We start from the raw sequence: 57,671 nt of genomic DNA on the forward strand, positions 1-57,671 counted from the left end.
CCTCGCTTCAAAACGCAGTTCTGCTTATTCTGCAACGAGACATTGGATAAAATGGCCCGCTCGCCGCAAATTTTCATTGCCTGCCTTGAAGGCCATACCGTCGGCGGCGGTTTGGAGATGGCACTCGGCTGCGACCTCCGCTTTATGGGAGATCAGGCTGGTAAAATCGGCCTTCCTGAGATCTCGCTCGGAGTGCTCGCCGGAACCGGCGGCACGCAGCGCTTGGCCCGTTTGATCGGCTTCTCCCGTGCGCTGGATATGAACATCACCGGCAAAACGATTACGCCTCAGGAAGCTCTGCAAATGGGATTGGTCAATGACGTGTTCCCGCAGGAGCAAACGCGTGAAAAGGTGCTTGAATATGCAAGAAAAATCGTCAACAGCGCATCCTACGCCGCTGCCAACATTAAGCTTTCCATTATGAACGGCAAAGAAATGCCGCTCAACGTGGCGGTTCGTTATGAAGGCGAGCTGCAGAACCTGCTTTTCCGTTCCGAGGATGCCAAAGAAGGCCTGAGCTCTTTCTTGGAAAAACGGGAAGCCAACTGGATGGGCGCATAATAACATGCTTCTTGAATTGCGATATCGGCTCCCATTGCGGACCGATATCGCCATTTTTTTAAAGGCGGGTGTTCCACATTGATTCTGGAGTTCAACGGAAAAAAAACGAAGATAGCAAGCACGGAGTTAGGTGCGTGCAGGAAGCGTCAAAGGTTTACAAAGAATTGATGAAGGAATATCACAGCCAAGGGATCGGCATATGGAAAGAGGAGGACCAAGGATGACCCAAAAGCCAATCGTGTGGGAGCGACGCGGGCATATCGGTTACATTACACTGTGCAGGCCCGATGAATTAAATTCGTTCAATTATGAAGCTCTTGTAACTTTGGGGGAGATCATTGAAGAAATTGAGCAAAATCCTCGAGATATACGCATTGTCATCGTTTCGGGAGAAGGCCGAGCTTTCTGTGCCGGAGCGGATTTGAAGGAACGCCGTACCTTGAATGAGCAGAAGGTTCGACGAAACGTAAAAAAAATCCGGGACGTCTTCTCCGCTTTAGGACGATTGCCGCAGCCGACGATTGCTGCTATCAACGGCTTTGCTTTCGGCGGAGGCTTTGAATTGGCGCTTGCCTGTGATTTTCGGTTCGCCGTCCAGGGCGTGTTAATGGGGCTGACGGAGGTGAGCCTGGGGATCATCCCCGGAGCGGGAGGGACGCAGCGTCTGTCCCGATTGATCGGACCTTCCCGAGCCAAGGAATTAATCCTTACCGCGCGCAAGATCAGTTCAGAGGAAGCGCTGAATTTAGGTGTGTTAAACGGTCTTGCGGAGGATCAGGGGAAGCTCTTGGAGATGAGCGAACGGCTGGCGAACGAGATTTTGGGTAATGCTCCTCTAGCCGTTTATCAAGCCAAATATGCCATCGATCGCGGATTGGGCGTTGACCTTCAGACCGGCCTGGATTTGGAGTCCAAAGCGTACGAGATTATCATCCCGACCAAAGATCGGATAGAGGCGCTGGACGCGTTCCGTGAGAAAAGAAAACCTGTCTTTACCGGGGAGTAAAAACGGTACGGGTGTCCGAAAACAACATATATGAAGCATTGAGGTGAATGGAAAATGTCCCGAGCTATCATTAGCGGGGTGGGCTCCTATGTCCCGGAAAAAATATTGACCAACAGCGAGCTGGAAAAGCTCGTAGATACGTCTGACGAATGGATTCTGGAACGAACCGGCATATCCGAAAGAAGAATTGCGCTGCCGGGGCAGGCTACCTCGGATCTGGCCTATTTCGCTGCTGAAGCGGCAATTCAGGATGCCGGGCTGCTGGCATCCGACATCGATCTGATTATCGTGGCTACCGAGACCCCCGACCATCCGTTCCCGCCGGTCGCTTGCCAGGTGCAGCATCGGTTAGGGTGCCGCAGCATTGCGGCGTTTGACGTTCATCTGGCCTGTACCGGATTTATTGCCGCTCTGCATGTTGCCGAGAAATTCATTAAATCCAATTCATGCAAGCATGCGCTGGTGGTTGGCGCCGACACGCTATCCAGAATTACAGATTACACGGACCGCTCGACATGTATTTTGTTCTCCGATGGAGCAGGCGCTTTTGTTCTGTCTGCCAGCGAGGAATCCTCATCAGAAGGCATTATTCATTCCGCGATTCATTCAAACGGGGAATATTTTGATGCGGCTATTGTGCCGGGAGGGGGCAGCAGGCATCCTCAGCCGCACAGTGAGGAAACCAAGTACAAGATTTTGATGAACGGCAACAGGATATTCCGTCTTGCCGTTACGCTCATGAGTCAAAGCATTAAAGAGACGCTGGAGCACAGCGGCTTTACTTTGGATCAGGTGGACTGGGTGATTCCCCATCAAGCCAATCAAAGGATTATTGACGCCGTCGGAAGAACCTTAGAGGTTCCTCACGAGAAGATGATCAGCACGATCCGATATTACGGAAACAACTCGGCGGCTACCGTGCCGCTCGCCATGGATCATTCCATTAGAGCGGGTAAGATTAAACACGGCGATGTTGTAGCGTTAACCGCTTTTGGCGGAGGGTTAGGCTGGGGCTCCCTGCTGTTGAAATACTAGACTCTCTCGGCGGTAAAACTTATGGTTTGTAAGTCACATCTTTAAATCATCCCATCTTGTATGTCATCATAGGAGGGAAGCATACAAGGTGGGATGTATAAAAAAAGTTTGATTTCTTAAGTTTGACTATCCATTAGGTAGAACGATCTCTATTGTAGTTCCTATGTTGATTTCGCTTTGAATGTTCATTCTTCCTTTATGAGACTCGATAATTTTATAGCTTAGCATTAAACCCAGACCAGTGCCCTGCTCCTTGGTGGTATAAAAAGGCTCTCCGATTTTTCTTAAACGGTCTTGTGGAATACCAATTCCTTGATCGGTAAACTTCACATGAACTTCGTCCTGCTCACTAGATGTACTGTAATGAGTGATGATCTCCCCGCCGCGGGGCATGGACTCAACGGCATTTTTTAATATATTGATAAACACCTGCTTGATCTGGTTTTCATCACAATTAATGGACACCCTGTCATTGTCATAGGTAACGTGGATATTCACGTTATTCATAATGGCTTGGGTATTCATTAAAGAAATGACATGATCAAGAATACTGCTCAATCTTACTTTTTTGAATTCAATGGGGTTCGGTTTGGCCAGATACATAAATTCGTTCACAATCTCATTAATACGGTCCAATTCGGAAATCATGATTTCGTAATAATCTCTGTACGAATCGTTCTTTTCCTTCAGCAGCTGGGAGAATCCTTTGATCGAGGTCAGAGGATTTCGTATTTCATGGGCTACGCCTGCTGCCATTTGGCCTACAAGGGATAGCTTTTCAGATCTTCGCATGAATTCCTCCGCTTGCTTTCTTTCGGTGACATCCCGAAAAACACTCTGGATGACCGCTTCCCCCATGTATTTGTAAATATGAATGGCGGATGACTCGACTTCCACAACATTACCGTCTAATCGGACTAGCTTATATTCGGAAAATCCGGTGCTGTGATCGTTTTTTAAGACCGTATTCAGCGTTTTTTGCACATGCTCTTGATCATTCGGGTGAAACAATTCGATAAACGAATATCCGATGACCTCCAAAGGATCCCTTGTGCCCAACAGCTTGAGGCCCGCATCATTCACATAAATAATCGTATCATCCTTATGCAGCATGATAGGTTCGGGAGAAAGCTTGAGCTGCCGCTGATACTGCCGATCTGTTTCTTTTCTTTCCGTAATATCAAGGATTGTACCTATGAGAGCCGGCTTGCCCTGGAAAAGAGTTAACGTCGAATTTCCTTCCAAATCAACAATAGAGCCATCCTTACCTATCCCTCGAACTTTATATTCACGATTGGCGGAACCGTATTTATCCTGACCATATGTTAATTTATTCTTCATGTACTCTCGTTCTTCGTTGATGAATAAATCGATCAAATCCAGTGTTGTGATTTCATTCTGAGAATATCCGAAAATGCTGCAGAATACAGGATTGGCATATACAATCTTCCCATTTTGGTACAAATACACCCCGACTAAAGCATTCTCCACCAAGCAGCGATAAAGCGCCTCAGCCTCCTGCAGGGCATTTTCTGCACATTTTCTCTGGGTGATATCTACACAGGAAGCGATAACCTCGATGATTGCGCCATTTCTCTTAATCGGTTTGAGTGAGGCCAAATACGTTAAGCCGTTTTCTTGACCTTCATACATGACATTTTCTTCACCCTGCCAAGCGCGTTCGTAAAATGGTTCTTTAAAAACAGCGGTCTCCAGCCGCAAAAACTCTTTCAGTTCCTTTCCTACCACTTTATCAGGGCCTAGTCCTAATCGGTAGATGAGCTCACCATCGCACAGCGTATGAATAAAACGCCCATCTATTTTTTTGTATTTAAAGCACATCCCTTGCTGGAAGCGGATGGTTTCTCTATGCTCTTGTTCAATCAATTCCAATTTTTTTATGAAGTCTTGCGAGGTAGCTTCTTTCATGACGATAAAAAAAGTGCCGTTTCGCTCGGGAGGTAAAACTTTCAATTGAACGAGAAGAGAACTTCCGTCTTTTCGTTGTATCGCGTTGTGATTATCCTCGACCGTGGCGGGGTAAGAGGTATTTAAATAATCGATGCCGTATGGAAAGGGCAGCCGGTGTCCTTTCAATTCTTCTTCCTTCCATCCGAACAGCTTGCTGAAGGTATGGTTTATTTTGAGCACGAGTCCCTTATTATCCAATAAACATAGGGCATCGAATGAATGGATAAAGAGTGAATCAGTAGGAAAAGATGAATCCGCGTTACTTAACGATTCCACAAAAACACTACCTCCATTGTCTGGATAATAAGCTTAAGCTATTGATTAGCAGTATTTCGACAAGTTGTATACTTTTCCTTCCATATATCCTTAAAGTGGAAAAATAAAATGAATTAAAGGGTATTCCGGCTGTTGGAATCGGAAGCACGTCATAATGAAACACCAATTTGAATAGACATGTGTAAAGCATGATCACTATCCTAACTAAACTCGATATTGACCATTGGACGAGGGGATGAAGCATGAAATGGAACATATGACTCCAATTATTGCGGTCTTGGGGATAGGTACGGCCGTGCCGGCTTGTCGGATCGAACAAGCCGATGTATCACAAAGATTAACCGAAGCCTTAAGGGAGCATCCCCACTCTGCACGCTGGGCTAAGAGAATATTCAAGCAGTGCGGAGTGGATACCCGTTATACCTGTGAGCCGGACCTGCTTGAGCCTGCCGCCGGATGTCGTTATTTGCCCGGCACATCCGCAGAAGGCGTTCCTACAACTGCCGATCGCATGAAAGCCTATAAGAGAGAGTCTGTACCATTGGGGATAGAGGCAGCTAGAAAAGCTCTTATGGACAGCGAGGTGGATGCCTCCGACATAACTCATTTGGTCACAGTCAGCTGTACCGGACAATTTCTTCCGGGTATGGATGCCGCATTGATTCAACCATTGGGCCTGGCTGCTACCGTGAATCGGATTCCACTGAACTTTTTGGGGTGTGCTGCCGGATTGAAGGCCATTAACCTATCCCGGCAGCTCGTGTCAGGTACTCCGTCCGCCAAAGTATTAATTGTTTGCGTAGAACTGTGCACGCTTCATTTTCAGCCCTCCAGCGAGAAGGAGGCCCTATATGCCGCTTCGTTCTTTGGCGACGGCGCTTCGGCTTGTGTAGTAGGCTCCGCAGGACCGAACCATTCAGGGGTTTATCAGTTAGAAAACGATCATACGGTCCTCATGCCGGACTCCGCTGAGGAGATGGTGTGGGAGGTAGGCAATACTGGGTTTGACCTTTATCTTTCCCCGCATATCCCCAAATTGATAGGTCAAGGGGTCCCCGCAGAGGTAGAGCGTTTCTTGGGTCAAACCAAGCCTGAGCTATGGGCGATTCATCCCGGAGGCCGGGGGATTGTGGATACGCTGCAGGACATATTCGGACTTACGGATGACCAAGTCCGGCCGAGCCGCAACGTACTTCGCCAGTATGGCAATCTATCTTCGGCCACGATCTTATTCGTGCTTAACGAAATGAAGCAGGAGCTGCAAAGCCGTAGGTCCGGCCCGACAAGCGGCATTGCCCTGGCGTTTGGTCCCGGGCTTACAGCCGAGATGGCCAAGATCACATATTTGCCATCTGTCGTTAGACTGGAGCAGCTAGTAGGCGATGCCAGTGTTTAAAAGCTTGAGGCAGCGGGCCGCAGAGTCCGAATTGATGGATGATTTGTCTGCAGGGGGACCTGAGCTTCGTGAAGCTTTACAGCATCTTCGGAAGCTGAATGGCATCTTTGGCGCATCGGCACCCGCCCTGTACGGAGTGAGGCGATTGTGGACGGAAGCGGACAAGCCGAGGCGATTGTCTATCCTGGACATCGGATCAGGGTCCGGGGATGTGAATCGCAAGATTCTGCGATGGGCGGATGCGAACCGGATCGAGCTTAAGATTACTTTGGTAGACATTACGGAAGAGGCGTGCGAAGAGGCCAGACAATTTTATTACAATGAACCGCGGGTACGCGTGATGCGGAGTGATGTATTCAAGCTCCCGGAAGCATGCGCGGATGTGGTCACGGGGACGCAGTTTGTTCATCATTTTGCTTCGGACGAGCTTCTTAGGGTTGCTCGAAGCATGCTGAAGGCATCCCGTATCGGTGTTGTCATCAACGACATCCACCGGCATTGGATCCCTTGGGCAGCGGTTTGGCTTACGGCTCGAATCGTTTCGCGCAACCGGTTTGTTGTAAACGACGGGCCTCTGTCCGTGGCCAAAGGGTTCCGTTCTGAGGATTGGGATGGTCTTAAGAAAGCATTGGGTGAATCCGAATCCAAGCTATGGTATACCTGGAGACCCTTGTTCCGGTATGCAGTTGTCATCCGAAAGAACAAGGTCTAATTCAATCAACGGAGCTGAGGACGATGAAGCGGATCCACGATGTAGCGGTTCTCGGTGCAGGGGTAGCCGGAAGCAGTGTGGCCAAGGCTTTGGCGGACAGGGGATGGGATACGGTTCTGATCGACCGTCACACTTTCCCGCGTCACAAAGTATGCGGAGAATTTCTTTCTCCAGAGTCGCAAAGCATGCTGAACGCTCTTGATTTGAGGAGGCATGTGGAATCGCTCCAACCCAGCTGCATCACCCGCATCCGCTTGATCATGAGTCATGGGGCTGTATTGGACATTCCTCTGCCTGGAGTCGCTATAGGCGTAAGCCGGAATGCGTTGGATCCTGCTCTCCACAGTGCAGCGGTAAGCTCAGGCGTGGATGTGCGAACCGGAACAACGGTTACATCCGTATCTATGAGCGACAGGACGTACACGATGGAGATAAAGCGGGAGGGGGATACAGCAGCCTTCGAAGCACGAGCGGTTATTGCGGCATGGGGGGCCAATCCACGTTCGGGACTTCCAGGGTACAATTCGGATGTGCCTGCAAGGAACACCTACATGGGTGTGAAATCCCATTTTCGGGGGATACCGATGGAGCCGGTGGTAGAGCTCTATTTTTTTTCCGGCGGATACTTGGGGCTCGCTCCGATTGAAGGCGGACTCGTTAACGCTGCGGCACTGTTGAAAAGAGAGGCTTTTCGGGATACAGACAAAACGATTATGGGTATGATCGATGCGGCTGCACGAAGAAATCCTAAGCTATCTGTCAAGCTGGCTCAAGCTATTCCGGTCCCCGGGTCTCAGGCAGCCGTAGCTCCGGTGAATCTAAGCCGCATGCCTGTGGCATGGGAAGGCATCCCCCGTGTAGGGGATGCTTCATTGATGGTGCCGCCGCTCTGCGGAGATGGCATGTCGATGGCCCTGCGTTCAGCCCGTTTATGCGTCCCCCTGGCCGACGGCTATCTTCGCGGGGAGATTTCCCTTTCCCGATGGCAGCGTGAATACACGCAATCGATTCAGCGGGAGTTTACGGGTCCACTCAGGTGGGGACGTCTTCTTCAATCGCTGTTCAGCGCGCCGGTTGTCCCCCGGCTTCTGCTGGGGTTAGCGCATTGTACACCGGGATTGGCGTCACGCATGGTTCAAGCGACCCGATTGAAAGAAAGAGATGGTTAGAACATCGAATCAGCGTATAGAGGAGCATGGACATGGGATACCAAAAGCTTGCCTTCCTCTCCCTTCGTTATCCGAAAACGATCATCGTGCTTTGGGCACTGTTCCTGATCTTCTTCGGACTTTACGCTGCCAAGCTGCCTAGCGTATTGAAGGATCATGGCCTGCTTCCGGATGGAGTCTATGTCAAGGTTCAGCATATTCTATCCACCGATTTTCATATTCCTGAGGACCCTGTCATTCTTGTGTTTGAAAAAAAAGATTCCGTATCCCCCGAGCCATTTCGTCAGTTCATTATGCAAACCTTGGTTCAACTGCAGGGGATCGGAGGTCTGACGCAAGTCGTTTCTCCGCTGGAGAAGAAGGGGATGCTAGAAAATAACTTCGCCTACGCGCTGCTTGCTTTTGAAAAGCACTCGTATGACATGAAGCCGGTGCTTGATGACATTCATCAACGCCTGCCGAAGCATAGCGATATTTCGGTGAGATTGACCGGGAAATCCGTGGTCCAAGCGGACGTGAATCAGGCCAGCCAGATGGATTTGAAAAAGGCGGAGCTTATTGGAATTCCCGCAGCCTTTCTTATTATATGGCTGGCTTTCGGAGGAGTTGTTTCCGCGATGATTCCCATTGTTATTGGGATCATCTCTGTGACCGGCGCCATGGGGATCATGTATTGGCTGGGGACTCAGGTGGAGCTGTCTAACTTTGTTCTGAACGTCATTCCCATGGTTGGGCTGGCGCTGAGTATCGATTTTGCTTTAATAATGGTTAGCCGGTTTCGGGAGGAGTTGACGAGAGCTTCAGCGGAACAGGCGTTGGTCATAACCATAAGAACAGCCGGCAGGGCCGTCATGTTTTCTGCAGCCTGCGTTTGTCTTGGCTTAATGGGGATATGGTTTATCCGGCTGCCCATGTTTACTACCGTTGCGATGGGGGCTTTGGTAGTTGTGACGGTATCGGTACTATTAACCCTAACCTGTCTTCCCGCACTTCTAACCGTCCTGGAGCCAAGCATTCGATTGGAGAAGAAGCCTAGCACCATTTCCGGGGAAATAATGTTTTGGTATTCTTTATCGCTTTTTGTCATGAAGAGGCCAGTCCGAATGGGGCTCTTGGCTTCAATTGTGCTCATCAGTTGTCTTCTGCCTTTGGCCCAAATGAAATTAGTCATACCGGACGCTGCTTCCTTACCGCGGGGATATGATTCGCGCACCGCCGCCGAGGCTTATCAAACCCACTTCGCATCCCCATCGACCTCGCATGTGTATATCGTAGCCCAAGGACGAACGAATTACTTCATTAAAGATGATTGGTTGAACGCCTATGCTTTGACGCAAAGTTTGGAACGGGATCCGGACGTGCTGCGGGTGGATTCGGTTTTTTCCAGCCTGCGCATGTCGCCCGAACAGATGCACAACCTGTTTCAAAAACCGAAGATCCAAAAGAGCTATGAAGCGGCGTTGGAGCCATTTGTGAATGATAACCGAATGCTCATTCATGTGACGTTACAGGGAAGTCCGGCATCCCAGGAGGCGAAGGATTGGGTCAGGCATTGGGAGCAGGAGGGGAAGTCTGCGGAAATGCGTTTCCTGCTGGGGGGAGAATCGAAATACCAGCAGGAAGTCTTTGATGAGATATTCGATCATATGGAGCATATGCTGTTGTTTATTTTTATTTCTCAATTTGTTGTGCTGTTCGTTGCATTTCGATCCATTCTTATTCCGCTCAAAACCATCCTTATGAATCTCCTGAGCTTAGGAGCTTCATTTGGCATTCTGGTATGGGTATTTCAAGAGGGACGCTTTGGGATGGAGCCGTACGGCATCGCCATCATGATTCCCGTATTTATTTTCGGACTCGCTTATGGCATTAGTATGGATTACGGTGTATTCCTTTTGTCACGTATTTCCGAGGTATACCGGCAGACTCAGGATAACGAGCGCGCTGTTCTGGTGGGGCTGGCTTCAACCAGCAGAATCATCACTTCGGCGGCTGCGATCATGATCGCGGTTACCGGGCCGTTCGCCTTTGGTGAGGTGGTCGGGGTCAAACAGCTGGGGATCGGCATCGCAGCCGCGATCTGGATTGATGCGACGATCATCAGGATGGTGTTGGTTCCTTCTTTAATGAAATGGCTTGGAAGTTGGAACTGGCGGGCGCCTGGGTGGCTTAAATAAATGAAGCGTGTGCAGGTCAGGAGGAGAAGAAACACTCTTTGAGTGCTGGAACCCTTAATAAAGTCATTTGTCTGATGGATGTTGACGGGTCGGACCAGGACGAATGGCTTTTTCTGTGTTTTGATCGAAGGAACCTGCCGGATCGACTTTATAAAGTGTTATAAAGAAAAGATTTGTAAGCTTTTGTGGCTATATTCGTGAACAAGTAGAGTGTTACATTTGACGAAATTGTGTAGAAAACAATTAAAAATTATGTAATAGATAAATTTATATTGTGTACTATACATTGATTGATGTACACTAAATAAAAGCGAACCAAAGGAGGCAGTTACAGTATGGTCTTGGATTTTAAGGCAGTTCAACAGCAGCATGCTAAGAAAACACATCACAACTTATCGGTATCGAAATTGGTAGAAACGGCATTGCAGAGAAAGGAAGGAGTACTGGCTTCCTCCGGAGCATTACGGGCATTGACGGGAAAGTACACCGGCCGCTCCCCTAAGGATAAATTTGTGGTGCAGGAACCGTCAGTGATGGACCATATTGCTTGGGGCGCAGTAAATCAACCTATATCACAGCTTCAGTTTGAGAAGCTGTATCAAAAAGCGCAAAAATATATGGCGGAACGGGAGCTGTTCGTGTTTGACGGATATGCAGGTGCAGATACGGAGTACCGGCTTCCTATTCGAGTAGTGAATGAATACGCTTGGCATAATTTATTTGTCCGTCAGCTTTTTGTCCGACCGACAAAAGAAGAACTGCTGACCCATCAGCCGGAGTTTACCGTGATTGCTCTTCCGGGGTTGAAGGCCGATCCTTCTGTAGACGGTACCCGCTCCGAAACCTTCATCTCCGTCTCTTTTGAAAAAAAGGTGGTTCTGATCGGAGGCACGGAGTACGCCGGCGAGATGAAAAAATCCATTTTTACCGTTCTGAATTATCTCCTTCCGTTCTCAGGCGTTCTTCCGATGCACTGCTCGGCTAACGTCGGGGAGAAGGGTGACACTGCTCTGTTCTTCGGACTCTCTGGCACGGGGAAAACAACGCTTTCCGCCGACCCGAACCGTCGTTTAATCGGAGACGACGAGCATGGCTGGTCCGATCACGGCGTGTTTAACTTTGAGGGCGGCTGCTACGCCAAATGCATAGGTCTCTCAGAGGAAAAGGAGCCGCAAATTTGGAATGCCATCCGCTACGGCTCGGTGTTGGAGAATGTTGCCTTGGATGCCGATACCGGCATTGCCGATTACAACGATAACCAGATCACGGAAAACACGCGCGCGGCTTACCCAGTCGATTACATTCCGGGCGCAATGATCCCTGGAGTGGCCGGACATCCGAATGTCATCATTTTCTTGACGGCTGATGCATTCGGTGTCCTGCCTCCAATCTCCAAGCTGACGAAGGAACAGGCTATGTATCACTTCTTGTCGGGATACACTTCGAAGCTGGCAGGTACGGAGAGAGGTGTAACGGAACCGGAAGCGACGTTCTCTACCTGCTTTGGAGCACCATTTCTTCCACTGCGTCCGAACGTTTATGCTGAGATGCTGGGGAACAAAATCGAAGAGCATGACGCAAGAGTGTACTTGGTCAATACCGGGTGGTCCGGAGGACCTTACGGCGTAGGGAAACGGATGAATCTTTCTTATACCCGAGCCATGGTGACGGCTGCCATTAATGGCAGCATCGAACAAACGACATTTGTTGCCGATCCGATCTTTGGCGTGCTTTGCCCTGAGTCCGTTCCAGGTGTTCCAAGTGAAGTGCTGGTGCCCCGAAACACATGGGAGGATAAAGCGGAGTACGATGCGAAAGCGGCGGAATTGGCGGAGCGCTTTATGAAGAACTTCGAGAAATTCTCCGATATGAGCGAAGAAATTATTTCGGCGGGTCCCCAAAAGAAGAGTTAAGTATACTAAAAACTGTGCTGCGTGAGCCGCACAGTTTTTTTGCGTAAGTTTAACAAAAAATTTTAAAAAATTTTAGAAAAAAAAGGGCGGGTTTGTTGTATAATGTGAAATACTATACATAAAAAAGTGGTGGAACGTTGTGTTCATTAACTATGCGCTTAACAATTTTTTACTGAATGTTTTTTTCATAACGTTTCCGTTAATATTTTATCAATTTACCATCCATGAAAAATTGAAAAAAAGAGCGGTTTTAAAGAATGCAGTGACCTTTTTTTTGTTTGGTGTTCCTATGATTTTGTGCATGTTTTTTCCTACAATGGAAGATAATGGGTTATTATTTGATCTTCGGTTGGTTCCTCTAATATTGGGTTGTTTTTATGGTAACTCCATAACTTCACTCATGTTATTCAGCTCATTGATTGGTATCAGGTTTTTGGTTGGGGGCACGGGTGCTTATATCAATGTTATGACCGCAGGCATGACGTTCATACTCATCCTCTTGATTTTTAAAAAATTCCAATCCTTTCGTTTGATTCATAAAATCCTTATTTCCTCTCTCATTTCTTTAGTAGGCAAAACGGTTGGCTTATCCGGAAGTCTGATGTATGATCCGAATTTGAATTACGATTTTTCCAGTTGGATCCTTTTATATATCCTGCAAAGTGTATTTATTGGTTTAACCGTCTACATTATCGAAGCCATAACCAAAAATGTAGAGATGCGTAATGAGCTAATCGATTCGGAGAAAATGAAGGTCGCGAGTGTAATCTCCGCTTCTGTTGCTCATGAAATCAGAAATCCTCTAACCGCTGTTAGAGGGTTTATTCAACTGCTCAGTACATCCAATTTGGCTCCGGAAAAAAAGCAGTTATACAGTCAAGTATGCATTGAGGAGCTGGATCGTGCACAGCAAATTATTAATGATTATTTATCATTAGCAAGACCTCACTTACAAAGTGTAGAGAGATTGGATATCGACGAAGAAATTCAATACATCAACAATGTTTTATTATCTTATGCCCATTTAAAAGGTGTCGAGGTTGAATTACAATCTGAACCTAACCTGTTTATTATTGGGGATCGTCAAAGGCTCAGACAGAGTATTATCAACATTGCCAAGAATGGAATTGAAGCTATGGGTGAGCAGGGGGGATTTTTAAAAATTTCAGTAAGTAAACAGAAAAACAATGTCATTCTGCACATAAGTGATACGGGGATGGGGATGACAGATGAACAAATTCGGCGGCTGGGAACCCCGTATTTCTCGAATAAGGAAAAGGGTACAGGACTTGGAACCATGGTCGCGTTCAACATCATAAAAAATATGATGGGAAAAGTCGTTATTCGTAGTGAATTAGGGAGAGGGACCGAGTTTAAACTTATTTTTCCTAAAGCTTAACTCTCATTTCATTACCATGAAAAAAGAAGAAGGAGCTGGGGAAATGAACTGCACCCCAATTGTTAGACACACATCTAACAATTGGAGGTGCTTTTCTTTTGGCTAAATTTACAGCAGCAGAAAAAATAAAAGCGGTCAAACGATATTTAGAAGGACATACAGGTTATCAAACAATCGCACAGGAAATCGGTGTACATGTTAGTAAACTACAGTATTGGGTGAAAAAGTATCAATATCATGGAGAAGGGGCCTTTATAAAAACCTATACAAAATACACTGCCCAATATAAACTAGACGTAATTAACTATATGAACGAACACGGGACGTCCATTATTGAAACGGCAGCGAGATTTAACTTGTCTTCCGAATCGATTCTTTGGAATTGGCAAAATACCTTAGACACACTAGGCTGGGCGGCCCTGGAATCAAAGAAAAAGGGGCGGCCAACGATGAAAAAAGATAGTCAGAAACCAACAAACAAAACTGCACCAGCAGAAGGTTCAGCAGAGGCTTTGCAAGCAGAATTAGAGCGTTTACGTATGGAGAATGCTTATTTAAAAAAGTTGAATGCCTTAGTTCAAAGCAAGGAAAAATCACCAAACAAGACAAAGCGCAAGTAGTCTTTGAATTAAGGCATGAATTTCCGGTGAAATCAGTACTCAAGCTAGCAGGGATTCCACGTAGTACATATTATTACTGGGTGAAAAACTTTGGGAAATCGGATCAAGATGTCGAGTTAAAAAAACAGATCCAATCCATCTTTGACGAACATGAAGGGCGTTATGGTTATCGTCGTATTCGGGATGAATTGGTGAACCGTGGTTATATAGTGAATCATAAAAAAGTACAGCGAATCATGAAAGAATTGAGCTTGAAGTGCGTTGTCCGTATGAAAAAATATCGTTCTTACAAAGGGACAATAGGTAAGATTGCCCCCAATCTCTTAGACCGTCAATTTACAGCGGAAAAACCAAATAAAAAGTGGGTAACGGACATCACAGAGTTCAAATTATTTGGCGAAAAACTTTACCTGTCACCTGTTTTAGACTTATTTAACGGAGAAATTATTGCGTATACAATCGCTTCAAGACCAACCTATTCCCTCGTCTCGAAGATGCTGGAGAAGGCATTTGAACGACTGTCAGAGAACGATGAACTCCTCCTGCATTCCGATCAAGGCTGGCATTATCAGATGAAGCAATATCGTCATGCCTTACAAGAATGGGGGATCACGCAAAGTATGTCCCGTAAAGGCAATTGTTACGACAATGCGGTAATTGAGAATTTCTTTGGTATATTGAAATCCGAATTCCTCTATCTAAAGGAATTTGAAAGTGTGGAACACTTTAAACAAGAATTAGCGAAATATATCGATTACTACAACCACAAACGAATGAAGGCAAAATTAAAAGGCATGAGTCCAGTTCAATACCGTACTCATGCCTTACAAGCTGCCTAATAACATAACCTTGTCTAACTTTTTGGGGTGCAGTTCAAAACCGGCTCCTTTTTGCGCTTTATGTTTTTGTTATTTCACTATATATAGGACCAATGCTAAATAACCGAGAACGATGGCAATAATATAGTAATAGGAAAGATTTTTAAAAATGCTGCTTGTTTTTTGGTCATAACCGGGATTCCCTTCTCTGTTTTTCTTGGAAAGACCGATCATGATCGTTGCTATCGTTCCAAATAACATAATGGTTAAGAAAATAATGTAATAGATATACAGAGGCATCGCATTCACCATCCAGCTTAGACTTATACATGGATCGTATCAAGAAATGGCTAGGTTGTAACCATCCAATCGGGAACATGTTGTCCCGTCCACTGTTATTGGCCGTGTCCTAAACTATCTGCAAAAGCGCGGATCCCCTTGTGGATGAACTCGGGATTTGGCCTTGAGAATGATAAACGGACATAGCCGGGTTCCGAGCCATAAACGCTTCCAGGAACAAAAATGACCCCGCGTTTAATCCCTTTCTCCAATAGCTTAAAATCATCCACTTTTTTTCGTATTCTGCACCATAGGTTTAGTCCTCCTTGGGGGGAGAAGTATTCGACTTCATCGTTCAGATGTTCATGTATAGCCGAAATGAGAAGGTTTCGCTTGGTTAGCAGCGATTGTCTCAAAGATGACATATGCTCTTCAAAATCAGCTTTGGATCCCAAAAATTGCGCCGCGATCCATTGGGGGATGACACTTAGCCCGAAATCCATTTGCTGTCGGGCATCCGCCAAGCGATGAACGACCGATTGCGGAGCAACCATCCACCCGATCCGTAAACCGGATGCAGCAATTTTGGATAACGATCCGATGTAAAGCACATTACCAGTCGTATCGTACGCTTTTAACGGCTTAGGTGATTGACCGTCAAAGGACGTTAAGCTGAAAGGATCGTCCTCTACAATAGGAATCCCTAAGTTCGCGGCAATGTCCAGCAGCTTCATGCGACGTTCCTGGCTCAGAATCGTGCCTGTAGGGTTTTGATAATTCGGGTTTAAAAAAATCATACGCACACGGTGCTGACGATATAAGGTCAAGATGTCGTCGGGTTCAATACCCTCGTCTTTGACCGGTAATCGGAGCAGCCGCAATCCTGCCGACTGAAACATGGGCAAGGAATAGCAATAAGAAGGATCTTCAATGGCCACCGCATCGCCTGCACTAAGCAAGCATTGAGTAATCAAAAATAAAGACTGCTGTGATCCGGATGTAATCAGAATCGAAGATGAGGTCGAATGGATATCATGATACGTTTGCAAGAACGAGACAAGCGTTTCCCTTAATGGCAGATAGCCTTTGGGATCGTCGTAACCCCAATGATCAAGATAAGGCCTCTCCTGCCATAGCTTCTGGAAAGCTTGATTAGGAAACAAATCGGTCGAAAGCTCGCCGCTGGCAAAATCAATGATCTTCGGATTTTTGCGAATTTCTTCACGAATACGCCGAATGAAGGGGATGTTAGGTAAAAAAGCACCGCTTTCTTCATATAAACGCCAATTTGCAGCATGTTTAGGGGCGAACCCCCATTTATTTCCGCTTACTCTGGTTCCGCAGCCAACAAGGCTTTCTACGAGTCCCGAAGCTCGAAGTTCCTCATAAGCTTGCACAACCGTACTCCGATTGACTTGGAGTTCTCCGGCAAGCTTTCTCTCAGACGGTAAGGTGCTGCCGGGAGGGTACTCGCCATAGCTTATTCGGCGTTCCATATATTCGGCAATTTGTTGATACAATGGCTTTTTGCTTGAGCGATCGGGCTTCCACATAGGGACACCGCCTAACTGTTGAATCGAATGGATTCAGTCCTATTATTTGGTATCTTAACACAAATCATGCGTGGAATTTGGTAATAATTTATGAATTCCTTTCGCGAGACACATCACATGACGATTGGATGGTAATAAAGGAGGATGATTGGCTGTTTACCATTTGTTTTAGCACGATATGATAGATATACGGACTTTAAGGAGAAAACACGATAAACGGAGGTCATCCCTATGGAACGTACGGCGCGTGTGGCGATAGTTCAGTCGGCTCCTATTCTTTTTGACAAGGCATCTGCTATGAAGAAAATAGCGGAGTGGACGAAGGAAGCGGCAGGGCAAGAAGCCCAATTGGTAGTATTTCCGGAAACGTTCGTCTCAGGCTATCCTCGAGGATTTACGTTTGGGACCCGGGTAGGAAGTCGAACGGGTTCGGGCAGAAAGGACTGGGCGAGATACTGGGAGAGTGCTGTAGAAATTCCGGGAGAAGACATGGATATTCTTGGACAGACTGCCTATGAAGCCGGAGTCTACCTTATTGTAGGAGTAGTTGAACGCGAAGCTGAGCTCGGCAGCTCAACCTTGTATAACTCCATGGTATACATAGGACCGGATGGCAAACTTCTCGGTAAGCATCGGAAGCTGATGCCGACGGGTGCGGAACGGCTGCTGTGGGGATCGGGAGATGGAAGCACACTTACGGTGATCCAAACTCCTTTTGGGAGAATCGGTGGATTAATCTGTTGGGAAAACTACATGCCTTTGGCGCGAACCGCGATGTATGCTAAAGGGATAGATCTATTCATCACTCCGACGGCAGACGCACGCGATACTTGGCAAGCCACAATTCAGCATATCGCCTGCGAGGGCCGGTGTTTTGTATTATCCTCCAACCAATATGCAACAAAAAGCACGTACCCGGATGATTTAGCCTGCCTGGACGAGCTTTCCGAGCAGCCTGACGTGTTATCCAGAGGCGGGAGCGCGATCGTAGGCCCCTTAGGAGAATATGTCACGAAGCCGCTGTGGGATCAGGAAGGGCTGCTGATTGCCGATCTGGATTTAGAACAGATCATCCAAAGCCGGTACGACTTTGATGTGATGGGCCATTATAACCGGCCCGATGTATTCCGGCTTACGGTGAATGAAAAGAAGCAGAGTATCGTTGAATTTCAACGTTAATGTATGGTTGTAGCACGAAGGACTTTAACTGATAGGGGTTAAAGTCCTTTTTGTGTTTTATACACCTATATTGAAAAATCAATACTCTTAACGGGCGGCACCGGATGATTTGACATGCGTGTTTATATTAACTACAATTTGTAGTGTAAATACTAGGTAAAGGAATTTTAGTCATGAAAAACAAAGGCAAACGTTCATCTTTTGGCATGGGACGGCTTTTCATCATCGTGCTTGACGGTATATTGGGACTTGTCATATGGGGAATGTACAATAAATCAACCGGGTCGGCTAGCGATAAACTGATCCCCGGCTCTAGCGATAACCATCCTCATGTATTCTCTTATGCTCCGGATGGAGAGACAGTTTGGCTTGGAACTCATACCGGCGTATATGAATGGAAGGATACCAAGTGGCAAAGGACTCTCCCGCCGCTAAGCCAGGACGATGTGATGGGATTGGAGATCGATGCTTCTAACCCGCAGCATATCATGGTGTCGGGTCACGGATTTGTAAAGCGGACCGTAGATGGTGGAGAAACATGGGAAACGGCTGAGAACGGACTTCCGAACCAGCCGAAGCCGGATGTGCCGGATGCGCATCAACTGACAATGAATCTTCTTTATTGGTAGGCGCTGAACATGGCCTTTTCCGCTATGATCTGGAAATGGAAGCGCAAAAGGAGACCAAAATTAGCAATGATCCCGCCTTTTAGCTTCTGACCTTGCCGGACGGGAATGTCATTGCGTTAACCGAAGGAGGATTCCTTCGCTCGAAAGATTTAAAGACATGGGAATCGATGCAGGTGGAATTGAACGGTGAAATGCCCTTGGGAATCAAAAGCTCTGCAAAAGATGCAAGCCGTTTGCTGATTGCCACAAGCGGGCTCAAGGTTTATGAAAGCAAGGATAGCGGGAAGACATGGACGCAAAAATAAATATAAATAACAAAAATAAGCTTAGTCAAAGCAGAGACTGCAGGACTAAGCTTTTGCTTTACAAATTGTCTATCTTCTGTATGAATTATCCAAGGAATAATTACAGCCGCTTGCGCTGCAAGGGCAAATGATCCATTTACATGTACTGCAATTAAGATAGCGAATAGAATCAATGCTCGCCTTACAGCTCCAACAGTGTGTATTAGTTTTACTGGAAAGTATCCGGAGCATACCTGCATTATTGCTAGCAAGCGCAGCACTTCTCGCGGTTTCCCCCTGGTTATTCTGTCGATCGATATTCGCGCCCGCCAGAATGAGTTCATACACCATTTTGGAATGACCGGCTTTGACTGCATGCATAAGGGCACTCGTACCCTCCGCATCAACCAAATTAGGACCGATTCCTTTTCTGATGAACATCAGAACCATCGAAATGGAATCCGTTCATAACCGCATTCACAAATGCATGATACGTCTCCTGTAAGTTTACAAAGCGTATCAATGCTTCCACTACTTGAATTAATCGACGTTCCACTGCAACGGAGAACGGATTTTGCCCATTTTTTAGTTTGGAATGCGGGTCGGCCCCGTACTTTTAGAGCAGTGAGGCCATATCGGATTGACTTTTTTGCAAGGAAGTCAGGAAGGCTTGGTTCATGTGTTCCTGCCCAATACTTTTTTCGAGCAATTTCTCGACCAACGCAGTCATTCGGTACTCAATAGCTAATTGAAAGGCCGATTGTCCAAACCCATTTTTGGTTTCCGAATCTGCTCCGTGATCCAATAGGAGAAGAGCTAGCTGCTCATTCTTTTTAGTGATCGCTTCGAGTAATGCTTTGTCCAGCTCTTGCAACTGTTTGCCATGAACAATAAAATATTCCGCAATGGAGTCCATCCCCAAGGATATTGTCTTTAGCAATGGAGAATTCCATGAATGGCTTCCTTGATCCGGATCAATATCAAGCTCAATCAACAATTGTATCATATCCAATTGTTTAGTGCCGATGGCCGCAGTGAACAACTGACTTCCGCTGCTAGATCAGTCCTCATTTGCCAGGCATGACCTCCAGACCGCTCTCTTTCGCTGTGAGGTTAATCTCTGGATTGGTAATAAGGCTTTGAACGGTGATTTACTTTCATGGTTTACGTCTGCTTGTGATTTTTCTTGTAATGTGGATAAAATAATCATATAAAATGGTTATGTAGAAGTTGTGATCGACCTTAGGCAAAAGTGGACGACTCATCGCGCAGATGATAAATACGATTTGACTTTACGTAGTGTAATATTCTACGATTTGTAGTGCGAGGGGTGGGATAAGATATGAAAGTGAAAAAATATAATGTGAATGAAGAAGGGCTGAATCATTTTTTCGGTCCGCTAGAGGCCAGGATTATGGAATTGCTCTGGTCTTCCGAAGGATTGACCGTGAAAGAAGTGCAATCGATTGTCAATGAAGAGCACCCCATCACATTCAATGCCGTCATGACGGTAATGAATCGATTAATTGAGAAGGGCCATCTCAAAAAACAATCTTCCGGACGCGGCAGAGGAAGAGTTTCTTGTTATTCGACTATACAGACCAAAGAACAATTCATAGCGGAGCAAACCAAAGCGGTTACGGAGGGACTCATTCAAGAATATGGGGATCTTGTGGTGAATCATATGGTTGATGCTCTGGAGAACGCTGACCCCGAATTGATTGCCAGGCTTCAAGAGAAAATAAGTGCAATACAAAGCAGGAAACCAAGATGAATATAATAGAAACGAAATGGAAGCCTAAACTGATCATTGTGTTTACGCTGCTGTTGAGTGTTCTCTTATTATCGCAAATGGGGCTTTTCATAGCTCATGAGGTATGGAATGTGGAATACCAATGGAATGTGTTCCAATATTGCCTTTCCGTAGTGAGTGAAAACTCGATTGGACATATAATCACCAAAGTTCTATTCTTTATGGTCATCTTGTACACCGTAACAAGAATGATATGGCGGGCCTTTAAGCAATGGTATTTCTCGGAAAAATGGCAGCGTATATTTCAGTCCAAAAAACATCACAAATTGACCAAAAAACTGAATTACAAGTACCGTCATTGGAAGGTTCATTTTCTCGTTGTTAACGACACGTCGTTTATTGCTTTGACCATGGGGCTCGTACGTCCCCAAATCATTGTGTCGACGGCCGTATTAACTTCATTCTCACCCAAAGAAGTGGATGTCATTCTGCAGCATGAACGATACCACTGTATCCATCATGATCCGCTCAAAATTTTCTTATCTACTTTACTTGTAGATGGGTTGGGGTATGTCCCGATGTTTAAAGCGTTCCATCAATACTACAAGACGCTAAAGGAAGTATTGGCCGATCGTTATGTTTTGAGTAAGACAGGCTCTGAATATGAATTAGGGAATGTTCTATTAAGGCTCTCACGAATTCGAACAGTTACCTATCCAGGTGTTGGTGTTTACTTCGCAGATGTGGCCATCAACTACAGGATTAATCAGGTACTGTACCCCGACAAATCGGTGCATATCCCGTTTCTTCAATTCAGACCTGCACTCGTTTCCATGTTTATCGTGCTAATTATGCCAAGTGTTGTATTGGGCGGATGTTCATAGTCTGGCACATAGATAATCCCGGTTAGAGTACGTGATGTACTTTAGCCGGGATTTTTAGTCTTTTTTGGTTAGACACAGGTAATAAAAAACGCCACACATGTGTGGCGTACATATCCTTGATTAGGCAACCATCTTGCGGCAGGCTTCTGCGCACTTTCTGCACATCTCAGCACATTCCTTACAATGATCATCCTCGAAATGATCGCAGTGTTCCGCGCAATGCTCGCATACACTCGCACACAACTCACAAATTGCTTTTGCATTCATACTGTTGCGGGCCATGTGTTGTGAAGCCAGTGAGCAGAGATCCGCACATTCACGGAGCATGCTGATACAGTGGACTCTTGCTTGGACATCGGGTTCCTGTAAACAGGCGGTGAAGCATTGTTCACATGCTTTCATGCAAGCAAAGCAGGCGTCGATGCATTGTTGAAGATGTTGCGGAATCACATACGTGTTCATAAATAGCCTCCTTTAATTTAACTACACATTGTAGTGTCATATCTTTCTTAAACAAAGTATAGGGACATGAAACATGACGCAGTTCTCTTTTGAAAGCCATTGGCTTATGGATAAGATGCGAACTTGGATTAGGGATGATTATCGTGCCTTTTCCTTTTTTACTTTCCATTTCATTAAGAATGGAGTTTTTTGCTCGTTCCCCACCCATTTGGTTACTCGTATCATGAAAGACGCTTGTCTGTCTGTTTCTGGATTCGTTTGGAGGAGAGATTGAACTTCTTTATTTAGTGCTTCTTCCCCTCTTATGTAATGAAGATGCCACGGTAGAAATACATGAAAGAACAGAAAATAAAAAGGTATCGAATACCATACATGCCAGCCCTTTTGAATAAGGAAGCCCGCTTTTACTAAAAGGTACTCGAATACTAGGGAGAATCCAACGAATAGGCTGGTGAGAATCCATTTATTTCGGGTTGTAACAAAATTTAAATACAATAAGGCAATGGAAGGTGGGGCAAGAGTAAACATGAATAAGTCAGGAATACCGCCAATCGAGGGATCTCCTGAATCGAGCAAGTCCAGTTGAAAAAAGAAAATAATATTCCCGATCCAGGCTAACAACCCCACAACTCCAAAGGTGATATACCATTCTCTCCAGGTAAGCTTTCTTTTGAACACGATGGAGCTCAGAAATAAAATGGTTCCACCAATATAAACAAGCCAAGCCCCTTTTGCGTGCAAATCTAACCGCTGTAACACAGCTCCCCAGTAGTTCATTGTCATAATCCCTTCCAATATGGTTCTTGTAGGTTTAATTTGCCCACTACAAATCGCTCTATTCACTAAGTATGAAAAGTGGTTAATTTATGGTATGGAGTGCACATGAAGCCTTCATTTGTGGGGAATGGTAAAAGAAAGAAAAAGAACGTTGACAAATATACTATAGGGGGGTATACTAAAATCATTAACCGATAACCTTTAACATCATTATATATAAAAGGAGAATTGAGCCATGACGAATGTTACATTAAAAGTAGAAGGAATGTCTTGCGGACATTGCGTGAATTCTGTTGAAGGAGCGATCAAGGAATTAGGAGCACAAGGAAAAGTGGATCTGACTAACCGTATCGTTTCCGTTGAATTTGATGAGACCCAATTAACGCTGGAGAGAATTAAAGAAGCGATTGAAGAGCAGGGGTACTCGGTTCAATAATAGAATGACCTGAGCGTCTGAGAAAGGTTAACGGAGAGGGTGTTGAGCGTGGATTCTGCAAGTGCCGGAACGAAGCAAGCCTCATTACAAATCACAGGTATGACCTGCGCCGCTTGCGCCAATCGGATTGAAAAAGGGTTGAGCAAAATCGAAGGCGTTGAGGGAGCGAATGTCAACTTTGCGCTGGAGAGAGCTACCGTTTCTTATGACCCGCAAAAAGTCGATATCAACCAAATGGAGCAAAGCATCCGGAAGCTTGGTTATGATACGGCCAAAGAATCGGCGGAGCTGCAGCTGGAAGGCATGACTTGCGCCGCCTGCGCGGTGAGAATTGAAAAGGGATTAAATAAACTGGAGGGCGTCACGAAAGCCACTGTCAACTTTGCGATGGAGACGGCTCATGTGGAATATAATCCGGTTGAAGTGTCCATAACGGATATGCAGAAGAAAGTAGAAAAGCTTGGCTACAAGGCAGTTCCTAAGCAGGAGGAGTCTGACTCCGGGACGCGCCGTCAGAAGGAACTCGCACGGCAGAAGCTGACATTACTCATTTCCGCCGTCCTGTCCCTTCCGCTGCTGTGGTCTATGGTAAGTCACTTTTCTTTCACTTCGTGGATTTGGATGCCTGAGCTTTTTATGAATCCTTGGTTCCAATTGGCTCTTGCGACACCGGTCCAATTCATTATCGGTAAACCATTTTATGTCGGTGCCTATAAAGCCCTTCGTAACAAAAGCGCCAATATGGATGTGCTCATTGCTCTGGGAACCTCGGCGGCTTATTTTTACAGCTTGTATTTGACGATCGATTGGGCATCCAATGCCCATGCCGGACACCACGGTCCAGCTATGTACTATGAGACAAGCGCCGTACTCATCACGCTGGTCATTCTGGGCAAGCTGTTTGAAACATTGGCCAAAGGCCGTACTTCCGAGGCAATTAAGACACTTATGGGACTGCAGGCCAAGACGGCGTTGGTCGTCCGTAACGGGCAGGAGATGCATATTCCCGTTGAGGAAGTAACTTTCGGCGATATGGTATTGGTAAAGCCCGGTGAAAAAGTGCCGGTTGACGGTGAAGTGATCGAGGGGATATCGTCCGTAGATGAATCGATGCTTACGGGAGAAAGCCTTCCCGTTGAAAAAAGAGCAGGGGACCGTGTAATCGGAGCAACAATGAACAAAAACGGTATGCTTCAAATTAAAGCAACGCGGGTCGGCAAGGAAACAGCGCTCGCTCAAATCATTAAAGTGGTGGAGGAAGCGCAGGGCTCAAAGGCGCCGATTCAGCGTGTGGCAGACGTCATCTCCGGTATTTTTGTTCCGATTGTTGTCGGAATTGCGATCATCGCTTTCGTTGTTTGGTACCTTTGGGTGGAACCTGGGAACTTTGCCGGGGCATTGGAGAAAGCCATTGCGGTACTGGTGATTGCTTGTCCTTGTGCGCTCGGACTCGCAACGCCTACGTCTATTATGGCCGGTTCCGGCCGCGCAGCTGAGCTTGGGATTTTGTTCAAGGGCGGAGAGCATTTGGAGTCGACGCATCGGATTGAGACCATTGTTCTGGATAAAACAGGTACGGTGACACATGGCAAACCGGAGCTTACAGATGTGATTCCAGCAGGCATCGATGAAATGACCTTCTTGAAGCTGGTGGGAGCCGCCGAGAAAAATTCCGAGCATCCGCTTGCTGAGGCCATCGTTTCGGGTATTGCAGCCAAAGGGATCTCTTTCTCCGAGACCGATGAGTTCGAAGCGATTCCCGGTTACGGTATTCGAGCCGTAGTGGAAGGCAAAGAAGTATTGGCGGGAACCCGAAAGCTGATGGCTAAATACGATGTTTCGATCGAACCGGTGTTGGAAACGATGGTGAAGCTGGAGCAGTCAGGCAAAACGGCGATGCTCGTTTCCGTTGATCGGCAGTATGCGGGGCTTGTTGCTGTGGCGGATACGGTTAAGGAGACGTCTAAAGAAGCGGTCGCCCGATTAAAGCAAATGGGAATTCAGGTGATTATGATTACCGGCGACAATGAGCGTACGGCTAACGCGATTGCGAAGCAGGTAGGGATAGATCATGTATTGGCGGAAGTGCTGCCCGAAGGGAAAGCACAGGAAGTGAAGAAGCTTCAGGATCAAGGCAGGAAGGTGGCTATGGTCGGGGACGGTATCAATGATGCACCGGCGCTCGCGGTTGCAGACATCGGAATGGCCATCGGAACAGGGACGGACGTGGCTATGGAAGCGGCGGATGTCACTCTCATGCGCGGTGATTTGAACAGTATAGCGGACGCGATGGCAATGAGCAGAAAAACGATGGCCAACATCCGGCAAAATTTGTTCTGGGCTCTCGCTTACAATACGCTGGGTATCCCCATTGCAGCCATAGGTCTATTAGCTCCTTGGGTCGCTGGTGCAGCCATGGCCTTAAGCTCGGTATCTGTTGTTCTTAATGCACTGCGTTTGCAACGAGTCAAAGTATAATCGGCCAAAAGATTCCAAAGCCCCAAAGCACCTTTTAAAACACAGGTGTTTTGGGGCTTTCCGTTTTACAGTGAACGTTTATTTCGAATTAGCCATCATATGTTGATATTGGTTGTCCGAGACAACCCTACGGGCGGTAAAATAGCGTTGGTCATAATAAGACTCGCTCAATTTGCTGATGCTAACCCCTTTTTTGCTGGCGGAGTGAGCGAATTTGCCGTTACCCACATATATGCCTGCATGTGAAATGTTTTTGCCGTTAATATTAAAAAATACCAGATCGCCAGGACGGAGATTATTTTTACTCACCCATACTCCTTCATTGGCTTGTGTTCTCGAAGTGCGCGGCAGATCAATGCCGAAGTGGTCATATACGGTGATAATAAAGCCCGAGCAGTCAAATCCGGTTGCTTTGGATGTCCCGCCCCATTGATATCGGGTACCTAGGAGATCTTCTACAGAGTCATTCAAAGAAGAACTGGCGGAAGCGGTTCCTGCTCCGATAGAAAAAAATAACACGGCTCCTGACAAAAACAACGACAACTTTCTCAAAGCGATATTGCTCCTTCCGGTGCCTACGAGGTTAGCTGGAGGGTTTGGTAGAAGGTTCCCCTATGATCCCTGTCATCCGAGATCAATTCACCCGAGTATGGATCCCCCGTTTTCCAATAGGAAATTCGGCATTGTTTTTAAAACTACTCTCTGTAGTTAGATGAATTTCGCTAAAATCCTTCCTTGTCACAAAATATTCAAAACATTGTGTCATCATATTGATTCATACATTCTTCACAGCTCCTACAAATCTATGGTTTATAATAGTACATATCTTATTATCTTAAGGGGTGATCATGATAGAACGTATAAAAGCGGCCAAGATCAGTCGAAGAAGATTTTTAGGTTCAACGGGAAAGCTCGTGCTAGGCATTGTTGGGGTGGAGGCTGCCGCAGGAGGATTATTTTATCACGCCGCCAAATCGAACAAAGGGGAGCAAGAAGAGCAGTCCGGGGAGAAACCGGGAAATATTGTGCTGCTCGGGGATAAAACCAAATTGGGCCATATCGTGGAGAATTTGATTCCAAAGGAAACCATATCGGCGGACCGCCGCCGCGGCCAATGGATGTATTTGAGCCTATGGAGAGAGAAGGGCAAGTGTATATCGATATTTTTAACGCAGTGAAAAGAGGGTAAATTCGTGAACGTATGGATCGGTTGGCACAAAGAATGATCTGCAATCCATCATGGGCTGCGGATCATTTTATTTGGGTTACTAAAATTACAAAAGTGCTTTACAAAAGTTGAATTATCTTACGTTGAATACGAAAAACCACATCGGTTATCCAATTCGCTATAATCAAAAATGTAACCGTTATCAATTGGAAGAGTCCTAATCATATTGCTCAAGAGAAGGAGGAACGACGCAGATGATCTTTTCGCTAGGCGAATATAAGCCGCAGTTGAATCCTACTGCATACATTGCCCCGGGAGCGCATTTAATCGGAAATATTACTATGGGTGCGGAGTCAAGCGTATGGTTCAATGCGGTGCTTCGCGGTGATAACGCGCCGATCATCATCGGCGAGCGAACGAATATCCAAGACGGCTCCACGCTTCATGTGGACCCCGGAGTACCTTTGCATATCGGAGAGCAGGTATCCATAGGTCATAACGTGATTCTGCACGGCTGTACGATCCATGATGGGGCATTGATCGGGATGGGCTCCATTGTGATGAACCATGCAGAAATCGGAGAACAAGCATTGATTGCCGCTGGCACCTTAATTCCGGAAAACAAAAAAATTCCACCCCGTGTTTTGGTTATGGGTTCTCCAGGAAAAGTCGTCCGGGAGCTCAATGAGCAGGATTTGCAAATGCTTCAATTCGTGTCCGAGCATTATGTCGGACAGAGCCGAAGATATTTGGAAGCCAAAATATTAGCCTATGAGTAAACGCTTACAATTTTTCGTTATAAACATACAGCTTGGTGGGACGCCCTTTAGTAGAGTATTTCAATTCAAGCATAAGCTCATCGATTTCACATAGAAATTCCAGGTATTTTCTTGTGGTTATGCGAGACAGCGAAAGCTGGTCCGCAATGTCTTGAGCGGACAGAGGCTGGCCGGAATTGGCGAGCGAGTCCCGAATCATTTGCAGCGTAATCGGATCGATTCCCTTAGGTACTTCCGTTTCGTTATCGCTGACATGCTTTTTATCTGCTTTGAGGTATATGGAATCGAGCAGCTGTTGGTTGAGGTTCGTATGCTGACGGAAGAGCAAATGTCTTTTTTTCAAGGTTTCCAGTGCGGAACGGAAGCGCTCAAAGTCGAAAGGCTTAATGATGTAGTCTACAATTCCAAGCCGCATGGACTCTTCGATAATTTGGGGATGATCGGCTGCCGTGATCAGAATGACATCGACTTCAATGAACTGGCGGCGGATTTCACGTAGAAGCTCCAACCCGTTCATGGAAGGCATGTAGATATCAAGAAGAATCACATCCGGAGCAAGCTCTACAATCAGCTCCATCGCTTCTTGACCGTTTCTGGCACTGCCAATACATTCCACCCTATCGATTTTGTTCAAATACTTTTGATTGATGCTCGATACCATTGGATCATCTTCAATAATCAACGCTTTTAGTAACAAAGTGAACCCTCCTGTATTTTGTTGGAGTCAATCAACGCTTGGGGATAGTTATCCAAAAAATGGTACCTTGATTTGGGGTGGAAGACACATCGATTTGTCCATATAGCACATGATCGATATGGTTCTTAACTAAATATAATCCGTAGCCTCTGTCGGAATGTTTGGTTGAATAATGTTTGTTGAATATGCGGTGAATCTTGTCTTCCGGAATTCCGTGGCCGTTATCTTCCACCATGATGACCCATTGGTCCTGCTGATCAAGCAAGGTAACTTCGATTTTTCCTGGGGGAGTGCCTTCAACAGCATCAAACGCATTGTCTATCAAATTGCCGAGAATCAAGATCATGCTGTTGGAAATCTCCTCAGGCAATGGCGGCAGATGGCTTCCGGGATCTATTTTTAACGAGATGTTTCGTTCCTCTGCTTGTTGAATCTTTCCAAGAAGCAGAGCCGAGGTTTTGGGGTCCAATATTTTGCGCCCTAAGAATTGAAGCAGCTTTTGCTGACTATTGGTGGTTTGTAATATGAACGACTTCGCTTCTTCATATTCCTGCAGCTCCAACAAACCGCTCAGGGTGTGAAGCCGGTTCATAAATTCGTGAGTCTTGGCACGCAGGCCCTCCATGTATTGCTTTACGCCAGTCAGCTCTTCTGCCAAGCTTCGCATTTCGGTGGTATCTCTGAAGGTAGAAACGGCGCCGACGACCTCATTGTTCACGACAATGGGAGCGCGGTTGACGATCACGGTTACATCGTTGACGGTATGTTCCGTATTGTACTCTTTCTCTTTCGTATCAATGATTTCGCTTAATCTGGATGAAGGAATAATCTCTGTTACATGTTTGCCAAGCGCATCACTGTCAAGCGATAGGATCTTTCGGGCCGTTTCATTGATCAAGGTTACTTTCCGGTGTTTATCTACGGCAATGACCCCTTCATGCAAACAGTCCAAGAGCGCTTCACGTTCCTTTACAATGTTAGCGATTTCATCAGGCTCCAGACCATACATCGTCTTTTTGATGCTCCTGGCGAGCAGGATGGATAGAAGAATTCCAAGTGCCAAAGCGATGGAAAGAAAATAGATGACAGAAATAAAATACGAATTCACGATTTTGTATATGTTGTTGTTGAACATGCCCACGGCGATTACGCCAATGACTTTGTCGTCCTTTTTGACGGGGACGAATGCCCGGATAGACGGCCCGGAAATACCGATGGCCTTGGAAATATATTCTTCGCCTGAAAGGGCGGGTCCATCATCTCCGCCGGTAAATCTTTGGCCGATCAACTCTGTATTATTATGCGTATAGCGTATGCCGTTAGAATCGAGGATCGTAATAAAACCGGCTTGTGTTTTCTCTCTTAATTCTTGTGATCGGGGTTGGAGGTAAGAGTTAGGATCGCCAAGCTCAATTGCTTCTCTGACATCCGGTAATTCGGCTATCATTTTGGCTACATCGAGCGCGCTGTCGCCGACAGCGTCTTCTACCGATTGAACAATGATTAAATTAAAAAGATAGCCGACACTCACTAGAATAGATAGCACCACGGTGAGCACTAACCCGATAATGCGAAGCTGCAGCGGGAGTTTACGCTTGATGAATGGCAACGGTTCTTTCCCCTTTTGGAAGATGTTCTCAATATTATATTCGAAAATTTTGAAATAATATACTATTTTCATACGTTAGGAGTGTTGCAATATGCTTCCTTTAGAAGGCGTTCGTGTTCTTGATGTTTCGCAAATTATGGCAGGACCTCACTGCACGATGATTTTGGGAGATCTGGGAGCCGAAATCATCAAGGTGGAAAAAAAGGCCGGTGGAGATGATTCCCGGCAGCTGGGACCCTTTGTGAACGGGGAATCTACCAGCTTCTTTCAAATTAACCGAAACAAAAAAAGCATTGCGCTTGATTTGAAAAGCGAAGAAGGAAAGCAAATCTTTTATGAGTTAGCAAAAACGGCAGATATCATTGTAGAAAATTATCGCCCGGGGGTTACCAAATCGTTAAAAATCGACTTTGATACGATGAAGGATATCAATCCGGGCATTGTGTACTGCTCGATTTCCGGGTACGGCCAAACCGGGCCATACGCCCACAAGGGAGGATTTGACCTGGTGCTTCAAGGCATGACGGGCCTGATGAGCATGACCGGCGAGCCGGGCAAAAAACCGATGAAATCGGGTATTGCCGTATATGATATCGGCGCGGGCATCACGGCTGCTTACTCCATATTGGCTGCTTATATCTATAAGCAAAAGACAGGCCAAGGGCAGCATGTGGATGTTTCTCTGGCGGAGATCGGGCTGCCCTGGTTTACGTGGGAGGCTGCCGCTTATTTTGCAACCGGCAAGATTCCGGGACCGTCGGGCTGGAGGCATCGTTCCGTTGCACCGTATCAATCAGTCCAAACACGAAGCGGCTATATGATGGTCGGCTGCGCGAACCAGAGAACGTGGGAAAAGCTCTGCACCGATGTGATCGACAAACCGGAATGGATCACTGATCCGCGGTTTCGGACCAATACGGACCGCATCAACAATGTAGAGGAACTGGAAGCTCTGATTGAAGAGGTGATGGCTTCCAACGATTCCGCATACTGGTTAGATAAGTGTGAGAAGGCGGGCGTTCCTTCAGGACCGATCAACAATTTCGCCGAAGCGATGGAGGATCCTCACTATTTGGCCCGCGACATGGTTCAAGAAGTGGAGCATCCGGTGATAGGCAAAATGAAAATGATCGGGATCCCAACGAAATTTTCGCTTACCCCCGGACAAATTCGAATGCCGGCGCCGACGTTAGGCCAACACACGGACGAGATCCTGCAATCGATCGGTTTAGAAGAGGAACAAATACAGTCCATGCGGCAAAATGGCGTCATTTTGTAATCATTGAATTTATTTATAGAGTGGAGGATGGATATGTCAACGGAATACGTTTATATGGAAAAAAACAAGGAAGTGGCTACGGTTTATTTTAATAGGCCCGAAAAGCGTAATGGGCTCAATTATGAGATGTGGGTTACCATTGCCGACCTCATGGACAAGTGCGAACAAGACAAAGAGATTAAAGTCGTGGTGTTCCGTGGAATCGATGAGACTGCTTTCTCAGCCGGGGCGGATATCAGCGAATTTAAAACGCTGCGGTACACGGCGGAAGGGGCGGACAAGTATAACCGGGCGACATTAATTGCCGAGGAAAAAATCATGCGCTTGTCCAAACCGACGATTGCGATGATTCAGGGCTTTTGCGTCGGCGGCGGCTGCGAAATTGCGGTGGCTTGCGATTTCCGTTTCTCTGATGAGAAGGGCAAATTTGGCATTACTCCGGCCAAGCTCGGTTTAGTTTATAATTTGCCGGGCACGAAAAATGTGGTGGAACTGGTCGGTCCGGCCAAAGCCAAGGATATTCTGTACACCGGCAGATTACTGGATGCCAGCGAAGCATTCCGGATCGGCTTGATCGACCGCATCTGTTCTGCTGAGGACATTGTGGATCAAACCTATGAATACGCAGCCATGATCTGCAACAACGCGCAGTTCGCAGTAAGAGGCTCGAAATATATTATCGGCAAGGTATTGGAAGGGGAAACCAAGGATACTCCGGGGATCGCCAAGCTGGTATTGGACTCGTTTGAAACGGAAGATTACCGTGAAGGCGTTACCGCATTTTTGGAAAAAAGGCGTCCGGAGTTCAAGTATTCTTAATCGCCGGGGCCGTTTTATCCCATATAACATAAGGAGGGTTTATTCTATGAAAAAGTCTATAAGTGTTGTATTGTCGTCGCTCATTGCTGTTTCGTTGGTAACGGCCTGCTCGAGCAAGCAAACCGCAGCTCCTAGCTCCGGTGGTGGTGACAATACGTCAAGCAATCAAGGAAATGCGGCACCGGCGCCGGCTGGATTTGTTCCCGCCAAAGATATTGAATTTGTAGTGCCCTACAGTCCTGGCGGCGGCAGCGATATTAATGCCCGGACGTTGGCGCAGGTGATCAAAAATGAAAAATTAGTAGACAAAAATATGGTCATTGTCAACAAGCCCGGCGGTACGGGAGCCGTTGGTAACGCTTATACATTCAGCAAAAAAGGGGATCCGCACACCATTATGACTTGGGTATCCGGCCAACAGGCGGCCACTGTGGTCAATAAAGCCGAGGTCTCCCTGAAAGACTTGACCCCGATCGCAACAATGGCCTTAGATTCCTTTTTGGTTCTTGTGAAAGCGAACAGCCCTTACCAAACCTTTGATGATTTAGTCAAAGCGGCAAAAGAAAAACCGGAAGCGATTACGATAGGCGGGGCAGGAGCGACACAAGAGGATTATCTGATTTATCATCTGATCAACAAGCATGCGGGAGCCAAGCTGAAATATGTCACGTTCAATAGCGGTGGAGAGGCTATGACCGCATTGATGGGAGGCCATGTCGACGTCGTTTCCAGTAATCCGAACGAAGTCATTGCTCAGATCGAGGCGGGGGAGCTTAGAGCTTTGGCTGCGACATCGGAAGAGCGGTTGGCTAGTCCGTTAGATCAAGTCTCCAGTTTCAAAGAATTAGGGTACCCTGGCATTCAGCTTACCCAGTTCCGAGCCATCGCAGGCCCGCCGGATATGCCGCAGGAAGCTGTGAAGTATTGGGAGGGCGTCTTTAAGAAAGTCAGCGAATCAGCTGATTGGCAGGAAAACTATATCAAAAAATATCACTTGAAGAGTGAATTTAAGAATGCTGAGGAAAGCAAGAAGTACTTTGAAGAAGCGTTGAACATGTATCTCGAAATTCATAAGGAAGCAGGGACCATTAAGTAACGTGTACTAAAAGTGCAAAAGGCTTTGCAAAAAGCCTTTTGCTTCCATAAGAAAAGCGTATTGGAGGTGCTGGAGGGGAATGGGAAGAATCGTACCTGTGGGGATTGCTTTGTTTGGAGCTTTTTGGGCTTACCAAGGCTGGTTCAATAATGAGATTTGGGTCAATAAAGGGCCAGGCGGCGGGTTTTTACCGTTCGTCATCGGGATGTTAACTGTAATACTCAGTTTATTTGAGATTTTTAAGAACGAACCATCCGATGCCAAAATTGAGAAGAAACACGTCATTCCGGTCATTGCCACCTTAGTGATGATCGCGGTTTTTGAAGTGTTCGGGATGATCCTGACCTTTGGGTTGTTTGTCATAGCCTGGATGACCTTTTTGGAGAAATATCCGATTCGCCAAGCTGCGATGATTGGAATCAGCACAACGGCCGTCGTTTATTTTATATTCAAGTATTTCCTTCAAGTCCCCTTCCCGACGGGCTTTTTGGGAATTTAAATGAAAGGATGATCGTATGGGGATCCTTCAATCGCTTCTGGATGGGTTCGTTGTTGCTTTATCGTTTCAAAATATATTAGCTGCAGCCGTCGGCGCGGTTCTAGGTATCATAGTCGGAGGCCTTCCAGGTCTGGGTTCCGTTACAGGCGTAGCCCTGCTCCTGCCGATCACCTTCACGATGGACCCGACGACGGGGATCATTATGCTGGCGGGAATTTATTACGGCTGTATGTACGGCGGTTCCTACACGGCCATTCTTGTCAATATTCCCGGAGAGTCTTCTTCTATCACCACAGCTCTTGACGGTTATCCGCTGGCCAGAAAGGGGCTAGCCGGGAAGGCATTGTTTACGGCGAATTTATCTTCGTTTATAGGCGGGACAATCGGCATTATTTTCTTAACCTTTATGGGTCCGGTATTGGCAAAAATCGGTTTATCCTTCGGTCCTCCCGAGATTGCATGCGTGATTTTGCTGGCCTTATGTTCCATTAGCTTGCTGTTTGGAGAGAATCGAAGAAAAGGGCTGCTGGCGGCCTTTATCGGGATTTTGCTGGCAACGATCGGTGTAGACCCGACCTTGGGGCAATCGCGGTTTACATTTGGATCGATCAATTTGCTCAATGGGATTTCCTTCGTCGCCTTGATCATCGGGATGTTTGGCTTTTGCCAGATTATTGAGCTCATGCTGCAAAAAATACATGCGGAGTATAACGCCAAAATTACGATAAGAGAAAGCTTATTGGATAAAAATGAAGTGAAAAGGATTATGGCTCCGTCGATTCGTACAGGTATACTCGGAAGCTTTGTCGGAATTTTGCCGGGAGCGGGAGCGACGACAGGTTCGATGTTTTCTTATATTTTGGAGAAGAAAGTGGGGAAAAATAAGGAGCAGATGGGCAAGGGAGCCCTTGAGGGAGTAGCAGCAGCAGAATCCGGGAACAATGCAACAGCCGTGGGTGCGTTTGCCCCCTTGCTTTCCTTGGGAATTCCCAGCTCCGGCACGACAGCTGTATTATTGGGCGGATTGATTATGTGGGGCTTAAAGCCCGGTCCGCTGCTGTTTACAAGCAATCCGGATTTTGTCTGGGGCTTGATTTCGTCCATGTACATCGGAAATCTGATCAGTCTGGTAGCTTCGCTCGCCATTATTCCGCTGCTGATCTATTTCATCCGAATACCGAACGCCATCATGATTCCTCTGATTATCATTTTCTGTGTATTGGGTGCATTCACCGATCAGAACAGCATGTTCGATGTTTGGGTGATGTTGATTGCCGGGGTTGTCGCTTTTATTTTGAGTATTCATCGATATCCCATTGCACCGCTGCTGATGGCATTTGTTCTCACACCTATGTTTGAAACGTCTGTTCGACAATCCTTTGATATCAGCAACGGAGACCCTGCCATCTTTGTCAGAGGTCCGATTACGATTACGATATTGTCCTTAATTGTATTATTTGCGATTGCTCCCTTTATCGTGAAGTACCTGATCAGGAATCGAAAGTCGGCGCAAAATAACGAAACGATCGGTCATTAAAAACAGGCTATGTCTGAAGACCATACACCCGTCACCGGAAAACTCCGGGTTCGGGTGTGTTTACTATGTCGCGTTCAGCCCCGGATTTGACCGTGCTGCTGACGATATAATTTGGGGGAGATTTTATGGGCGTAACTACTGGAGCTCAAGGGCCCTGAGAAAACAGCTATCTTGTTCTCCTGTGATATTTATGCTCTGGAAGTGATGAACCACTTGAAATCAAAAGGAATACAAGTGCCTCAAGATGCAGGATTGATGGGCTTTGATCATATTGACGTATTAAAATATGTTTCCCCCGCATTAACTACTGTGGAATACGCGGTGGAGGAGTTTGGAGTAAAGGCCGTAGAGAGCTTAGTTAGTCAAATTGAGCAGACGGCTTATCCAACCGTTCCTTTATTAAACTATAAAATTATTCCTGGCGATTCCATTTAATGATACGTAAACGAAAAGACCTGAGAGAAAGGCACTTTCTGCGAAGTGTTTTTCTCTCGAGCTGCAGCTCAGTGTTGCGAGTGAGGTGGTTTATGACAATCTCATGGCGGAATTGACATGGCGGGGGCAACAATACTACAATTTGTAGTGGAAGGGTTTCATAAATGGGGGGACGCCAGCAAATGAAAAACAGAAAATGGGTGCAGTTTATGATTCTCGCCGTTGCATTGCTTGCCGGGGCATATACCGTGGGAGCCGGGATATTCAAGGAAGACAACGAAATAGTTAAAGTCGGAAGCTATGCTCCGAATTTTAGTCTGCAGGGGCTGGACGGTAAAGTCTACAATTTAGAGGATTACAAAGGGACAAGTGTGGTCGTCAATTTCTGGGGAACGTTCTGTCCTCCCTGTGTAAATGAGATGCCGGCACTGGAAAGACAGTACGAGAAGTGGAAAAACGATGATGTCGTCGTGCTGGGTTTGAATCTGAATGAGAGTCCGATTACCGTCAGGTCCTTCTTGAACCAACATAACATCACTTTCCCTATTCTAATGGATCAGGATATCGTGCGGAAACAATATAAAGTTATTTCCTACCCAACGACCTTTTATATTAATTCGGAAGGAATCATTGAGGACATCTTTATCGGGGAGATGCAGGAAAGCGACATCGAAAGCCGAATTGAGAAGCTTGTCGAGCGCCAGTAGCGGGGATTGAATAGAAGTGAGTGATAATGGAGAGCACAAGCTGTGGACGTTCCTTACGAGGAACCGGGTTCACGGCTTTTTTTGTTTTCATAAAGGTTTAATAATCATTTAATTGCAAATAATAAAATTTATGGATTTTTATAGAATTTAGGTGGTCGGCAGTGAAAGCGGCAGGCAGATCAGACTTGTTTAAAGACGGCTTCATCACTTTTGTTACAGCATTCTCTATGATCACATACGAGATCGTTTTGTCACGCTTTTTTGCCGTTATCATGGACTATAATTACGTCTTCCTGGTTATATCACTTTGCACGCTTGGGATCGGCATTGGGGGATATATTTCATTTCGTTGGCCGTTGATTGTTCGGAAGATTCAGGAATATGTACTAGGCTTGTATTCATTATTCCTGGCCGGAAGTACCATCCTGATGTATGCACTGTCTTTTAAGGGGATTCTCTTTTACTCTGCATGTTCATTTATTCCGTTTTTAGTCGGCGGGACGATGGTTTCTTCTTTAATACAAAAGCGTCAAGAACAGGCCGGGTTTATGTATTTTACCGATTTGGCAGGGGCCGGGATCGGGGCTGCCTTAGTCATTCCCCTGATGAATGTATTGAATCCGATCCAGACCATCAGCTTGATATCCTTTCTGTTGTTTAGCGTCTACTGTTTTGTCCGTTTCGATCAAATGAAAAGTTTCTCGAAGACAGTACATGTCTTATTGTTATTGGCGCTGACCTACAACTTATTCAGTCCGCTATTCGAACGGATACCGTTTAATGCTTATTTGACGAGCCCACACAATGTGTTCGTAGAGGAAAAAGAAGCGAAGATTGTATTTTCAAGCTGGGATGCGTTTGCCCGGACCGATGTTTATGATGCGGATGATGACGACTTGCTGTACATCACGATCGACGGCGGGGCTGTTTCACCCATTTCAAAATATAGCGGTGAAGCAGGTCAGGTAGATTATTTACGTTCCACAACCGGCTTCCTTGCATTTCAAGATATACCTCGGGACAAGGTGCTGCTCATTGGGGCAGGGGGCGGACAGGAGGTTCTTGCAGCCCGTATGCTTGATTATCGCCGGATTGAGGCCGTCGATATTAACAAAGGAAGCTTTGAGGCTGTCAGCCGTCTATCGGGGTTTTCGGGAGACGTGTTCGGGTTGAGCGGGGTCAGTCCCATTGTATCAGACGGCAGAAATTATATCCGGGAGACGAAGAGCACCTACGATCTGATCTATTTATCTCTAGTGAAGAAAAATGAGGAAAGTAGGCTAGGCCTTTCTTTATCCGAAAACTACATGTTTACCCGGGAGGCCGTGGCGGATTATATCGATAAATTGAACTCAGGCGGTCGTCTTGGTATATTGCTGCATAATGAGATGGAACTGTACAAAGTTTTGTATGCAGCCGTAAGCTATTTTCGGAAAGCAGGGGTTCCCGAAGCCGAGATCGGCCAACATATCGCCGTGGTCGGTACATATCAACATTTGGGACATGTGGTTGAAGGGATGGATGGTCATCGAATAACAAGGCCGCTGCTGCTGGTCAATAAACAGCCGTTCACCCCATCCAACGCTGCTTCTCTTTTGTCCTCTATAAGGGGAATACAACAAATTCCCATTCATATTCCTTATGTGCATGACCGGTTTGAAGCTATGGGCGAATGGATGAATCAAGCGGAGCTGAACCTTGAAGCCAACACGGATGACAAGCCGTTTTTTTACAGCAAAGGACAAGGGATATCGCCACTGCTTCCGGCATTGCTGATTTCCGTTGTCGGGTTGGCTGCACTGATGGCTCGCAGGGCAAAGCTGTCTATGGGGACGACGGTTTATTTTTCCGGTATTGCCTTAGGATTTATGATGATAGAGGTCACTTTGATACAGCATCTGATCCTGCCGCTGGGCCATCCGACGCTTTCTTTTGTGATCGTACTGGGGACCTTGTTAATCACTGGCGGGATCGGCAGCTATTGCTCGGAACGGTGGTCAATGAACGGAAGCAAGCGTTACCTTCCTTTGCTGCTTATTGGAATTCTCGCTTTGGGTGTACAAATAACTATCCGCTGGTTTGAGGCAAGCCAAGTGATGGTCACTCCGGGGCTGCGGATCTTGGGGGCAATATTGCTGCTTATGCCGCTCGGCTTCTTCATGGGCATGCCGTTCCCGTACGGATTGAAACGAATGGTTAAAGAACAAGTCGCCCTAAGCTGGGCAATCAACGGACTGATGACGGTGGCGGGCTCGTTATTGGCTGCGATGGTTTCGTATGGCTTAGGGTTCTCTGCCACGATGACTGCCGCAGCGGGTATTTACGTTTTGCTTTACATGGGAAGCAGGTCCATAATTACGACTTGACTGGCTAATGAGCGAGGACCGCTTCATCTGAATGCGGTCTTTTGTATTCTCCGCTTTAGATTTCATTATGGTACAATGATATAAAAATGTAAGGGGAGCCCGTCATGGAACAATATCAAACTTTAATTGGAGTCGTCTTGGAGAAGCTGAACCAAACCTACAAGGACCTAAAGTTTAACTATAAGGGTCTTGATAGTATTTTGAGCAATCATTCGGCGGAAGAGATTTCAAATATCCCTGAGCTTATTACGATAACTGATTTGCGAGATTCGTATGGCGAGTTCATTCAATGCATGGAGAAACAGTTCCCAGGGATCAAAAGCTGCGACGAGTAGGGAGTTCTTCTTTTCATCAGTGGGGAGAGGCTCCTTTTTGCGTTCAAAAATTTGAATAATGAAATGGATTTATTTAGGGGAAACTATAGGTAGGCGAGTAGCCGAATACGGTTGATGTTCGCTGGTTCAGCCAAGGAAGGACGTCACAATATGAGCTACATATGGGAAAGCTTGATCATACTGTTCGTAGGGTTTGTACTGATCAGGATTGCCGGTAAAAAAACAGTGTCGGAAATAACGGGTCTTGAGCTCATTACGCTATTAGCGATGGCATCTGTCATAGGCCACGCGATTTCGGAGGAAGGATTATGGATAACAATCGTGGTTCTGAGTATGTTTGCAGGCCTCTTAATCGTTGTCCAGTACCTGGGAGTGAAATTCAATGTGATCGAAAGGTTATTAATGGGCCACGCTACACTCGTAGTTCAAGATGGAAAAATCATACCCAAAAACTTAAAAAAACTGCGGATGTCGGTAGATCAGCTTGAAGCAAGGCTAAGAGAAAACGGCATCTCCTCCTTCTCTGATATAAAAACCGCGACGATTGAAATGAGCGGCCATCTTGGATATGAGCTGATGAAGCATGCTAAACCAGTGACGATGGGAGAATTGGAAAAAGTGTTAGCTCAGCTTCATTTGATAAAGCAGCCGAAGAAACAAGCCCAGCCAGCAAATCTATTCCATGAGGTCGTGCATCAGAAGCATCAACAAGAAATTTCACAGGAACTTGAATGACGTCCTTTTAGGGTTGGAGGGGAAATCATGAAGCGATTCATTACTGCCGCATCAGGCATGCTGGTTCTTTGTTCAGTGTTAGCCGCTGCTCCTGTGTCCGCCGTCCAGCCTTCGTCCTTTCCGAAGCAGGCGACTTTAACGGAGATGACTGAGGTGTATCATTCTCCGGATCTTACCCAGCCTCCGGCTGCTGTTCTGACTCGCAGGTCGTGAATATCAAGGGGCTGGAGAGTCAGTGGAAGAGTAAAACGATCAACGGAAATACGCAGCCGAATTTGGTTTCGAGTTTAAACATGATTAGGGGATAAATGGGTCTTGCTGTCCCAAGATACGTTCTTTGGCGAAGAACAGAAACGGGATACGAGAGTGTTTCTTTCGGGGGAGGAAGTGCTGCTGGACGCACCTTCCGGCAACCCCAAAACCTACGGAACCGTTTCGGCTCAGACCGTGCATGTCATGGCGGTGTGGGGGAACTATTTGGAAATCGATACTTGGCTGGGTCCCAAATGGATTCTTCCGAAGCATCCGGTTGTCTTTGATGTGGTAAGAGATCAATACGATCTTCGCCTCCCATCGGCCACACCGATGTATGATATAACCGATGCGGAGACCAAGCCGGCTGCTGAGCTGTCCCCACAAACCGTGAAAGCTTATGAGAGATCTCAAGACGGATGGTATCTGATCCAGACATGGCTTGGACCGAAATGGGTCAATCCTGCCATTAACATCCCCCAAAATACGGTAAAAGAGACGGGGACCGTCAAGCTTTCGAAACAGCGTACCCTTTATCAATACCCAAATTCAGAATCCAGAGCCATGGGCGCGCTTGCTCCTCAAACGATTACTTATTTTGAGAAGGCGGACGGCTGGGTCCGCATTAAGAGCTGGCTGGGCGATGCTTGGGTGCTGCCTTCGGTGGAGTCATCCGATTAAAAAAACTTCACAAAAATTAACCCGGTTTCATTATAAGGAGATTGGCCTTAGAGCAATTTGAAACGGGCAGCGCAGGCTTTCGGGAATATCCTCTGGCTCCGGGTGTCGGTTATTTCCTGAAGGGGATGCATCCGAACTCAGGCCGGATTTAAGATTAAATAATGTACGGCTTTAATATAAGGACAGCGATGCTTTACACAAGCGTGGTTGTCCTGTTTTTTTATGGCTCATCATCGATCTCTATGCATTCGTTTACGCAAGCTGCTTGACGACTGGAAATTTTTATGCCAATGTTAACAGTGTAAACATTAACGGTGTTAATGCGCGAACTTTTTACAGAAAGGAATGGGTTTATGGATCCCAAGGAAGCATTGGGCAGAACAACCATCAGCAAAAAAGATATTCTTGTTGCTGCCACCGACTTATTTTTAAATGATGGATACGAGAATGTGTCCATGAGGAAAATCGCAGGTAAAATAGGATGCTCGCCAACCAATCTGTATAACCATTTTACTAATAAAGAAGAAATTTTATTGTTTTTACTGCAGGACGGGTATTCTATTTTCTTAACGTATTTGATAGAAGCCAGAAATTTGCATAAAGATGAAGGAGTCTTAGTGAAGCTTAAAGCTGCGATGAGAGCTTACCTTCAATTCGGACTCGACAATCCCGGTTATTATAAGCTGATGTTTATCGAGAATATGGAGCATTACGATCAAATCATAACGGGAGAGAGTGACCGGATGAAAGGGTTCAACGTATTGGTCGAGCTGATTCATGAAGCGGTCTCTTTGGGGGTCATTTCAAACTATGGTGAGATAGTGACAAGCCAATCGGTATGGGCTGCGCTTCATGGGCTGACTTCATTATTCATTATGTTTCCAACCTTTGACTGGAAAGACCGCGATGCTTTGATGGATTTTCATATAGATACTTATTTGAAAGGGCTGCAGAACTAAATTTTTTTAGCAGTTGGTTGACGGTGTTAATATACTAATTTGTTAGGGAGGATGTCATATGAAAAAAGGAATGCATGTTATTTTTGGAGCCGGTCCTTTAGGCAGAGCTGTCATGGAAGAGTTGGTTCATCAAGGCTGCAGCGTACGCATGGTCCATAGGAGCGGGACAGCGGAGGTACCGCCGGAAGTTGAGCTGGTCCCCGGTGATGCAAGTGAGGCCGATCAAGTGATGCGTATTAGTAAGGATGCGGATGTAGTCTATAATTGTACGGGTCTTCCGTACCCGATGTGGAATCACCTCCCTCAGATCATGAACGGGTTGATTGACGGGGTAAGCCGGACGAATGCTATTCTAGTTTATGGTGACAATCTATATGCTTATGGCCCTGTTGAAGGGAAGGTGAGCGAGAGCAGTCCTTACCATCCGGTTGGCCGAAAAACAGCGGTTAGAGCACAAGCAGCGAATATGCTGATGAATGCTCACAGACAAGGTAAGATACGAGCGGCTATCGGGAGGGGACCAAGCTTTTATGGACCCGGAGTAACATTATCGGTACTAGGCTCCGGAATATTCGACAACCTAATCGCTAATCAACCGATGGATGCTCTAGGCAATATCGATGCGCCCCACTCGTTAATTTATATTAAGGATTTTGCCCGCGGTCTCGTGACGCTCGGAGCCATGGATAAAGCATTAGGAGAGATATGGCATGTTCCCTGTGATCGAACGACTAATGTAAGAGAGCTTACTCAGATGATCGCCACTCAATTGGAGAAAATGCCCAGGTATAGAATCGCGAACAAGTTTATCCTTACCCTTTTGAGTATGTTTAATCCGACGATGAGAGAGTTTCAAGAGATTTTTTATCAATATCAGCGGCCTTTCATTATGGATGACAGCAAATTTAGAAATGCATTCGACTTCAAAGTGACTTCGCACGATGAAGCGATTCGGATGACATTGTTTTGGTATATGAAGGGGAAGAAGCCGGTTGAATTCTAATTGGATAAAGATCGCGGGCTAGAAAGAAGCTTGAACGCTCGGGCTGTTTTTTTGATGCATCTATTATATAATAGATGAAAAACAGAATGTTACAGTTTGCACGGGGGTGTTTCGAGCATGAGCTCCGAGTCGCAGGATCTGCTCACCAAGCATGAGCAGATCATCAGATATATTACCGAGCTGAGCGTGGGTACGCGCATTTCGGTTCGCAAAATCGCCCAGACGCTTGAAGTGAGTGAGGGGACCGCGTATCGTGCCATCAAGGAGGCGGAGAACCAGGGGCTTGTCAGTACGAAGGAGCGCACGGGAACCGTCAGGGTAGATCGGAAGCAGCGGCAAAATATCGACAAGCTGACCTTTGCCGAAGTCGTGAACATGGTGGACGGCGAAGTCCTGGGAGGTTCCGGGGGACTGGAGAAGACGCTCCACAAGTTTGTGATCGGCGCTATGCAGCAGGATGCGATGATGCGCTACATCGAGCCTGGGAGCCTGCTGCTTGTCGGCAACCGCAACAAGGCTCATATGTGCGCTTTGGAGCAGGGCGCCGGGGTGCTCATTACCGGCGGATTCGATACGGCTCTTGAGGTGAAACGGCTTGCTGATGAGCTGGAATTGCCGCTCATCAGCAGCAGCTACGATACGTTTACGGTAGCAACGATGATCAACCGTGCGATCTACGACCGGTTGATAAAGAAAAAAATTATGCTGGTGGAGGATATTATCCGTACAGACGCCCCTGTTAGCAGCTTGCGCAGCTACAACACGGTCGCTGATATGGAAAAGCTCATGGAGGAGACAGGGCACAATCGTTTTCCGGTGGTAGATGAATGGAACCGTCCGATCGGCATCGTGACGACGAAGGATGTGGTCGGCGCAAACCCCAGCCAGACGGTGGACCGCCTCATGACCCGCAATCCCATCACGATCCATCCGCAAGCCTCTGTCGCCTCTGCTGCGCATATCATGGTATGGGAAGGCATCGAGCTCCTGCCGGTTATCGATACAAACCGCAAAATGACAGGGGTCATCAGCCGTCAGGAAGTGTTAAAGGCGATGCAGTATATTCAGATGCAGCCGCAAAACGGAGAAACATTCGAGGATTTGATTTGGTCGGGATTCGAAGAGCGAAGAAATGAAGAGGGAAGGCTCTATTTTCGCGGGATGATCACGGCGCAGATGACGAATCATCTGGGAACCGTTTCTGAGGGTGTGCTGACAACAATCATGACCCAGGTAGCCTATCGAACTGCCAAGGAGCATAAGAAAGGGGATCTCATTCTGGATAATTTCTCCGGTTATTTTCTGAAGCCGGTGCAAATCGACAGTGTCATTGAGATTATGCCTACGGTCATTGAAGTAAGCCGGCGTTTTTGCAAGATCGATATCGAGATTTTTCACAGCGGCGCCCGTGTGGCCAAAGCCATGCTAACCGCCCGCGTCATCGACCAATCTTAGATCATCTGTCGGGAGCGGATGAACGCAGGTACAAAAAAAATCTGGCGGGAAATTCACCGCCAGATTCTTTGCGCTACTCTGTATACACTGCGGTTCCGCTGACCGCTACCATTAACATACCTTCCCGAACGACCTCGTAGTCTACGTCGATGCCTACGACGGCATTTGCGCCCATACGTATGGCCTGGGATTTCATTTCTTCAATCGCAATATCGCGAGCTTCCTTCAGCTTGCTTTCGTAGGCTCCGGAACGGCCGCCGACAATATCGGTGATAGAGGCGAACAGATCGCGCATGATATTGGCCCCCATAATGGCTTCCCCGTTGACTAACCCAAGATAACGAACAATTGTTTGGCCTTCAATGCTGTTCGTGGTTGTTACAATCATGGGAACATCTCCTTTAATAAGGTATACTGCATATATGGTATACGTTAATTAATGGAAAAAGATTCAAGGGAAGCGAATGACGGCTTATCCAAGTTGATTTAACTGATCTAAAATATTCGTAATTTGCCCGATGGTCTCCAGCAAGCCGGAGTTTTGCAGCATCTGCGGATCCCATACTCCCGTTTGTATTTGCTGTATGGTGTCGTTGATTCCTTGTTGCAGGGTGTCATTGTAAGTAACTAGCTTTTCATGAATTTGCTGAGCGATCTTAGGCGGCTCGATGCCGTTGAAATCCTGGATGCGCTGCTTCATGTCATCCAGCTTCTGCAATAATTGCGCTCGTGCCTCTGGATCGGTTAAGATTTGCTCAGATAGAGCAGTGATGTCTTCGGCGAACGCGCTGGCTTCATTGATATAGGTGGTCGCTTGGTTGACATAATTGAGAGATTGATTGACTTCGTTCAAAACTCCGCAACCGGACAACAGCATCGCAAGCAGGATAACCAATACAGTCATTCTTTTTTTCCACATGGTTTATTCCCCCTTCTTTGTTTCGTGATCGGGCTGCGGTCTCGCTTAAAGACTAAAGACCTTCACCGGATCATACGGTAAAGGCCTCGCCAGCAACTTCCGTTGCCAACAAAGCTGGGGAGAATATCGTTCTCCCGTAATGACGACTTTGCCTCAGGGCTTCTCCCCTTTATAATGATATCCATTATACCGAAAATAAAAATGCCGAGTCAATTCAGGGTCGGACGAACAAAGAAGGAGCATAACGTGTATAACGGTTAATAAAGGATGATCGTTTATGTGCAAAATAGGAATAAGGAATGGATAGGAGTGGCTGCAATGAATTATGACAATTTGACGCTTCACACGGATAAATACCAAATTAATATGATGTATGCGCACTGGGTGCAGGGATCGCACAACCAAAAGGCCGTGTTTGAGGTTTATTTCCGAAAGCTTCCATTTGGTAATGGTTATGCCGTTTTTGCAGGCTTGGAGCGTATTGTGCATTACATACAAAGTTTATCTTTTGGCGAAGAAGAGCTTCAATTTTTAAGTGGTGAAGAAGAGAATTACCAAAGTGAATTTCTGGAGCAATTAAGGGCTTTCCGTTTTACAGGCAATCTGTATGCGGCTCCGGAAGGAACTCTCGTTTTCCCGAATGAACCCTTAATCCGAGTGGAAGCCAGAATTTTTGAGGCCCAACTGGTAGAAACCGCTATTCTCAACTTTATGAATTATCAGACCTTGATTGCCACCAAAGCATCGCGAATCAAACAGGCAGCGCCTCATGATATCCTGATGGAATTCGGGTCGAGAAGGGCTCAAGAAGCAGACGCTGCTGTGTGGGGGGCAAGAGCGGCATACATCTCGGGCTTTCATGCCACTTCTAATGTAAGAGCAGGAATGCTTTTTGGCATTCCAACGAAAGGGACCCATGCTCATTCATGGGTTCAGGGCCATGAGTCGGAGGAAGAAGCGTTCCGCAAATATGCTGAATCTTTGCCCGATCAGGTCACGTTGCTTGTGGACACCTATGATACGCTGAAAAGCGGTATCCCTAATGCGATTAAAACCGCAAAAATGCTTGAAAAACAAGGGAAAAGATTGCAGTCCATTCGGCTGGACAGCGGGGATTTAACCTATCTTTCCAAAAGTTCCCGGCAGTTGTTAGACGAAGCGGGACTTTCATATGTTAAGATCATCGCTTCAAACGATTTGGATGAGAACATCATTTTTAATCTCAAGGCCGATGGGGCGCCCATTGATATTTGGGGAGTAGGCACACAATTGATCACTGCGGGGGATCAGCCCTCTCTTGGAGGGGTGTATAAGTTAGCAGCAAGGGAAAAAGACGGTGTGTATGAACCGGTGATTAAAATTTCCGGAAACCCTGAAAAAATAACGAACCCCGGTATTAAAGAGGTTTATCGCATCGTCAATAAAAAGACAGGCAAAGCAGAGGCAGACTATATTGCTTTGCAGCATGAAGAAGACGTCCGGCAAGGAAAACAGCTGCTGCTCTTCGATCCGATCCATCCCTATCGAAATAAAATGATCGAGGACTATGAAGCAATAACGCTTCTAACCCCGGTATTTTCTCAAGGGCAATTAGTGTATCGATTACCTTCATTGAGTCAAATCCAAGCCTATCATGAAGATCAGTTAAAGCTCTTCTGGCCGGAATATTTGCGCAAGCTCAACCCTGAGCATTACCGAGTAAATCTCAGCCAGAAGGCGTGGGATCTGAAGATGAAGCTAATTCACAAGTATAACGGGTAGAGTGGAGTGGGAAGTTTCCGTTAGGCTTCTTGGAAAAGAAACAGGACGTGCGTTTTGTCGCACGTCCTGCTTTTTATTTATTCCGCCAATGCTTTCTTGAGTCGAGTAATGTTCATGCCCAGTATTTTATGCTCTCCGATCACTGTAAGCGGTACGGAGCTGATGCCCATGCTTTCAAGCTCATTGGCATATTCTTCATTCAAGGAGATGTTTCTCTCTTCGAAATCGACTTGCTGGTCCTTTAAGTATTTTTTAAGCTGCATGCAGTAAGGGCAGTTCTCGCTGGAATAAACAATGACATTGGACGTGTTAGACATGAGTATATGTCTCCTTTTTATTTATATTGCGGGACCAGTTGTTCGCGTTTATGGATGAATTTATCAACGGCCATGGCGGCGATCGCGCCGTCGGCTGCGGCCACAACGGCTTGCTTCACCGGAGTGCGGCGCACCTCTCCTGCTCCGAACACACCTGATACCGGGGATTGCATTAACTCATCAAGCACCATGAAACCGTCTTTGTCAAGCGGTACTTGGCCATCTAGAAAGTCTGTGCCCGGTTTGCTGCCCGACATGAATACGAAGACTCCTTCGATATTGAGCAGCTGCTCATTCCCGTCGGAGGATTTGATGCGCAGGCCGGTAACATGATCTTCTCCGACGATCTCAAGCGGTCTGGTTCGGTAATACATTTGCGTTTGTTCCAGCTCTGGCGCATGAGACACGCCTTGAAGCTCGGGACGGGGAACGATGAAATGAATCTTGGATACGAACTTGGTGAGCGCGGCGGCTTCCTCCAGAGCTTCCTCCGTATCGCCGATCACCGCGACCTCTTGGCCCTTGTAGAAAGCTCCGTCGCAGGTGGCGCAGGTACTGACGCCCATGCCAAGCAGCTTTTCCTCTCCCGGAAGCATCCGGTTGCGTCCCTTCGAACCTGTCGCGACGATCACGGCTCTGCCCTCGAACATTCCCTCGGACGTGAACACGTACTTCGTATCTCCGGTTAAATCAACAGCGGTTATGGAAGCTTGCTTGAATTCAGCTCCAAATCCTCGTGCCTGCTCCCGGATACGCTCAAGCAGTTCCTTTCCGCTGAGCTCTTCCGCTACGCCGGGGTAATTGGCAATTTTATGGGTTAGGGCCAAGGCTCCTGCACCTGGCGCTTTATCCAGCACTATCGTTTTCAGTTCACTTCTTGCGGTGTAAACGGCTGCCGAAGCTCCCGCAGGCCCTCCACCGATGATAATGACATCGTACACGGGTAGGTATGCCTCCTCTATATAAATTAGAATTATTATTAAGTAAGAATGATTATATCACTTTTCAAATTATAATCAATATCAAATTAGAATAAGTATAACAATGATCACAAAACAAAGAGCAGTTGGTTGTTCATACGAAGCGATGGGACCGTGAGCGCCCCTTGAGAGGGTTATGATGCTGGAGACAGTTCAGCAGGAAACCTTCTCATTGTCCGTTATGGCGGTGTAGCGTTCTATTTTCTGCTATAATAGTGTTGGATGGACTGACGAGCTTACAAAGAGGGACGGTGGGGGCGTGGACAAGGTGCTTAACGAACAATGCGATGATCCCTGCACGGGCACCGGTCTTATTGCCGAATTGAAACGGGATTTGATTCCGGAACCGACTGCAGCGGCGCTTGCCGATGTATTCAAAGTGCTGGGGGACCCGACCCGGGTAAAAATTATATATACGCTGCTGGAAACAGAACTTTGTGTGCACGACCTGACGCTAGTGCTGGATATGGGGCAGTCGGCGGTTTCTCATCAGCTGCGTTACTTGCGCAATCTTCGCATTGTGAAGCGCCGCAAAGCGGGCAAAACTGTGTTTTACTCGCTAGACGACGAGCATATCGAACAAATCTTCGTTCAGATGCTTCAGCATGTGAAGCACGGATAAACAAGCTTTCAACGGTTCGATAAGGAGGGTTCCTATCATGGGAGCCTTCTTTTTCGTTCAGACTTGGTGCCGGGCTAACAGAACAGAACACCCCTGTAACGGTCAGCCGCGCAGAAGCTGCCCATCACAGGGGTGTTTCACAGCAGAAGAACTTATCTTTTGCGCCTCATACGCTCCTCGCGCTCCCACTTGCGCAGATGGGGATACGGATCGAACGACCAATCGGTCAGTCCGTTATCCCGGTAAAGCCCGTAATGCAGGTGCGGAGGAAATTTACCGGACGTTCCCGGTTTTCCGTAGCCGGAGCTGCCGACCCATCCGACCACTTGGCCGGGTTTGACGATGACGCCCTGCTTCACTTCTTTTTTGTTAAATCCGGACAAATGGGCGTAGTAGTGGTACACATTGTTCAAGTCCCGAATGCCGATCCGCCAGCCACCGTAAGGATTCCAGCCCATAACCTCGACGATGCCGTAGGTGGCGCTGCGTACCGGGACCCCGTATCCGGCGAACAGATCCGTCCCTTCATGTATCCGGAAACCACCCCAGCCTCGGCTGGCGCCCCATGTGCTTCGGTACGAGTAATTGGAGCCAAGCGGCATCACAAAGCTGTGCTCATGCAGGTCTAGGGTGTCGAACGTACCGTAAATTCGGGCGAATTGCTGAATACGCTCCACGCTCCGGTTATTTTGATAGTATTCCCACAATCCGATACCAAGGTCCTCTTCCGAGCTCCCTTTGTTCAGCAGATAAACAGCCATCGAATACAGGCGATCGAGATCGTTCAACCGATCCGCTATTCCGTCTCCGGAACCGTCACGGCCCATGCCGCCGAACAGCATGATGCTTTGCTCATTCGTATCCTCATGATCGGGATTGAACATACCGCCCCACTGAAGATCCGTAAAGTAGATGGCCACCGGGCTGTCTTTGACGGGACGCTTTTTGGCTAAGTTAAGAGTTCGCTCATATTGATCAATGGCAGCCAAGTAGTTCCAGGGAATGCCGGTTAACGTACTTACCTTATCGAACAGATCCTTCCGCTCTGCAAACACCGCTTTCATCCCGTTTGCCTCTTTGCCGGTTTTGGGGGCAGGCTTTGAGGAAACGGAAGGGGCGGAGGCGGAGGCTTGTTTCTCCGCGGGCCAGAGCGTTGTGCTTGTCAGCAGCGTGAAGACAAGCACAGCAGCTAAAGCCCGGGCACAACTTGCAACCATGGGGGAATTACCTCCTTCTATTGACCAAACTGTTATCTGGTGAAGTTTCTTGTAACTTCGCCGAAATGTCCACAGCTTTTACTGATATGTGTAACGTTAGGTTGTGCCGAATAACGGCTTTTTATCCCATACCAAGTTTGATATGATGCTGTTTGGAGGGATGCGCAATGGCATTTGAACACCGTGAGGAGCATCTGGACGATCAGATGCTGATTTTGCAGGCGAATATTGATGACATGAACCCCGAGTTGTGTTCATATATTACGGATTTGCTTTTGGAACAAGGGGCAAACGATGTATATTGGATTCCGATCATTATGAAAAAGGGCCGTCCTGGGGTCATGCTCAATGTACTGACGGACGATTCGGGAGTGGAGCGGATGGAGGGGGTTATTTTTCGTGAAACGACCACGCTGGGGCTTCGTTATGTGCGAGCATCGTGCCATCGGCTGGGTAGGAAGTTTCATGCTGTCGATACGCCGTGGGGCCCGATTCATGTCAAAGCGGGGTTTCACCAAGGAGAGCTCGTACAGTTTGCGCCGGAATTCAAAGAGTGCGAGCAGGCGGCTAAAACGCACGGAGTACCGCTGAAAATGGTGTACGATGAGGTGCGCAGGAGGTTTATGGAGGGACCGGGGAACGTATAAAGAAAGCCTCCGTACCCTGGTTAGGAAGCAACGGAGGCTTGGCAAGTATGGATGTAAGCAAGATCTTTTTCTTATTATCCGTGAGTGCAGGAGGATTCGTGCCTTGGCTCGTGACAAAGTCCTCCTTGATGGTTGCGATGCTCATGGTGATGCTCATGCTCATGATCATGGAGATGCTCGTGGTCATGATCATGTTTATGGTGATGGTGGTCCTCGTCGTAATGACTATGGTGATGGGGATGCTCATGGTGAACTGCTTCGTGATGAACATGCCATTTGTTCGCATAGGGGTCTGCTTTTCCTAGGACCGCGCGAAGCACATTTGGCTGCTCAGGCAAATCCCGGGTTCCCGCCCCGTAACCGATGGTTTCCACAATCATTGGCGGAAGGCCTTTGGCGAATTCATCCACTAGACCGGCTATGATACCGGCTCCGGTTGGAGTCGTCATTTCCAGAGAATATTCGGTATGGGCAATGGGAAGTCCTCTCATCATTTCGAGTGTGGCAGGAGCAGGCACAGGATAAATGCCATGGTCGCAATGCACAGTGCCCGAACCGAGCGGGACAGCGGAGGAAACGATTTTCTCGATATTCAGAGAATCGATAGCCAGCGCCACACCGATGACGTCAACGATGGAATCAATGGCACCGACTTCATGAAAGTGTACTCTTTCGATGGGTATATTGTGAATTTTGGCTTCAGCTATGCCGATTTTTTCAAAGATAGAGAGGCTAAGCTTGACCACCCGTTCGTTGAAGCCTGCATGATGAATCAGTTCCACAATTTCCGAGTAATGCCGATGGTGCTTCGGAGGAGTGTCCGGGTCCAACAGGACATCCAGCTTTAGCGCGGATATGCCGCGTTTGTTGACTCGCTTCCATTCCAGCGTGAACGGTTCGATCTGGATTTTGCGAAGCTCCTCTTCAATATAATGACGGTCGGCGCCTGCATCCACAAGCGCACCGAGTGTCATGTCCCCGCTAATGCCGGAGAAGCAGTCCAAATACAAAATTTTCATTCTTCATCCCTCTTTATCCGGTTGTGATGAATTAATGATGCATTATAACCGCCGCCGAAGCCATTATCGATGTTGACGACGGAGATGCCTGGTGCACAGGCGTTTAGCATGGACAGCAGCGCGGCCATGCCTTGAAAGCTTGCGCCGTAGCCAATGCTTGTTGGAACAGCAATGATGGGAACCGCAACAAGACCCCCTACCACGCTGGCAAGCGCGCCTTCCATGCCGGCTACTACGACGACGGCGCTAGCGCCTCGGATCAGCGGGAGCCTGCGGAATAAACGGTGGATGCCGGCGACGCCGACATCGTATACACGCTCTACGCGGCAGCCCATGCACTCGGCGGTAACTGCGGCTTCTTCGGCAACAGGTACGTCGGATGTACCGGCGCACACGACGGCGATGTACCCGCACTTCACGTTAGCGGGACTATCGGGCCGCCATGAAATGGCCCGAGCTTCGTTATGATACGTCGCTGCGGGTATGCGCTCCAGTATGAAAGCGGCTTTCTCCTCGCTCACACGCGTAGCAAGCACCCGGTCCGTGTTGGCCATGAGCCGCTCGAAGATCGCGGCGATTTGCTCAGCCGATTTTCCCTCTCCAAAGATAACTTCGGGAAAGCCGGTTCTTGCCTCTCGCTTTAGGTCAAGCTGCGCATACCCTAGGGAGTCGTCCACAGACTGGGCTTCGGTTCCTGTTTTCTGGTATCCGGCAGCCTCCAGAAGTAAACGTTTGGCATCGGTAATATCGAGATCTCCTGACGCTACAAGCTTCAAAATCTGATCTGTATTCATCATGTCGGAAAAGGCTATCCTCCCTAATTAAACGCTTTCCCTAGTGTACCATATTTCCCCTTGAATGTAATTCAGAAGCGGGCGGATGGTTCCGAACAAACTTGCATTTTTCTTTTTCTGCGCTAATGATCGGTTTGTGGTATACTTTTCTTGATGATTCTTATTTCTTGTAGAAAGCAGGGAAGCATCATGGCGACTCGACAGATAGAACGTAAACCCGATTGGCTCAAGATTAAGCTGGCTACCGGTGATAATTACAAGGAATTAAAAAATATGATGCGCGGCAAGACTCTACATACCGTGTGTGAAGAGGCGAAGTGTCCGAATATTCACGAATGCTGGGCGAACCGGACGGCGACTTTCATGATTCTTGGAGATATTTGTACAAGGGCATGCCGATTCTGCGCGGTAAAGACAGGTCTGCCGACGGAGCTCGACCTTCAGGAGCCTGAGCGTGTGGCCGAGGCAGCGGAACAAATGGGTCTGCGGCACGTAGTTGTCACATCTGTGGCACGGGACGATTTGGAGGACGGCGGGGCATCAATTTTCGCGGCAACAGTCCGCGCTTTGAAGGAGCGTCTGCCGCTCGCCGGCGTGGAAGTGCTGATTCCCGATTTTGAAGGGAATGAAGAAGCGCTGCGCAAAGTACTTGAGGCTAAACCGAACATTCTGAACCACAATGTAGAGACAGTGGAGCGTCTGTCCGATAAGGTGCGGGCCAAGGCCAAGTACCGCCGTTCGATTGAGCTCCTGGAGCGCTCCAAGCGAATCGCACCAACCATTCCGACGAAATCGAGCATCATGCTGGGTGTAGGGGAAGAGTGGGGAGAGATTCTGCAAACGATGGATGACTTGCGGGCGGTGGACTGTAATATTATGACGATTGGCCAATATCTGCAGCCCAGTATGAATCATTTGCCGGTCATGCAATATTACACGCCTGAGCAGTTTGCCGAGCTAAAGCAGGAAGGGATGAAGCGCGGCTTCAGCCATGTGGAATCCGGTCCGCTCGTGCGCAGTTCATACCATGCGCATGACCAAGTGAAATCGGCGCAGCAGTCGTAAGATCGTGAGGAGGCAGAGAACGTGATTCATATATCGGGCAAAACCTATGAAGTGATTGTCGATCATAAGAATGGCTGGCGTTTTGAAGCGTTCCGAGACCGGTACAGCGAAGTGCTGGAGCGATACGATTATATTGTCGGGGATTGGGGCTACAGCCAGCTCCGGCTCCGCGGTTTTTTTAAGGATAACCATCCCAAGGGAGCCAAAGATACGGTCATCTCGACGCTGCCTGACTATTTGAATGAGTACTGTAATTTCGGCTGCGCTTATTTTATTATTGAGAAAGTAGCGAATAAGCAGCCTCACGGCAAGCCCGGCGAATCGATTCCGGAAAGTGGAATTTGGCAGGATGGGGAGCCGGAGGAGCCGGAAGACTCGGAGCAGCTCGATGCGGACAAACAGCAGGATCAAGAACAGCAGCCGGTTGGACAAGCTTCTGACCAAGCGAAAGCTACGGCTGAGGCGCAGCAGTGGGAACCGAACCGCCGGCAGCAGCATCCGAACGGCAAAGGGCAGCATCAATCTCGCGGCTCAAGGTCCGGGTCATCCCAGCGTAACCACGATGGCAAGCAGGGTGGAACATCCCGTGGACAAGCGCAATCGCAACAAGGCCAGACATCGCAGCAGCAAGGGGAATTCAATCCGAAGGCGGCTCATTCGCATAAGCAGGGCAGAGGCTCTAAGCACCTAGGCTCGAATCATCAACAGAAGCCCAAAACAGAATCTTCCCGTGTGGAAGCATAAGTGAAGCCCCGCACTCCATAGGAGACGGGGCTTCTTCTTGGTTGTTCTCAGGAGCCTGAGGTTTACTTCGGTTTGGTTACTGGAATCCCGTTGTTCGTATACTCCTCCAGAGTAATGTCCTGTTTGGCAATCTCTTTGGCCGCGTTCTTACCTACATACCTCAGATGCCATGGCTCGTACTGGTAGCCGGTAATCGATTGTTTTCCCTTTGGATAGCGAATAATGAAGCCATACTCCGACGCGTGTTCTTCCAGCCATTTGGCTTCCTTTGTGGCTGCGAAGCAATCCTGGGCGGGGCATTTGCCGTTGCTTCCGGTTACATCGATCGCTAGGCCCGTTTCGTGCTCGCTGTGTCCAGGCTTGGCGCTGTACTTGTTCGCTGCTGCTTCTCCATCCCGTTGGACGTAGTTGTTATACAGCGATCTTTGTATCGCATGGGATCGGTAGCCCGAAACGCCGGCTAGCGACAGGCCGTCTTTCTCGGCAGCCTCGAACAGCTCCTCCAGAGCGGTCGCGGCTTCCTGACGGATGGTGCGCTTCTCGGACTTTTCCTTAAAGATGAAAGGGACGTTCGGCTCGACCAGATCCTTAGGTTTATAATTTTCGGGAAGCTTGTTCGATTTATTCACAAGAACGGCGATGTCTGCCGGGTTGGCAACGACCTGGATTGCAGGCTCTTTACCTTCTGCACCTGACGAACCGCTTGTAGATGATTTTGTTTGCTCTTGAGGTGCGGCAGGAAAATTAGATGCTCCCCCTTGGTCGACCGGCGGTTTAGCCGACGGTTGGGACGGTGATGTGACGGGCGAGTCGTCCAGCTGCTCTGTTGGTTGCTCGGCAGGAGTCTGTGTAACGGGAGTGCGGCTATCTTCTCCTTGTCCGGCCGAAGAAATACTTCCACAGCCCGCAGCGGTCAGAACAACACAGGTCAACAGTAAAGCCACAGCGGGGGTAAAACGTAAATTCAATAGAAACAGATCCTTTCTCAAAATGGCTTCTAAGGTGAGTGTGCACAGTACTTTCTATGTTGTTTGACGAGTGGAAGCCGTGAAAAGTTGCTTTTTTGTGAGATCTACAACAGCTAATACGGATTACAGCCGGTCGTAGTCCGCCCGCCAATGACGGATTGCCTTCTTGATATCGTCAGGCTTCATGCTTTCTTCGACGGCTTTGCGGCACAGATCAGGATACTCTTCATCGCCTGCAAAACGGAGGGCAATGATCTGCTTGAGTGTCAGTTTCGGATCGATCGGCTTTCCTGTCAGAATGTAGTGACGGAGCTGCTCTTCGGCCCGAATCGCACGGTCCTGCGCTTTAAGCGCGTATCCTCTGACCTTAATGAAAAGCAACAGCAGAGCTGCGGAGATCCCAAGGAGAAGCCACGATGCCCCTGCATCCTCCCCACCGGACAAAGCGCCAAACAGGCTAATTCCTGAACCAATCAGCACAAGCATGGTCAGCAAGGACAAGCCGTAATGATATAGCGGATCCAATTTTCGATGATTGCCGTAATTTTGTTGATCCATGGTAACCCCTCCTCATATATATCGGGTTGTACAATCACACCGTTGTCCGATTTCAGGACAACGAAGCATTAACCCCTTGCTTACATCATGTTTCATTGTACTGCTACCGCCGGTCAAATTCCATCTGTAATATTTGCGCTGCCCTTCCTAGTATCGTAAAGTGGTAAGAGTGGATACTATTGTAACGGGGGTTGTGATATCCATGGAATCACCGGATGAGTTAACCGATTATACGCACCGACTAACATCCCTGCTGCGTGTTCATGCGAATCCTGAGCAAGCGGGGCCTATGCAGGCTTATATGCGGGATCAGTTTGAATTCCTGGGGATTAGAGCGCCTGAAAGGGATGCAGTGGTCCGTCAGTACCTCAAAGAGAACGGGGTACCGAAGGGAGAAGCATTGCAAACCGTTGTCCGTGAGCTCTGGCAGCAGCCGGAGCGCGAGTATCAGTATGCGGCGTTGACGCTTCTCGAGAAATATCGCAAGGATGCAGAGCCTTCACATATTGGGCTGCTGGAGAAGCTGGTGTCGTCCAAATCGTGGTGGGACACGGTTGATCTTCTGGCAGGACGGCTCGTCGGCGATTTGTTTGCGCGATACCCCGAGCTTATTCCCGGGTACATAGAGCGATGGATGGCATCGGACTCCATATGGCTGAATCGGACAGCGATTTTATTTCAACTTCATTATAAAGCGAGAACGGATACTGTCCTGTTGTTTGACTTGATCCTCCGGTTGTCCCATTCCAAGGAATTTTTCATTCAAAAAGCGATTGGATGGGCACTGCGGGAATATTCCAAAACCGATGAAACGTTGGTCCGGCAGTTCGTAGCCGACAACACGCTTGCACCGCTCAGCGTCCGTGAGGCGCTTAAATATGCGGAACGGATCCGGAACAACAGCGTCAATGAACAATCGTAACGAAAGAGGGGATTATCATGAACGAAACCATTGAGATGATAATGAAGCACCGCTCGATCCGCAAATTTAAGAAGGACCCGGTGTCCAAAGACCAGCTTGTCACCATTGTCCGCGCAGCCCAGATGGCATCCACATCCAGCAATGTGCAGGCGTACAGCGTCATCCACGTATCCGACCGCGGGAAAAGAAGCCAGCTGGCTGCACTAGCCGGTGATCAAGCATATGTTGAGGAATGTCCTGTTTTTTTGGTATGGTGCGCGGATTTGTACCGGCTCAAAACCACTTGCGGGTTTGATGAGGGCGACGGATACATTGGCACGACGGAGAATTTGATCGTTGCCGTGACAGACGTGGCTTTGGCCGCTCAGAATGCAGCCGTAGCCGCAGAATCCATGGGCCTTGGAGTCGTCTACATCGGGGGAATCCGAAACAATAGTAAAGCCGTATCCGTTTTGCTTCAGCTGCCGGAGTACGTGATCCCGGTGTATGGGATGTGTATCGGCTACCCGGATCAATCTCCAGCCATTAGGCCAAGATTGCCGTATGAAGCGGTTCTGCATGAGGATGTTTACTCAGAGGATCACTATAAATCGTCGATTCAAGCCTACGATGCCGTGATGAAGCAATACATGCTCGATCGAACGGACGGTAAACGGGATACGAACTGGACGCAGGCCATGCAAGCAAAGCTTGGAGCGCCGGCTCGCATGCATATGAAGGATTTCCTGAGTTCGCAGCGATTCTGGGATGATGAGAAGGCATCTGCCGGTAAAGATGAGTAAGCGTGCTCAAGCTCGATACTTCACCAACCCCGCTTACTTTCTTCCTGCAAATCCGTTATAATACTAGATTAGCAAGCATGAAAGGAGCTATTACCCTATGGCGGGAAGAAAAGAGGACGAGCTCGATTTGACGCTGCTCGGCAACCAGCAAACCCGATACCCGATGAACTACGCGCCG

General features: G+C 47.5%; 60 protein-coding genes, 1 pseudogene and 1 riboswitch (2 of these 62 cut by a window edge). Of the genes and pseudogenes, 41 read left to right on the forward strand and 20 right to left on the reverse strand.

What is annotated here, in order from left to right:
- The 3 genes from JOE45_RS20920 to JOE45_RS20930 all read left to right on the forward strand — a co-directional run.
- A protein-coding gene (locus tag JOE45_RS20920) for an enoyl-CoA hydratase/isomerase family protein (RefSeq protein WP_210022533.1) crosses the window boundary here: on the forward strand, positions 1–561 show its 3' portion. Its footprint begins 219 nt before the window's first position; only the last 561 of its 780 coding nucleotides appear in the window; its start codon lies off the left edge, out of view; the stop codon is at positions 559–561.
- Between the two features lie 220 nt (positions 562–781).
- The gene (locus JOE45_RS20925) at positions 782–1,567 is read left to right on the forward strand and encodes an enoyl-CoA hydratase-related protein (RefSeq protein ID WP_210022532.1); all 786 of its coding nucleotides are present in this window, start codon (positions 782–784) and stop codon (positions 1,565–1,567) included.
- 54 nt (positions 1,568–1,621) lie between these two features.
- On the forward strand, positions 1,622–2,602 hold the full coding sequence (locus JOE45_RS20930; protein ID WP_210022531.1) for a beta-ketoacyl-ACP synthase III: 981 nt from the start codon (positions 1,622–1,624) through the stop codon (positions 2,600–2,602).
- A 126-nt stretch (positions 2,603–2,728) separates the two neighbouring features.
- On the opposite strand, the gene JOE45_RS20935 is transcribed toward JOE45_RS20930, so the two are convergent.
- Complete coding sequence (locus JOE45_RS20935) at positions 2,729–4,849, reverse strand: PAS domain-containing sensor histidine kinase (protein WP_210022530.1); 2,121 nt, start codon at positions 4,847–4,849, stop codon at positions 2,729–2,731.
- Positions 4,850–5,096: 247 nt separating this feature from the next.
- On the opposite strand from JOE45_RS20935, the gene JOE45_RS20940 reads away from it, so the two are divergent.
- From JOE45_RS20940 to JOE45_RS20970, 7 genes are all read left to right on the forward strand, one after another.
- Positions 5,097–6,245, forward strand: coding sequence for a type III polyketide synthase (locus tag JOE45_RS20940; protein WP_210022529.1), 1,149 nt, complete (start codon positions 5,097–5,099; stop codon positions 6,243–6,245).
- A complete protein-coding gene (locus JOE45_RS20945; RefSeq protein WP_210022528.1) occupies positions 6,232–6,957 on the forward strand; it encodes a methyltransferase domain-containing protein in 726 nt (241 codons plus the stop codon). Before JOE45_RS20940 ends, JOE45_RS20945 begins: the two co-directional genes overlap by 14 nt.
- Before the next feature lie 23 nt (positions 6,958–6,980).
- Positions 6,981–8,126, forward strand: coding sequence for an NAD(P)/FAD-dependent oxidoreductase (locus JOE45_RS20950; protein ID WP_210022527.1), 1,146 nt, complete (start codon positions 6,981–6,983; stop codon positions 8,124–8,126).
- A gap of 32 nt (positions 8,127–8,158) precedes the next feature.
- The gene (locus tag JOE45_RS20955) at positions 8,159–10,303 is read left to right on the forward strand and encodes an MMPL family transporter (RefSeq protein ID WP_210022526.1); all 2,145 of its coding nucleotides are present in this window, start codon (positions 8,159–8,161) and stop codon (positions 10,301–10,303) included.
- Between the two features lie 335 nt (positions 10,304–10,638).
- Positions 10,639–12,216: a phosphoenolpyruvate carboxykinase (ATP) gene (gene pckA, locus JOE45_RS20960; RefSeq protein ID WP_210022525.1), complete on the forward strand. Its 1,578-nt coding sequence runs from the start codon at positions 10,639–10,641 to the stop codon at positions 12,214–12,216.
- 139 nt (positions 12,217–12,355) lie between these two features.
- On the forward strand, positions 12,356–13,615 hold the full coding sequence (locus tag JOE45_RS20965; protein WP_210022524.1) for an ATP-binding protein: 1,260 nt from the start codon (positions 12,356–12,358) through the stop codon (positions 13,613–13,615).
- A 98-nt stretch (positions 13,616–13,713) separates the two neighbouring features.
- Positions 13,714–15,074, forward strand: a protein-coding gene (locus JOE45_RS20970; protein ID WP_210022523.1) for an IS3 family transposase whose coding sequence is annotated in 2 segments (ribosomal slippage) — positions 13,714–14,170 and positions 14,170–15,074 — 1,362 coding nt in all. Because the reading frame shifts where the segments join, the coding sequence is not laid out codon by codon here.
- A 69-nt stretch (positions 15,075–15,143) separates the two neighbouring features.
- On the opposite strand, the gene JOE45_RS20975 is transcribed toward JOE45_RS20970, so the two are convergent.
- Both JOE45_RS20975 and pdxR read right to left on the reverse strand, forming a co-directional pair.
- The gene (locus tag JOE45_RS20975; RefSeq protein ID WP_210022522.1) at positions 15,144–15,353 is read right to left on the reverse strand and encodes a hypothetical protein; all 210 of its coding nucleotides are present in this window, start codon (positions 15,351–15,353) and stop codon (positions 15,144–15,146) included.
- Between the two features lie 95 nt (positions 15,354–15,448).
- Positions 15,449–16,885: a MocR-like pyridoxine biosynthesis transcription factor PdxR gene (gene pdxR, locus JOE45_RS20980; protein ID WP_210022521.1), complete on the reverse strand. Its 1,437-nt coding sequence runs from the start codon at positions 16,883–16,885 to the stop codon at positions 15,449–15,451.
- 231 nt (positions 16,886–17,116) lie between these two features.
- Here pdxR and JOE45_RS20985 point away from each other — a divergent pair, with 231 nt between their 5' ends.
- The gene (locus JOE45_RS20985; RefSeq protein ID WP_210022520.1) at positions 17,117–18,064 is read left to right on the forward strand and encodes a carbon-nitrogen hydrolase family protein; all 948 of its coding nucleotides are present in this window, start codon (positions 17,117–17,119) and stop codon (positions 18,062–18,064) included.
- Positions 18,065–18,237: 173 nt separating this feature from the next.
- Positions 18,238–18,693, forward strand: a complete 456-nt coding sequence (locus tag JOE45_RS20990) for a beta propeller repeat protein (protein ID WP_210022519.1) — start codon at positions 18,238–18,240, stop codon at positions 18,691–18,693.
- 262 nt (positions 18,694–18,955) lie between these two features.
- Here the strand turns inward: JOE45_RS20990 and JOE45_RS23720 are convergent, their stop codons facing one another.
- The 3 genes and pseudogenes from JOE45_RS23720 to JOE45_RS21000 form a co-directional block, all read right to left on the reverse strand.
- Positions 18,956–19,258, reverse strand: coding sequence for a hypothetical protein (locus JOE45_RS23720; RefSeq protein WP_245247105.1), 303 nt, complete (start codon positions 19,256–19,258; stop codon positions 18,956–18,958).
- A gap of 7 nt (positions 19,259–19,265) precedes the next feature.
- Positions 19,266–19,427: pseudogene (locus JOE45_RS24300) on the reverse strand (ankyrin repeat domain-containing protein); the annotation flags it as partial.
- A gap of 166 nt (positions 19,428–19,593) precedes the next feature.
- Complete coding sequence (locus tag JOE45_RS21000) at positions 19,594–20,019, reverse strand: ankyrin repeat domain-containing protein (RefSeq protein WP_210022517.1); 426 nt, start codon at positions 20,017–20,019, stop codon at positions 19,594–19,596.
- Positions 20,020–20,319: 300 nt separating this feature from the next.
- On the opposite strand from JOE45_RS21000, the gene JOE45_RS21005 reads away from it, so the two are divergent.
- Together JOE45_RS21005 and JOE45_RS21010 are read left to right on the forward strand one after the other, a co-directional pair.
- Complete coding sequence (locus tag JOE45_RS21005; RefSeq protein ID WP_210022516.1) at positions 20,320–20,751, forward strand: BlaI/MecI/CopY family transcriptional regulator; 432 nt, start codon at positions 20,320–20,322, stop codon at positions 20,749–20,751.
- Positions 20,748–21,614: a M56 family metallopeptidase gene (locus JOE45_RS21010; RefSeq protein ID WP_210022515.1), complete on the forward strand. Its 867-nt coding sequence runs from the start codon at positions 20,748–20,750 to the stop codon at positions 21,612–21,614. Before JOE45_RS21005 ends, JOE45_RS21010 begins: the two co-directional genes overlap by 4 nt.
- 120 nt (positions 21,615–21,734) lie before the next feature.
- Here JOE45_RS21010 and JOE45_RS21015 read toward each other — a convergent pair whose 3' ends face one another.
- Complete coding sequence (locus tag JOE45_RS21015) at positions 21,735–22,076, reverse strand: four-helix bundle copper-binding protein (RefSeq protein WP_210022514.1); 342 nt, start codon at positions 22,074–22,076, stop codon at positions 21,735–21,737.
- Positions 22,077–22,214: 138 nt separating this feature from the next.
- On the reverse strand, positions 22,215–22,853 hold the full coding sequence (locus JOE45_RS21020; protein ID WP_210022513.1) for a hypothetical protein: 639 nt from the start codon (positions 22,851–22,853) through the stop codon (positions 22,215–22,217).
- A 235-nt stretch (positions 22,854–23,088) separates the two neighbouring features.
- On the opposite strand from JOE45_RS21020, the gene JOE45_RS21025 reads away from it, so the two are divergent.
- Both JOE45_RS21025 and JOE45_RS21030 read left to right on the forward strand, forming a co-directional pair.
- A complete protein-coding gene (locus JOE45_RS21025) occupies positions 23,089–23,289 on the forward strand; it encodes a cation transporter (protein ID WP_210022512.1) in 201 nt (66 codons plus the stop codon).
- Positions 23,290–23,337: 48 nt separating this feature from the next.
- Positions 23,338–25,767, forward strand: a complete 2,430-nt coding sequence (locus tag JOE45_RS21030; protein ID WP_210022511.1) for a heavy metal translocating P-type ATPase — start codon at positions 23,338–23,340, stop codon at positions 25,765–25,767.
- Positions 25,768–25,845: 78 nt separating this feature from the next.
- Here JOE45_RS21030 and JOE45_RS21035 read toward each other — a convergent pair whose 3' ends face one another.
- Positions 25,846–26,319 carry a C40 family peptidase gene (locus JOE45_RS21035; RefSeq protein ID WP_210022510.1) on the reverse strand — a complete coding sequence of 158 codons (474 nt, stop codon included), beginning with the start codon at positions 26,317–26,319 and terminating at the stop codon, positions 25,846–25,848.
- 5 nt (positions 26,320–26,324) lie between these two features.
- Positions 26,325–26,460: riboswitch (cyclic di-AMP (ydaO/yuaA leader) on the reverse strand.
- Between the two features lie 155 nt (positions 26,461–26,615).
- Between JOE45_RS21035 and JOE45_RS21040 the strand changes: the two genes are divergently transcribed.
- Complete coding sequence (locus JOE45_RS21040) at positions 26,616–26,945, forward strand: hypothetical protein (RefSeq protein ID WP_210022509.1); 330 nt, start codon at positions 26,616–26,618, stop codon at positions 26,943–26,945.
- A 244-nt stretch (positions 26,946–27,189) separates the two neighbouring features.
- Positions 27,190–27,714, forward strand: coding sequence for a gamma carbonic anhydrase family protein (locus JOE45_RS21045; RefSeq protein ID WP_210022508.1), 525 nt, complete (start codon positions 27,190–27,192; stop codon positions 27,712–27,714).
- 4 nt (positions 27,715–27,718) lie between these two features.
- Here JOE45_RS21045 and JOE45_RS21050 read toward each other — a convergent pair whose 3' ends face one another.
- The gene (locus tag JOE45_RS21050) at positions 27,719–28,411 is read right to left on the reverse strand and encodes a response regulator (RefSeq protein WP_210022507.1); all 693 of its coding nucleotides are present in this window, start codon (positions 28,409–28,411) and stop codon (positions 27,719–27,721) included.
- Between the two features lie 31 nt (positions 28,412–28,442).
- The gene (locus JOE45_RS21055) at positions 28,443–30,020 is read right to left on the reverse strand and encodes an ATP-binding protein (RefSeq protein WP_210022506.1); all 1,578 of its coding nucleotides are present in this window, start codon (positions 30,018–30,020) and stop codon (positions 28,443–28,445) included.
- A 91-nt stretch (positions 30,021–30,111) separates the two neighbouring features.
- Here JOE45_RS21055 and JOE45_RS21060 point away from each other — a divergent pair, with 91 nt between their 5' ends.
- The 15 genes from JOE45_RS21060 (at position 30,112) to JOE45_RS21130 (ending at position 44,178) form a co-directional block, all read left to right on the forward strand.
- On the forward strand, positions 30,112–31,299 hold the full coding sequence (locus JOE45_RS21060; protein WP_210022505.1) for a CaiB/BaiF CoA transferase family protein: 1,188 nt from the start codon (positions 30,112–30,114) through the stop codon (positions 31,297–31,299).
- 33 nt (positions 31,300–31,332) lie between these two features.
- Complete coding sequence (locus tag JOE45_RS21065; protein ID WP_245247106.1) at positions 31,333–32,118, forward strand: enoyl-CoA hydratase-related protein; 786 nt, start codon at positions 31,333–31,335, stop codon at positions 32,116–32,118.
- A gap of 46 nt (positions 32,119–32,164) precedes the next feature.
- Positions 32,165–33,214 (forward strand): tripartite tricarboxylate transporter substrate binding protein, encoded by a 1,050-nt coding sequence (locus JOE45_RS21070; protein ID WP_210022503.1) that lies wholly within the window; start codon positions 32,165–32,167, stop codon positions 33,212–33,214.
- Between the two features lie 79 nt (positions 33,215–33,293).
- Positions 33,294–33,713: a tripartite tricarboxylate transporter TctB family protein gene (locus JOE45_RS21075; RefSeq protein ID WP_210022502.1), complete on the forward strand. Its 420-nt coding sequence runs from the start codon at positions 33,294–33,296 to the stop codon at positions 33,711–33,713.
- Between the two features lie 16 nt (positions 33,714–33,729).
- The gene (locus tag JOE45_RS21080; RefSeq protein ID WP_210022501.1) at positions 33,730–35,250 is read left to right on the forward strand and encodes a tripartite tricarboxylate transporter permease; all 1,521 of its coding nucleotides are present in this window, start codon (positions 33,730–33,732) and stop codon (positions 35,248–35,250) included.
- Positions 35,251–35,421: 171 nt separating this feature from the next.
- Complete coding sequence (locus tag JOE45_RS21085) at positions 35,422–35,685, forward strand: substrate-binding domain-containing protein (RefSeq protein WP_210022500.1); 264 nt, start codon at positions 35,422–35,424, stop codon at positions 35,683–35,685.
- Between the two features lie 182 nt (positions 35,686–35,867).
- A complete protein-coding gene (locus JOE45_RS21090) occupies positions 35,868–36,392 on the forward strand; it encodes a redoxin domain-containing protein (protein WP_210022499.1) in 525 nt (174 codons plus the stop codon).
- Between the two features lie 161 nt (positions 36,393–36,553).
- Positions 36,554–38,758, forward strand: a complete 2,205-nt coding sequence (locus tag JOE45_RS21095; protein WP_210022498.1) for a spermidine synthase family protein — start codon at positions 36,554–36,556, stop codon at positions 38,756–38,758.
- A 104-nt stretch (positions 38,759–38,862) separates the two neighbouring features.
- A complete protein-coding gene (locus tag JOE45_RS21100; RefSeq protein ID WP_210022497.1) occupies positions 38,863–39,093 on the forward strand; it encodes a hypothetical protein in 231 nt (76 codons plus the stop codon).
- 150 nt (positions 39,094–39,243) lie between these two features.
- Positions 39,244–39,828 carry a DUF421 domain-containing protein gene (locus tag JOE45_RS21105; protein WP_210022496.1) on the forward strand — a complete coding sequence of 195 codons (585 nt, stop codon included), beginning with the start codon at positions 39,244–39,246 and terminating at the stop codon, positions 39,826–39,828.
- Between the two features lie 27 nt (positions 39,829–39,855).
- Entirely contained in the window at positions 39,856–40,041 is a 186-nt protein-coding gene (locus JOE45_RS21110) for a hypothetical protein (RefSeq protein ID WP_210022495.1), read from the forward strand.
- Positions 40,042–40,143: 102 nt separating this feature from the next.
- Positions 40,144–40,761, forward strand: coding sequence for a hypothetical protein (locus JOE45_RS21115; RefSeq protein ID WP_210022494.1), 618 nt, complete (start codon positions 40,144–40,146; stop codon positions 40,759–40,761).
- 353 nt (positions 40,762–41,114) lie between these two features.
- Positions 41,115–41,720 (forward strand): TetR/AcrR family transcriptional regulator, encoded by a 606-nt coding sequence (locus tag JOE45_RS21120; protein ID WP_210022493.1) that lies wholly within the window; start codon positions 41,115–41,117, stop codon positions 41,718–41,720.
- Positions 41,721–41,778: 58 nt separating this feature from the next.
- Entirely contained in the window at positions 41,779–42,723 is a 945-nt protein-coding gene (locus tag JOE45_RS21125; RefSeq protein WP_210022492.1) for an NAD-dependent epimerase/dehydratase family protein, read from the forward strand.
- 117 nt (positions 42,724–42,840) lie between these two features.
- On the forward strand, positions 42,841–44,178 hold the full coding sequence (locus tag JOE45_RS21130) for a DRTGG domain-containing protein (protein ID WP_280874681.1): 1,338 nt from the start codon (positions 42,841–42,843) through the stop codon (positions 44,176–44,178).
- Positions 44,179–44,251: 73 nt separating this feature from the next.
- On the opposite strand, the gene JOE45_RS21135 is transcribed toward JOE45_RS21130, so the two are convergent.
- The gene (locus JOE45_RS21135) at positions 44,252–44,566 is read right to left on the reverse strand and encodes a YbjQ family protein (protein WP_210022491.1); all 315 of its coding nucleotides are present in this window, start codon (positions 44,564–44,566) and stop codon (positions 44,252–44,254) included.
- A gap of 84 nt (positions 44,567–44,650) precedes the next feature.
- Positions 44,651–45,097: a DUF6376 family protein gene (locus JOE45_RS21140; RefSeq protein ID WP_210022490.1), complete on the reverse strand. Its 447-nt coding sequence runs from the start codon at positions 45,095–45,097 to the stop codon at positions 44,651–44,653.
- A gap of 318 nt (positions 45,098–45,415) precedes the next feature.
- Between JOE45_RS21140 and JOE45_RS21145 the strand changes: the two genes are divergently transcribed.
- Positions 45,416–46,858 (forward strand): nicotinate phosphoribosyltransferase, encoded by a 1,443-nt coding sequence (locus JOE45_RS21145; RefSeq protein WP_210022489.1) that lies wholly within the window; start codon positions 45,416–45,418, stop codon positions 46,856–46,858.
- Between the two features lie 77 nt (positions 46,859–46,935).
- Here JOE45_RS21145 and JOE45_RS21150 read toward each other — a convergent pair whose 3' ends face one another.
- Both JOE45_RS21150 and JOE45_RS21155 read right to left on the reverse strand, forming a co-directional pair.
- Positions 46,936–47,175: a glutaredoxin family protein gene (locus tag JOE45_RS21150; RefSeq protein WP_210022488.1), complete on the reverse strand. Its 240-nt coding sequence runs from the start codon at positions 47,173–47,175 to the stop codon at positions 46,936–46,938.
- Positions 47,176–47,192: 17 nt separating this feature from the next.
- Positions 47,193–48,116, reverse strand: coding sequence for an NAD(P)/FAD-dependent oxidoreductase (locus tag JOE45_RS21155; RefSeq protein ID WP_210022487.1), 924 nt, complete (start codon positions 48,114–48,116; stop codon positions 47,193–47,195).
- A 298-nt stretch (positions 48,117–48,414) separates the two neighbouring features.
- Here JOE45_RS21155 and JOE45_RS21160 point away from each other — a divergent pair, with 298 nt between their 5' ends.
- Positions 48,415–48,777: an ArsR/SmtB family transcription factor gene (locus JOE45_RS21160; protein WP_210022486.1), complete on the forward strand. Its 363-nt coding sequence runs from the start codon at positions 48,415–48,417 to the stop codon at positions 48,775–48,777.
- Positions 48,778–48,929: 152 nt separating this feature from the next.
- On the opposite strand, the gene JOE45_RS21165 is transcribed toward JOE45_RS21160, so the two are convergent.
- The gene (locus JOE45_RS21165) at positions 48,930–49,994 is read right to left on the reverse strand and encodes a M23 family metallopeptidase (RefSeq protein ID WP_210022485.1); all 1,065 of its coding nucleotides are present in this window, start codon (positions 49,992–49,994) and stop codon (positions 48,930–48,932) included.
- A gap of 167 nt (positions 49,995–50,161) precedes the next feature.
- Here JOE45_RS21165 and larC2 point away from each other — a divergent pair, with 167 nt between their 5' ends.
- Positions 50,162–50,641: a nickel pincer cofactor biosynthesis protein LarC2 gene (gene larC2, locus JOE45_RS21170; RefSeq protein ID WP_210022484.1), complete on the forward strand. Its 480-nt coding sequence runs from the start codon at positions 50,162–50,164 to the stop codon at positions 50,639–50,641.
- Between the two features lie 74 nt (positions 50,642–50,715).
- On the opposite strand, the gene larC is transcribed toward larC2, so the two are convergent.
- On the reverse strand, positions 50,716–51,660 hold the full coding sequence (gene larC, locus JOE45_RS21175; protein WP_210022483.1) for a nickel pincer cofactor biosynthesis protein LarC: 945 nt from the start codon (positions 51,658–51,660) through the stop codon (positions 50,716–50,718).
- Positions 51,657–52,457, reverse strand: coding sequence for a nickel pincer cofactor biosynthesis protein LarB (gene larB / locus JOE45_RS21180; protein ID WP_210022482.1), 801 nt, complete (start codon positions 52,455–52,457; stop codon positions 51,657–51,659). The genes larC and larB overlap by 4 nt, the downstream gene beginning before the upstream one ends.
- A 186-nt stretch (positions 52,458–52,643) precedes the next feature.
- Between larB and lipA the strand changes: the two genes are divergently transcribed.
- Entirely contained in the window at positions 52,644–53,519 is an 876-nt protein-coding gene (gene lipA / locus JOE45_RS21185) for a lipoyl synthase (protein ID WP_210022481.1), read from the forward strand.
- A 21-nt stretch (positions 53,520–53,540) separates the two neighbouring features.
- Positions 53,541–54,263, forward strand: a complete 723-nt coding sequence (locus tag JOE45_RS23725) for a YutD family protein (RefSeq protein ID WP_348632568.1) — start codon at positions 53,541–53,543, stop codon at positions 54,261–54,263.
- 62 nt (positions 54,264–54,325) lie between these two features.
- Here JOE45_RS23725 and JOE45_RS21195 read toward each other — a convergent pair whose 3' ends face one another.
- Positions 54,326–55,231: a M15 family metallopeptidase gene (locus tag JOE45_RS21195; protein WP_210022480.1), complete on the reverse strand. Its 906-nt coding sequence runs from the start codon at positions 55,229–55,231 to the stop codon at positions 54,326–54,328.
- 123 nt (positions 55,232–55,354) lie between these two features.
- Positions 55,355–55,789 (reverse strand): DUF6526 family protein, encoded by a 435-nt coding sequence (locus tag JOE45_RS21200; RefSeq protein ID WP_210022479.1) that lies wholly within the window; start codon positions 55,787–55,789, stop codon positions 55,355–55,357.
- Positions 55,790–55,991: 202 nt separating this feature from the next.
- Between JOE45_RS21200 and JOE45_RS21205 the strand changes: the two genes are divergently transcribed.
- From JOE45_RS21205 to queF, 3 genes are all read left to right on the forward strand, one after another.
- Positions 55,992–56,711 (forward strand): DNA alkylation repair protein, encoded by a 720-nt coding sequence (locus JOE45_RS21205; RefSeq protein ID WP_210022478.1) that lies wholly within the window; start codon positions 55,992–55,994, stop codon positions 56,709–56,711.
- Between the two features lie 17 nt (positions 56,712–56,728).
- Positions 56,729–57,493 carry an oxygen-insensitive NADPH nitroreductase gene (gene nfsA / locus JOE45_RS21210; protein WP_210022477.1) on the forward strand — a complete coding sequence of 255 codons (765 nt, stop codon included), beginning with the start codon at positions 56,729–56,731 and terminating at the stop codon, positions 57,491–57,493.
- Between the two features lie 97 nt (positions 57,494–57,590).
- Positions 57,591–57,671, forward strand: partial view of a preQ(1) synthase gene (gene queF / locus JOE45_RS21215; RefSeq protein ID WP_210022476.1) — the 5' end (the start) only. Its footprint extends 414 nt past the window's final position; only the first 81 of its 495 coding nucleotides appear in the window; its start codon is at positions 57,591–57,593; its stop codon lies off the right edge, out of view.

Source organism: Paenibacillus sp. PvR098, from assembly GCF_017833255.1.
Classification (GTDB): domain Bacteria; phylum Bacillota; class Bacilli; order Paenibacillales; family NBRC-103111; genus Paenibacillus_G.

Coding starts and splice junctions, on each gene's coding strand:
- JOE45_RS20925 (WP_210022532.1), top strand. CDS start 782: ATGACCCAAAAGCCAATCGTGTGGGAGCGACGCGGGCATATCGGTTAC.
- JOE45_RS20930 (WP_210022531.1), top strand. CDS start 1,622: ATGTCCCGAGCTATCATTAGCGGGGTGGGCTCCTATGTCCCGGAAAAA.
- JOE45_RS20940 (WP_210022529.1), top strand. CDS start 5,097: ATGGAACATATGACTCCAATTATTGCGGTCTTGGGGATAGGTACGGCC.
- JOE45_RS20945 (WP_210022528.1), top strand. CDS start 6,232: ATGCCAGTGTTTAAAAGCTTGAGGCAGCGGGCCGCAGAGTCCGAATTG.
- JOE45_RS20950 (WP_210022527.1), top strand. CDS start 6,981: ATGAAGCGGATCCACGATGTAGCGGTTCTCGGTGCAGGGGTAGCCGGA.
- JOE45_RS20955 (WP_210022526.1), top strand. CDS start 8,159: ATGGGATACCAAAAGCTTGCCTTCCTCTCCCTTCGTTATCCGAAAACG.
- pckA (WP_210022525.1), top strand. CDS start 10,639: ATGGTCTTGGATTTTAAGGCAGTTCAACAGCAGCATGCTAAGAAAACA.
- JOE45_RS20975 (WP_210022522.1), bottom strand. CDS start 15,353: ATGCCTCTGTATATCTATTACATTATTTTCTTAACCATTATGTTATTT.
- pdxR (WP_210022521.1), bottom strand. CDS start 16,885: ATGTGGAAGCCCGATCGCTCAAGCAAAAAGCCATTGTATCAACAAATT.
- JOE45_RS20985 (WP_210022520.1), top strand. CDS start 17,117: ATGGAACGTACGGCGCGTGTGGCGATAGTTCAGTCGGCTCCTATTCTT.
- JOE45_RS20990 (WP_210022519.1), top strand. CDS start 18,238: ATGAAAAACAAAGGCAAACGTTCATCTTTTGGCATGGGACGGCTTTTC.
- JOE45_RS21005 (WP_210022516.1), top strand. CDS start 20,320: ATGAAAGTGAAAAAATATAATGTGAATGAAGAAGGGCTGAATCATTTT.
- JOE45_RS21010 (WP_210022515.1), top strand. CDS start 20,748: ATGAATATAATAGAAACGAAATGGAAGCCTAAACTGATCATTGTGTTT.
- JOE45_RS21015 (WP_210022514.1), bottom strand. CDS start 22,076: ATGAACACGTATGTGATTCCGCAACATCTTCAACAATGCATCGACGCC.
- JOE45_RS21020 (WP_210022513.1), bottom strand. CDS start 22,853: ATGAACTACTGGGGAGCTGTGTTACAGCGGTTAGATTTGCACGCAAAA.
- JOE45_RS21025 (WP_210022512.1), top strand. CDS start 23,089: ATGACGAATGTTACATTAAAAGTAGAAGGAATGTCTTGCGGACATTGC.
- JOE45_RS21040 (WP_210022509.1), top strand. CDS start 26,616: ATGATAGAACGTATAAAAGCGGCCAAGATCAGTCGAAGAAGATTTTTA.
- JOE45_RS21045 (WP_210022508.1), top strand. CDS start 27,190: ATGATCTTTTCGCTAGGCGAATATAAGCCGCAGTTGAATCCTACTGCA.
- JOE45_RS21060 (WP_210022505.1), top strand. CDS start 30,112: ATGCTTCCTTTAGAAGGCGTTCGTGTTCTTGATGTTTCGCAAATTATG.
- JOE45_RS21065 (WP_245247106.1), top strand. CDS start 31,333: ATGTCAACGGAATACGTTTATATGGAAAAAAACAAGGAAGTGGCTACG.
- JOE45_RS21070 (WP_210022503.1), top strand. CDS start 32,165: ATGAAAAAGTCTATAAGTGTTGTATTGTCGTCGCTCATTGCTGTTTCG.
- JOE45_RS21075 (WP_210022502.1), top strand. CDS start 33,294: ATGGGAAGAATCGTACCTGTGGGGATTGCTTTGTTTGGAGCTTTTTGG.
- JOE45_RS21080 (WP_210022501.1), top strand. CDS start 33,730: ATGGGGATCCTTCAATCGCTTCTGGATGGGTTCGTTGTTGCTTTATCG.
- JOE45_RS21090 (WP_210022499.1), top strand. CDS start 35,868: ATGAAAAACAGAAAATGGGTGCAGTTTATGATTCTCGCCGTTGCATTG.
- JOE45_RS21100 (WP_210022497.1), top strand. CDS start 38,863: ATGGAACAATATCAAACTTTAATTGGAGTCGTCTTGGAGAAGCTGAAC.
- JOE45_RS21105 (WP_210022496.1), top strand. CDS start 39,244: ATGAGCTACATATGGGAAAGCTTGATCATACTGTTCGTAGGGTTTGTA.
- JOE45_RS21110 (WP_210022495.1), top strand. CDS start 39,856: ATGAAGCGATTCATTACTGCCGCATCAGGCATGCTGGTTCTTTGTTCA.
- JOE45_RS21120 (WP_210022493.1), top strand. CDS start 41,115: ATGGATCCCAAGGAAGCATTGGGCAGAACAACCATCAGCAAAAAAGAT.
- JOE45_RS21125 (WP_210022492.1), top strand. CDS start 41,779: ATGAAAAAAGGAATGCATGTTATTTTTGGAGCCGGTCCTTTAGGCAGA.
- JOE45_RS21130 (WP_280874681.1), top strand. CDS start 42,841: ATGAGCTCCGAGTCGCAGGATCTGCTCACCAAGCATGAGCAGATCATC.
- JOE45_RS21135 (WP_210022491.1), bottom strand. CDS start 44,566: ATGATTGTAACAACCACGAACAGCATTGAAGGCCAAACAATTGTTCGT.
- JOE45_RS21140 (WP_210022490.1), bottom strand. CDS start 45,097: ATGTGGAAAAAAAGAATGACTGTATTGGTTATCCTGCTTGCGATGCTG.
- JOE45_RS21145 (WP_210022489.1), top strand. CDS start 45,416: ATGAATTATGACAATTTGACGCTTCACACGGATAAATACCAAATTAAT.
- JOE45_RS21150 (WP_210022488.1), bottom strand. CDS start 47,175: ATGTCTAACACGTCCAATGTCATTGTTTATTCCAGCGAGAACTGCCCT.
- JOE45_RS21165 (WP_210022485.1), bottom strand. CDS start 49,994: ATGGTTGCAAGTTGTGCCCGGGCTTTAGCTGCTGTGCTTGTCTTCACG.
- larC2 (WP_210022484.1), top strand. CDS start 50,162: ATGGCATTTGAACACCGTGAGGAGCATCTGGACGATCAGATGCTGATT.
- larC (WP_210022483.1), bottom strand. CDS start 51,660: ATGAAAATTTTGTATTTGGACTGCTTCTCCGGCATTAGCGGGGACATG.
- larB (WP_210022482.1), bottom strand. CDS start 52,457: ATGATGAATACAGATCAGATTTTGAAGCTTGTAGCGTCAGGAGATCTC.
- lipA (WP_210022481.1), top strand. CDS start 52,644: ATGGCGACTCGACAGATAGAACGTAAACCCGATTGGCTCAAGATTAAG.
- JOE45_RS21200 (WP_210022479.1), bottom strand. CDS start 55,789: ATGGATCAACAAAATTACGGCAATCATCGAAAATTGGATCCGCTATAT.
- JOE45_RS21205 (WP_210022478.1), top strand. CDS start 55,992: ATGGAATCACCGGATGAGTTAACCGATTATACGCACCGACTAACATCC.
- nfsA (WP_210022477.1), top strand. CDS start 56,729: ATGAACGAAACCATTGAGATGATAATGAAGCACCGCTCGATCCGCAAA.